Source organism: Sphingobium sp. (assembly GCF_049304695.1).
Lineage (GTDB): Bacteria > Pseudomonadota > Alphaproteobacteria > Sphingomonadales > Sphingomonadaceae > Sphingobium.
Genome location: NZ_JBAQOK010000016.1, coordinates 1 through 57,671, shown reverse-complemented (window position 1 = coordinate 57,671; position 57,671 = coordinate 1). Strand labels below are relative to the sequence as shown.

The following is a 57,671-nucleotide window of genomic DNA, read 5'->3' as shown; positions in this document are numbered from 1 at the left end:
GTTCCGGCGGACGGAGAAGGGGCATAACCAGATCGCCGATCTGATCGCTGCGATTCGCGCGACTCCGGGTTCGCGGCGGTTGCTGTTTACCGGATGGAATGTCGCGGAGATCGCGAACATGGCTTTGCCGCCATGTCATATGACCTATCAGTTCCAGGTGTCCGACGGAAAGCTGAACGGCCTGCTGTTCCAGCGTAGTTGCGATCTGGGGCTGGGCTTTGCGTTCAATATTTTCGGGCTGTCGATGATGACCAGGATGCTGGCGCAGCAGTGCGATCTGGAGCCGGGGGATGTCGTTTGGCAGGGGGGGGATGTTCACCTGTATCTGAACCATGCCGACCTGGTGCAGGCTCAGTTGGCGCGGGTTCCGGTGGGGGCGCCGAAGCTGCGGATCAAAAGGCGGCCTTCATCCATTTTCGATTATAAGATCGAGGATTTCGAGGTCACGGATTATACGCCGCAGGCCCATATCGCAGCGCCAGTGGCGGTGTGATTTCCAGAGTGAGACATAGGGGTAAACGCACTGGGTGGAAATTGGGTCTGATAAAATAAGGTAAGGAAGGCTTGCCTTCTTTGGCGTTGAAATATAATATCCGCATGAAGCAATATTATTGCGATGCACCATAGGAGGCTGGATGACCGATCCGCAGCAGACCGGAAGCGCCACGGGCGATGCGGGGCGCAACCTGCCGCCATTGCGCCTGCATGTACCCGAACCACCCGCCCGCCCCGGCGAAAGCGCGGACTTCACCCATTTCGACATTCCGGCGGCCGATGCCGCGCCGCGTCCCGATGAAGCGGCGGACCCTGCGCAGATGCGCGACATGGCCTATGGCCTCGTCCGCGTGCTGGATGAGGATGGCGCGGCGGTCGGCCAGTGGAACCCGAAATTACCGCCCGAAACGCTGATCCGCATGTTGCGCGCGATGGCGCTGACGCGGGCGTTCGATGCGCGGATGTTCCGCGCGCAGCGGCAGGGCAAGACCAGTTTCTACATGAAGTCCACTGGCGAGGAGGCGGTGTCGATCGGCGCGGCGATGGCGCTGGCGCAGGATGACATGTGCTTTCCCAGCTATCGCCAGCAGGGGATATTGATCGCGCGCGGATGGCCCATCATCGACATGATGAACCAGATCTATTCGAACAAGGGCGACCGGTTGAAGGGCCGCCAGTTGCCGATCATGTATTCGGCGCGGGAGGCGGGCTTCTTTTCGATCTCCGGCAATCTGACGACGCAATATCCCCAGGCCGTTGGCTGGGCGATGGCGAGCGCGGCGAAGGGCGACACCCGGATCGCAGCGACATGGTGTGGCGAAGGATCGACGGCGGAGGGGGATTTCCATTCCGCCTGCACCTTCGCCAGCGTCTATCGCGCGCCGGTCATATTGAATATCGTCAATAATCAATGGGCTATCAGTAGTTTTTCAGGTTTTGCGGGAGCAGAGGCGACGACCTTTGCCGCGCGGGCGATCGGCTATGGCATTGCGGGACTGCGGGTCGATGGCAATGATGTGCTGGCGGTCTATGCCGCGACGCGATGGGCCGCCGACCGGGCGCGGTCCAATGCCGGGCCGACGCTGATCGAGCATTTCACCTATCGCGTGGAAGGGCATAGCACGTCGGACGACCCGACCGCTTATCGTTCCGCCGAGGAAAGCAGTCTGTGGCCGCTGGGCGACCCGGTCGCGCGGTTGAAGGCGCATTGCATCGCGCTTGGCATCTGGGACGAGGACCGCCACGCCGCGATGGACAAGGAATTGGCCGAGCAGGTGCGCGATGCGGCGCGGGAGGCGGAGAAGAACGGCATATTGGGCCACGGGCTTCATCATCCGATGGAGACGATGTTCGAGGATGTGTTCGAGGAAATGCCCTGGCATTTGAAGGAACAGCAGCAGCAGATGCTGGACGAAGCGAAGGCGGCCGGGTTGTGAGGGGGGGTAGCTTAACTCCCGTCATTCCAGCGAAGGCTGGAATCCCGTTTTCTTTCGTCGGGGTTTCAAAAGGAAGGGAGATCCCAGCCTTCGCTGGGATGACGGATGTAGGGGCTTTGGTTGCTCGTTCCATCATCGCTGCTCCCCCTCTCCAAGCTGCGCTAGCCAGCAGGCTGGCGAGCTTCGCTATCCTCTCCCCCTTGGGGCGAGGAAAGGATCTCTCATGACCGAAACCACTACTGATACCACCCACATGAACATGATCCAGGCGATCAACAGCGCCATGGATGTGATGATGGAGCGCGACCCCAATGTGGTCGTGATGGGCGAGGATGTCGGCTTTTTCGGCGGGGTGTTTCGCGCCACGGCGGGGTTGCAGGCCAAATATGGCAAGAACCGGGTATTCGACACGCCGATCACCGAATGTGGGATCATCGGCGTGGCGGTCGGCATGGGCGCCTATGGATTGCGTCCGGTGCCGGAAATCCAGTTTGCCGACTATATCTATCCCGCGCTCGACCAGTTGGTGAGCGAGGCGGCGCGGTTGCGTTATCGGTCGGCGGGTGAGTTTATCGCGCCGATGACGGTGCGGTCGCCCTTTGGCGGGGGCATCTTTGGTGGGCAGACGCACAGCCAGTCGCCTGAAGGCATCTTTACCCATTGTTCGGGGATCAAGACGGTGATCCCGTCCACCCCCTACGACGCCAAAGGTCTGTTGATCGCGGCGATCGAGGATAATGATCCCACGCTCTTTTTCGAACCCAAGCGCATTTACAACGGGCCATTCGACGGCCATTATGACACGCCGGCCAAAAGCTGGGCCGGGCACCCGCACGCGCAGGTGCCGACCGGATACTATCGGATACCATTGGGCAAGGCGCGGATCGTGCGGGCTGGCGAGGCGCTGACCATCCTGTGTTACGGGACGATGGTGCATGTGGTCGAGGATATGGTCACGAAGCTGGGTATTCACGCGGAAATCGTCGATCTGCGCACGCTGATCCCGCTGGATATCGAGACGATCGAAGAGTCGGTGAAGAAGACCGGGCGGTGCCTGATCGTGCATGAAGCCACGCGCACCAGCGGGTTTGGCGCGGAGTTGCTGGCACAGGTGCAGGAGCGGTGCTTCTATCACCTGGAAGCGCCGATCGAGCGAGTGACGGGTTTCGACACGCCCTATCCGCACAGTCTGGAGTGGGCCTATTTTCCTGGCCCCGTGCGCATCCGCGAAGGCATCAACAAGATCATGAAGGACTAGGGTATGGCGCTGTTTACATTCAAGCTGCCCGACATCGGTGAAGGCATAGCGGAAGCGGAAATCGTCGGTTGGCACGTCAAGGTCGGCGATCGGGTCGAGGAGGACCAGCCGATCGCCGACATGATGACCGACAAGGCGACAGTCGAGATGGAAAGTCCGGTGTCGGGCATCGTCGTGCGATTGGCGGGCGAAGCAGGCGAGCAAGTCGCGATCGGCGCGATGCTGGTCGAGATCGAGACGGACGCGCAGAGCGTGGCTGCGCCCATGCCTTCGGATGAAACGATCGCTGCGGAAACGGTTGGAGAGGCGGTGATTGAGGATGTGGCGACACCTTCCGTTCGCCCTGAGCCTGTCGAAGGGCCATCTTTTTCTTCTGAGCAAATCGCCAAAGAAGAAGTGCAGGGTTTCGACAAGCTCAGCCCGAATGGGAGTGGGGCGGGCCGCGACGACGCAGCACCCGTTCTTGCTTCACCCGCAGTGCGTGCGCGGGCGGCGGATTTGGGGATTGATCTGCGCCAAGTGAAATCGGCGGGCGATCATGTTCGCCATGCCGATCTGGACGCTTATCTGCTCTATGGGCAGGGGCAGGGATATCGGCCAACCGGACGGTCGGCCAAGCGGCCCGACGAAGCGATCAAGGTCATTGGGATGCGGCGGCGGATTGCGGAAAATATGGCCGCTTCCAAACGACATATCCCGCATTTCTCCTATGTCGAGGAAATCGACGTGACCGCGCTGGAGACGTTGCGCGAGCAGATGAACGACGGGCGGGGCGACCGGCCCAAGCTGACGATGCTGCCGCTGCTGATTGCGGCGATCTGCAAGGCGGTGCCGGACTTTCCGATGATTAACGCGCGTTACGATGACGAGGCGGGCGTGGTGACGCGCCATGGGTCGGTGCATCTGGGGCTGGCGACGCAGACGGATGCGGGGTTGATGGTGCCGGTGATCCGCGATGCGCAGGACCGCAATGTGTGGCAGTTGGCGTCGGAAATCCGGCGGCTGGCGGACGCGGCGCGCAGTGGCAAGGCGAAGTCGGAGGAACTGAGCGGATCGACGCTGACACTGACATCGCTGGGGCCGTTGGGCGGGATTGCGACGACGCCGGTCATCAACCGGCCCGAAGTCGCGATCATCGGGCCGAACCGGGTGATCGAGCGGCCCGTCTTTCGCGGCAAGGAAGTGGTTGCGGCGAAGCTGATGAACCTGTCGATCAGTTGCGACCATCGTGTCGTGGACGGATGGGATGCGGCGAGTTTCGTGCAGGTGGTGCGCAAGCTGCTGGAAAATCCGGCGCTGTTGTTCGTGGATTGAGTTCACCAACATCCGTTCGCTTTGGGCGAAGTCGAGAAGGCGGCAATGTCGCGCTTGGTTTCTCGACAGGCTCGAAACGAACGGGGGTGGGGTAGGTCGCCTTCGTAGTGATTTAGCGCATCGTCGCGCGATAGCTGAGGCGACCGGCCCGGCCCGGTTCGACCGTGTCGGGCAGGGTCCAGCGGACATGGGTGATGTCGGCGGGCACGGCGCGGCGCACGCCGCCCAGCGGTGTGGGCAGCCAGAGTTGATCCATCCGGCCCCAACGCGCGCCGTTGTCGACCGATACCTGAATGGCGGGATTGGCTGGGTCGATATCAACGCCGCGCGGCAGGGGGCGGGTGACGGCGAGCGCGCGTAAGGGGCGGTCGCCTTCGTTGCGCCAATGGACGATCACGATCAGTTGATCCCCCGGCGCGGCGCGCCCCGCGCTGGCGAGCAGGCGGCGGGGGCGGCCATTGACGTCGGTGGTGACCCGTTCGACAAAAATCTGGGTATCGAGCCGCAGCGGCGCTTTGCCTTCCATATGCGGTTGCGCCGGAAGGGCGCTCCCCACGCAGACCGTCATCAGCGCGATCATCCCCGGCAAAATGGCAGTCCGCATTTCAAGCCCCGTTATCGTAGTTCCCCGGTCGCTATATCCGCTGTCACCCAATATTTGGTTAAGGCGCTGTTTTGACTGGGTATGGAGCGTGCAAAGGCGAGGATTGCAAATTGACGCCCCGGCGCAGCGGGCGCACACCGATTTCCGTTGGTGTAGAAGGATTCGGGCGAGCGTGGCAGCGGGCGAAAAGCAGATGAGCGCGGTCGAACGGAGCGATTTGCAGGAGGTCAACCGCAGGCGTGATCGCTTGCTGGCGTCCATTGCGCTGACGGCGGGGATCGGGCTGATGCTGGCCCTGCCGTTCGCGTTGCGCGCGGGGGCCGAGTTTTTCCTGCCGTTGACGGCGGCGCTGGTCATCGCGATCGCGCTGGTGCCGTTGCTGGAATGGATGGAGCGGCGCGGCGTGCCTTCGGCCCCGGCCGCATTCATGGCGGTGATCGGGTTTCTGCTGGTGGCCAATACCGCGCTGGTGCTGATCATCGTGCCCGCGACCGACTGGTTCGTTGTCTTGCCGCAACGATTGCCGCAGATCCAGGCGAACCTGGCGCCGCTGATCGACTTTTACAGCAACCTCCAGCGGTTCGTGGATGAAACCGTGCGGATGCTGGCCAGCGGGCCAGTGGCGGCGGCGCAGACGGTGGCGGTGGATACACCCCGGTCGCTGCTCCAGTTTGCAGCGACATCGGCACCAGCGGCGATCATCCAGATGGTGTTCGCGCTGCTCATCATCTACTTTTTTCTGGCCGGATGGACGCGGTTACGGCAGCGGACGATCAACAGCAGGGGCAGTTTCGACGGCGCGCTGGCAGTGGCGCGAGTCATCCAGAATGTGGTCGATGCGACGTCGGCCTATGTCATCACGATCGCGACTATCAACCTGTGTCTGGGCGCTGCGATCGCGCTGTCGCTATGGCTGATCGGGATGCCATCGCCGATGATGTGGGGCGGGATCGTCGCGCTGCTCAACTTCATTCCGTATTTCGGGCCGATGCTGGCGGCGGTGCTGCTGGGGCTGGGCGGGTTGATGGTGTTTGACGATGTATGGGTGGCGTTGCTGCCCGCCGCGTTGCAGGTGGGCTTTCATCTGGTGGAAGCCAATGTCATCACGCCCACGGTGCTGGGGCGGCGGTTGACGATGAACCCGCTGCTGATTTTGGTGTCGCTGGCATTTTGGGGATGGGTGTGGGGGACGCCGGGCGCGTTGCTGGGCGTGCCGTTGCTCATCATCGTCCAGACCATCGTGGCAGCGGCCGGAACGCCCGATATTGCCGGTTTCCTGTTCGAGCGGGGGACATTGACGGTCGCACCGCGCAAAGAAAGTGACGAGAAAGACGAAACTGATGTTACGGACTGTTGACAGCATCGGCGGGCAATCATAGAGGACCGCTCACGCCGAACGCGGGTGTAGCTCAGTTGGTTAGAGTGCCGGCCTGTCACGCCGGAGGTCGCGGGTTCGAGCCCCGTCACTCGCGCCATTTCTCTTACGGGAAATGGATCGGTTTTTTCAGACATGCGTCGTCTGGCAGTCCATCGAGGCTGCAAAAGGACGTCACCCTGCGCGGGTGTAGCTCAGTTGGTTAGAGTGCCGGCCTGTCACGCCGGAGGTCGCGGGTTCGAGCCCCGTCACTCGCGCCACTTCCTGTTAGGGGAAGTGAATTTTCAGAAAATCGGATGACGGCCCCTCGGGGCTTCTCGACTTCGCTCGAAGCGAACGGGTGATCTTAATATTTCCGGAAGTTGCCGGTTTCCATCCAGTTCATCAGATGCTTGAGCGGCAAGAGCCAGATCCACACGATCCCCAGCACGAGATACACCGGCACCTGTGCCCATGTCGGCAGCAGGCCGATCCACGACGACAGGCTGGCGACCATGACCGCCCATCCGGTGATGAGCGCGAAGATGGCGAGCATGCCCACGGGCTTGCGCCAGCTGGGCTGGTGATAATGGCGCGGGTCGATGGTCATGGCGCGCTTCCTTCGATCAGTTCGACTTCGGTCAGGATCATGTCCAGCGGCAAGTCCCAGGGGTCGGCAGGTACGGCGTCGAGTTCCTGCGCCGACCAGGCCAGGCCGATGCGCAGCGCGTCGGGCAGACGGGCGAAGCTGCGGTCGTAATAGCCGCCGCCCTGCCCCAGACGATTGAGATTGCGGTCGAAGCCGACCATGGGCGCGATGATGACGTCCGGCGTGACGGGGCCGTCGCCGACATGCGGATGGTTGGTGCGGAACGGGCCGGGGACCAAGATGTCGTCCGGCGTCCAGGGCAGGAAATCCATCGATCCCAGCCGGTCAAGGACGCGGGGCAGCGCGACGGTCATCCCCATCGCGATGAGCGGCGCGGCAAGGCGTTGCGCGGGGGCTTCGTCGTCCAGCCCCATGTAGAGCGCCACGACCTGCGCACCTGCGATGCGGCGGGCGAGGGGGGATGGCACGACCTTGAACGCAAGACGGTGGGCCAGCGGATCGAGCATCGTTACGAAAGCGCTGCGGCGATCGCGGGCGAGCGTGCGAAGCGTTTGTTTGTCGGTGCTGTCGCTGTTATCGCGCATGAGCCTCTTTCGATGGGGGCGGGCTGTTGTGAAATTTCGCTTCCGTGGTGCCCTCTCGATAGGGGGACACCCCTCCGTTTGGCCTGCGGCCAGCCACCCCCCCCTTCCAGGGGAGGATGCCGGTTGGCGTGGCAGCGCCTTGCTGGATGTATGGCTGACATTGACACCCGCTAGACGGAAGATAGGGCAGGGGTGACGGGACCGCCTTGGCCGTTTGCTGGAATATCCTCTGACGCCTCAACGTCAGGTGGGGACCATGTAGAACGGACCGGAATCCGCCCAGGGACAGCCCCCTTGGATGTGATTATCGCCTCAGGGATGTTCGCTAAAGCTCGTACCAGGCAGAACCCGTCAAACTCAATCTAGGCGTCCAGAGCCGGTGCGGCAAGCCTTGTCCGCAGCTTTTCTATGCGGGCGGCGAGCGCCTCTATCGCGACGGCGGCGTCATCATCCTGTGCTTCGAGCACCAGCTTTTCCTGACGGCCTGCCATTTCGCGGCGCAGGTCGGTCAGTTCGTCGGCCAGAAAGAGCGCGGCGAACAGGAGTGTGCGGACTTCGGTGAGGCCGGGGGTCGATTGCTGGGCGACCCGTGCCTTCTCCTCGATCAGGCTGGCGAGGCGAGCGAGATGGGATTCTTCGCCATCGCGGCTGCGAATATCATATTGGCGTCCGGCGATGTGCAGGGTGATTTCAGCCATGCGCCTTCCCCTTCAGATCATCGATCAGATCGTCGAGCGAGCGCAGGGCGGCGCGGGCGGCGGGGATGTCGATGCTGTGATCCTGAGGGGATGCGACAGTCACCGCGACGCGATCGGCGTCCTGTTCGAGGCGATGAACCGCTCGTTCGAGCGTACCGATCGCCTGCATCATGCGCTCACTTGCCATGCCCCAGCATAGCGGCATTTTGTTTCTGGCAAAAGCAGTCTTTAGGACAGTTTTAACCAGAATAGCGGCGCAATCAGGCCGATCGGCGGATGACGCGCGGTTGACGCATGGGGCGCGAGGCGACAAAGGGGGCGCGACCTTCGACTCGCCTGCCTGCGTGCGGGCGGTGCCAAAAGCCATGCTGAAACGAAAGACGCCCGCCGAAGATGACAGTTTCCGAAAAGTCGCTCGCCAACGCCATTCGGGCGCTTTCCATGGACGCGGTGCAGGCGGCCAATAGCGGCCATCCGGGGATGCCTATGGGCATGGCGGACGTGGCGACCGTGTTGTTCGGGGACTTTCTGAAATTCGATCCGACCCAGCCCAAATGGGCAGACCGCGACCGGTTCGTCCTGTCGGCGGGTCATGGGTCGATGCTGATCTACAGCCTGCTGCACCTGACCGGCTATGCGCGGCCGACGATTGAGGACATCGCCCATTTCCGCCAGTTGCACAGCCCGTGCGCCGGCCATCCCGAGAATTTCGAGCTGGCGGGCGTGGAAGCCACGACCGGCCCGCTGGGTTCGGGGCTGGCCACGGCGGTCGGCATGGCGATTGCCGAGCGGCATTTGAACGCCCAATATGGCGACGATCTGGTCGATCACCGCACCTGGGTGATCGCAGGCGACGGGTGCCTGATGGAAGGTATCAACCATGAGGCGATCGGCCTGGCCGGGCATTTGAACCTGGGCCGGTTGATCGTGCTGTGGGACGATAACAAGATCACCATCGACGGCGCGGTCGATCTGTCGAGCAGCGAGGATGTGCGCGCGCGCTATGCTGCGACCGGCTGGCATGTCGTGTCGTGTGACGGGCAGGATGCCGACGATGTGCGCCGTGCGCTGGCCGAGGCGATTGCCGATCCGCGTCCCTCGCTGGTCGCGTGCGCCACCAAGATTGGTTATGGCGCACCGAACAAGGGTGGCACGTCGGGCGTGCATGGCTCCGCACTGGGCGATGCCGAAGTCGCTGCCGCGCGCGAATTTCTGGGTTGGGACGCTGCGCCCTTCGTCATTCCTGACGATGTTGCGGCTGCGTGGAAGGCAATCGGCGCGAAGGGCCGTGACGTTCGCGCTGCGTGGGAAGCGCGCCTTGCAAGCCATGGCGATGCAGCGGAATTTTCGAGGCGCATGGCGGGTGAATTGCCTGCGGACTTCTCGCTTGAGTCTTATATCGACAGCCTGATCGCCGCGCCGCAGAAGGTGGCGACGCGCCGGGCGAGCGAACTGGCTCTCGGCGCGATCAACGACCTGCTGCCCGAAACGCTGGGCGGATCGGCTGATCTGACCGGATCGAACAATACCAAGACCAAATCGACCGGGCCGCTGACGAAAGATGATTATGCGGGCCGTTATGTCTATTATGGCATTCGCGAGTTCGGCATGGCCTGCGCGATGAACGGCATGGCGTTGCATGGCGGCGTGATCCCCTATGGTGGCACGTTCCTGGTATTTTCCGACTATATGCGCGGCGGCATCCGTCTGGCCGCGTTGCAGCAGCAGCGGGTGATCCATGTGCTGACGCATGACAGCATCGGGCTGGGCGAGGATGGTCCCACGCATCAGCCGATCGAGCATGTCATGTCGCTGCGCATGATCCCGAACCTGGACGTCTATCGTCCCGCCGACATCGTGGAAACGGCCGAGTGCTGGGAACTGGCGCTCAAGGATACGACCGGGCCGTCGGTGCTGGCGCTGACTCGTCAGAACCTGCCGCAGTTGCGCACGGAGAAAGCTGAAAACCTGTCGGCCAGGGGCGCATATCGCCTCGTGGCGGCCAGTGCCGATCGCAAGGTCGTGCTGATGGCGACGGGGTCGGAAGTGGAAATTGCGGTCAATACGGCCAAGATGCTGGAAGAGCAGGGGATCGGCGCGGACGTGGTGTCGATGCCGAGCTGGGCGCATTTCGATGCGCAGGATGCGGCTTACAAGGACGACATCCTGCCCGCCAACGTGCTGCGCGTGTCGATCGAGGCGGGGACGACCTTTGGTTGGGAACGCTATACCGGCATTGGTGGCCTGCGTTTCGGGATCGACAGTTTCGGCGCTTCGGCCCCGGCGGACGCGCTGTACGACCATTTCGGGCTGACGCCCGCGAAGATCGCGCCGCGCATCGTGGCGGCAATGGACAGCTGACTATAATAATGCGGTTTCCGATGGAGGCCGCCCGGATCAATATCACCTTAAGGAGGCTAGTGCAGTGGCAACGAAGGTAGCAATTAACGGTTTTGGACGTATCGGTCGGCTGGTGGCGCGGGCGATCCTGTCGCGCACAGACCATGATCTGGAACTGGTCAGCATCAACGATCTGGGCGACGCCAAGTCGAACGCCCTGCTGTTCAAACGGGATTCGGTGCATGGCAACTGGAAGGGCGACGTCAGCGTCGATGGCGATTTCCTGGTCATCGACGGCAAGCGTATCGCCGTGACCGCCGAGCGCGACCCCGCCAAGCTGCCCCATGCGGCGCAGGGCGTGGAAATCGCGCTGGAATGCACCGGCATCTTTGCGGACAAGGCGAAGGCCAGCGCGCATCTGACCGCTGGCGCCAAGCGGGTGGTCATTTCCGCGCCTGCTTCGGGCGTGGACAAGACGATCGTGTTCGGCGTGAACCATGAAGAGCTGACCGGTGACGACATCGTCATTTCGAACGCCAGCTGCACCACCAACTGCCTGGCGCCGCTCGCCAAGGTGCTGCACGATGCGATCGGCATCGAAAGCGGCTTCATGACGACGATCCACAGCTACACCAACGACCAGAATACGCTGGATCAGATCCACAAGGACATGCGTCGCGCCCGCGCCGCTGCCCTGTCGATGATCCCGACCACCACCGGCGCGGCGCGTGCGGTGGGTGAGGTTCTGCCTGCTCTGAAGGGCAAGTTGGATGGTTCGTCGGTGCGTGTGCCCACGCCCAACGTGTCGGTCGTGGACCTGAAGTTCATCCCCAGCCGCGCAACCACGGTCGAGGAAGTCAACGGCCTGCTCAAGGCCGCTGCCGATGGTCCGATGAAGGGTGTGCTGGCCTATACGGATGAGCCGCTGGTTTCGATCGACTTCAATGGCGATCCTGCTTCGTCCACGGTCGATAGTCTGGAAACGGCGGTCATCGACGGCAAGCTGGTGCGGGTGCTGAGCTGGTACGACAATGAATGGGGTTTTTCCAACCGCATGATCGACACCAGCGGCGTGGTCGCGAAGTTTCTGTAATGTGTGAGAGGCAGGTCAGGCCTGCCTCTCTTTTGCGTCATCCCAGCGTAGGCCGGGATCTCCCTTGCTTCCTCAGCGTAGGAAATGAAGAGAGATCCCAGCCTGCGCTGGGATGACGTCGTTGGGGATCAGGGGAAATGATATGACCAAGCCGTTCAGGACGATGGACGATATGGGCGACATCCATGGCCAGGCCGTGCTGGTGCGCGAAGATTTGAACGTGCCGATGCAGGATGGGGCGGTCAGCGATGACACCCGGTTGCGCTCGGCGATGCCGACGGTGCTGGAACTGGCGGATCGCGGAGCCAAGGTGCTGATCCTGGCGCACTTCGGGCGGCCCAAGGGCCAAAAGAACCCGGAATTTTCGCTGAGCAAGATCACCCGGCCGCTGAGCAAGGTGCTGGGCCGCGAAGTGCAGTTCATTCCCGATTGCGTGGGGCAGGCGGCGATCGACGGGATTGCGGTGATGCGTCCGGGCGACATTGCCATATTGGAAAACACGCGGTTTCATGCGGGCGAGGAGCAGAATGATCCGGCGCTGGCCGATGCGATGGCGGCGATCGGCGACCTGTATGTCAACGACGCCTTTTCCGCCGCGCACCGCGCGCATGTATCGACCGAAGCGGTTGCACATCGGTTGCCAGCCTTTGCGGGGCGGGCGATGGAGCGGGAACTGGATGCGTTGCAGGCGGCGCTTGGCTCTCCGGTGAAGCCAGTCGCGGCGGTCGTGGGTGGAGCGAAGGTTTCGACCAAGCTGGATGTGCTGAACAATCTGGTGAGCCAGGTCGATCATCTGATTATCGGTGGCGGCATGGCCAATACCTTCCTGCATGCGCGCGGCGTGGATGTCGGCAAGTCGCTGTGCGAAAAGGATCTGGCCGAAACGGCGGAGGCGATTTTCGACAAGGCGGAAGCGGCCGGGTGCATCATTCACCTTCCCTATGACGTAGTGGTGGCCAAGGAATTCGCGGCCAATCCTCCGTCGGTGCGGACATGCAATGTGCATGAGGTCGCGGCGGACGAGATGATCCTGGACGTCGGGCCTGCGGCGGTCGAGGCATTGGGCGATGTGCTCAAGAATTGCCGGACTTTGGTGTGGAACGGACCGCTGGGCGCTTTCGAGATGGCCCCCTTCGACACTGCGACCGTGGCGCTGGCGCGGACGGCGGCGGCGCTGACGCGTGAAGGGCAATTGACGTCGGTGGCTGGTGGTGGCGATACCGTCGCGGCGCTCAATCATGCAGGCGTGGCGGCTGATTTCAGCTTCGTATCGACCGCAGGCGGCGCGTTTCTGGAATGGATGGAGGGCAAGGAACTGCCTGGCGTCAAAGCGCTGACGGCCTGAGCCTCTCCGTTTGAACGATGCAGGGGCGTCAGCGTGCTACGCTGGCACCCTTGTCGTATAGGAGAAAGACGAGCGTTGCGATGCCACCGATCGCTGCGCCCGACCATGCGCTGAGCGACCAGCCGCCCATTTCGTAGGTGGTCGATCCGATTACCGACCCCAATGCGCCGACAAGGAACATGACGGTCACATAGGCTGCGTTGATACGACCGCGCGCGTCGGGATCGAGCGAGAAGATGAGTTTCTGTCCGGTGATCTGGCTCATCTGCACCGCGCCGTCGATCAGGACCGCCATGATGGTAAAGCCGATCAGGCTGCCGGCGGCAACTGTCCAGTCGGCGAGGAGGAAGCCGCCAGTGAGGCCGACAAGGCCAATCAGCGACGCGGGGCGGGTGAGTTTTCGGTCGGCGAGCCATCCGGCAATCGGCGCCACCAGCGCGCCGCCCGCGCCCGCAAGCGCGAAGACGCCGATGCCGGTATGGCCGAGGTGAAATTGATGAATGAGCGCCAGGGGTGCGGCGGTCCAGAACAGATTGAAGGCGGCGAACATCGCGGCCTGATAAAAGGCGCGCAGGCGGACGACGCGATGCTTGCCTAATTGTCCGAAGGTCGAGGCGAGGACAGCGCCATAAGTCATGCCACCTTTGGGCCGCCTTTGCGGACAGGCGGCGAGCAGCGCGGCGGCGATCAGCGTCAGAACGATGGCGGATAGGATGAAGGTCGCGCGCCAGCCCATTGTTCCGGCAAGGAAATTGGCGATCGGGCGGGAGAGCATGATGCCGAACAGCAGCCCGCTCATGACTGTACCCACGACGCGGCCCTGTTTTTCGGGCGGGGCGAGGTGGGAGGCGAGCGGGATCAGCACCTGCGCACCCGTAGCGCCGACGCCGGTCAACATGGAGGCGATCAGAAAGCTGACTGGCCCGTTAGACATGGCGATCGCGATGCAGCTTAAAATCGTCGCGACAAAGGAGACGAGGATGATGCGGCGGTTTTCGAACAGGTCGGCCAAGGGCACGATAAGGAACAGGCCGACGCCATAGCCAAGCTGGGTCAGCGTGGTGATCAACCCCGCAAGGCTGGTGGACATGCCGATTTCCGGTCCGATGACGTCGATCAGCGTTTGCGCATAATAGAGGTTGGCAACCATGACGCCGCAGGCCACCGCCATCAACAGGATGATCCAGGAAGATAAGATCGGCGGCTGGGCTGCTGCATGTGGCGTGATCATGGGGTGGCTATGGGTGTCCATCGGCGCGTAATCAAGCTGTCGCTATCGGTTTGGGGGGGCGTCAATCGGCCGAGCTGGGTTCGTTGAGCAGGGGGATGAGCAGGCGATTGAGCGCGTCAAGGTCGAACGCGCCGGATCTGGCGTAGCGCAGCGTGCCGGACCGATCGATGATGAAGTTGGTCGGCACACCGGTCAGTGGGCCATATGGCCCTCTGACCTTGCGTGCGGAGGGGATCGTCATGGCGGCGAAAAGTTTTTCCAGTCGGCTGGTCGGAACAGAACCCTCCGTCGTGATAGCGAAGACACGCAGGCCATGGGCCTTGTTGATCGCATAATAGGCGTCGAGCGTGGGCAATTCCTTGCGACAGGGGACGCACCATGTCGCCCAGAAATTGAGGAGGACGACCTGTCCTTTCAAGTCGGTCAGAGCGACCTTCTTGCCATCCACAAGCGTTAGCTCGAATGCGGGAGCGGGCTGGCCGACCGTTGCCTTGGCCTCCGCTTCTCCGGCGCGCGCGAGCATCATCGCCAATACCGCCACCTGCAACACCCCGTAGCGCATTTTCATTCTCCCCCATGTCCCACGATGGGTCGATAACAGCCGCGATGGAAGGGGCCAAGAGGATCGGGCCGGTCGTGCGGGCTTATGCACCTTGCAGTGCGGCAGGCTGTTAGCTAACAGCCTGACAAAGCCCCGCCTATTTCCGGGGTTTTCAGGGGACGGCGGGCGTTGGAGCGCCCTTCGCATCATTATTGCAACGCCGCCGCAGCGGTGGCGACAAGAGAAGGTATGTGCAGATGCTGGATCAATCCATGAAGCAGAAGATCGCCAAGGGCGAAGGCTTTATCGCGGCGCTCGACCAGAGCGGCGGATCGACGCCAAAGGCGCTCAAGGGCTATGGCGTCGAGGAAGGCGCGTGGGCCAATGATGAGGAAATGTTCGGCCTGATCCACGACATGCGCAGCCGCATCATTACCTCGCCTGTATTTACCGGCGACAAGGTACTGGGCGCGATCCTGTTCGAGCGGACGATGGACGGCACGGTCGATGGGAAGCCAACCCCGCAGGCGCTGATCGAGCGTGGCGTGGTGCCCTTCATCAAGATCGACAAGGGTCTGGAGGATGAAGCGAACGGCGTTCAGGTGATGAAGCCGAACCCCGACCTCGACATCCTGCTGCACCGGGCCAAGGCGCTGGGCGTGTTTGGCACCAAAGAGCGTTCAGTCATCAACCTGGCCAACCGCGAAGGCATTGCGGCGGTGGTGAAGCAGCAGTTCGAAGTGGGGCAGCAGGTGCTGGCCGCCGGTCTGATGCCGATCATCGAGCCGGAAGTGAACATCAAGTCGCCCGAACGCGCGCAGGCCGACCAGATTTTGCTGGAAGAACTGATCAAGGCGCTGGATGCGTTGCCAGAGGGCGTGCAGGTCATGCTGAAGCTATCGCTGCCGACGAAGGCCGGGCTGTTCGATCCGCTGGTCGATCATCCGGGCGTGTTGCGCGTGGTTGCGCTGTCGGGTGGCTTTGCCCGTCCCGAAGCCTGTGTGGAACTGGCCAAGAATCGCGGGATCATCGCCAGCTTCAGCCGCGCGCTGCTGAACGATTTGCGCCACCAGATGAGCGACGATGAGTTCAACGCATCGCTGGGCACGGCAATCGACGAAATCCATGGCGCTTCGGTGTCGAAGGTTCCCGTCGCGGCCTGATCGTCAAGGGACGGTTGACGCGGATAGATAAGCGCTCATTCTCTGGAGGACGACGGATGCTGAACCAGGTTCGGCATGACGATGTAAATCAGGAAGTGTTTATTTGTGAGGGCTGATGACTATGGGGATGATGGCGTTTTGCGCCGTCATCCCCATCGAACAGTTGTCGCCTAAGCGCTTTCCTGGGAAAGCAGCCAAGCGACGCCCTCCTCCTCACTTCTTACGATTTTGGCGGCGTCGCGGATCATCACCCGTTGCGCCTGCATCCGCGCCAGAGAGCTGGCCTGCACAATGGCGACTCTCTTTGATTTGGTTGGGCTGTTAGCTACAAGATTTTGAAAGGCGGCGACGACCTGCTGTGTCTGGATAACGCAGTCTGCCGTGTTGACGAGCAGGACATAGTCATTCGGCGCACAGCCCATGGACAGGATGGCGGATTCCTTGTCGCGCTCGAACTGGTCGATTTCGGCAATGGTCATCAGGCCCGACATATGGGCAATCACCATTTTATGCTGGGGCTGGGTCGATAAAGTAATCATGGGGATCAGCACATAGCAGGACCGGGTAAAAATTTTCTGACCTGCGCGCATCGCTCCTGTCGCCAGAGGCTTTCGCGGCCAGCGGCGATGCTTTACGGCGCAAGATATGACCGATTTTACCGATGACGAGCTGGCGCTCGATCCGCATTTTGCCGACCAGTTTCAGCAGGGCTTTCGGCCCGCCTGTCAACTGTACCTGATTTCCCCGCCCATGATCGACGCGGGCTTTGTGGATCAACTGGCCGCCGCGCTGAATGGCGGGCCGGTGGTCGCGTTCCAGTTGCGGATCAAGGGGATGGACGAGGATGCGATCGCGCAACTTGCGGCGCCATTGCAGGCGTTGTGCGCGGAGCGGGAGGTGGCCTTCATCGTCAACGACAGCGTGGCACTGGCACAGCGGCTGGGCGCGGACGGCGTGCATCTGGGGCAGGATGATGGCGATGCGCGTGAAGCGCGCAAGATTTTGGGACCGAAGGTGCAGATCGGCGTGACATGCCATGACAGCCGCCATCTGGCGATGGAAGCAGGCGAAGACGGGGCGGACTATGTCGCGTTCGGGGCTTTTTACCCGACGACGACCAAGGATACGCTGCATCGGGCCGAGCCGTCGATTCTGGGGTGGTGGACGACATTGTTCGAATTGCCCTGCGTCGCGATCGGCGGGATCACGCCCGACAATGCCGCGCCTCTGGTGGCGGCGGGGGCCGATTTCCTGGCGGTGAGCGGGGCGGTGTGGAACCATCCACAAGGGCCGGGCGCTGGTGTCGCGGCCTTCGCTGACGTTCTGACGCAGGCCCGCAATGGAGCACCGGCACCGCTATGACCATCATCGTCCATCATCTGAACAACAGCCGCTCCCAGCGGATATTGTGGCTGCTTGAGGAATTGGGCGAGGATTATGAGGTGCGATCCTATCAGCGTGATCCCAAGACGATGCGAGCGCCAGCGGCTTTGCGCGCGGTCCATCCGCTGGGTCGGTCGCCGGTGGTCGAGGTGGACGGGCATCGCCTGATCGAGACGGGCGCGATCATGGAATATTTCGTCGTGCGGGCGGGCGGGCGTTTCGGCGCGCCGGATGATGCGGCGGGGGCGATCCGCTATCGCCAGTTTATGCACTATGCCGAAGGGTCGATGATGCCGCCGCTGTTGGCGTTGCTGATTATCGGCAAGCTGGGCCTGCTGGGCCGTCCGGCGCGGCCGACGGTGCAGCGGATGCTGGACGATCATCTGGACTGGCTGGAAACGGAACTGGCGGAGCGGCGCTATTTCGCGGGCGATGGCTTTACGGCCGCCGACATGATGATGAGTTTTCCGCTGGAAGCGTCGCGTTCGCGTGGCGGATTGGGGGAAAGTCGCCCACATATCCTGCGCTGGCTGGGTGAGATGCATGCGCGGCCAGCCTATCAGGCGGCGTTGGCGGCGGGCGGACCCTATGCTTATGCCTGATCTGCGGAGTCGTTAGGCACCAGTATCTGAAATAACGACGAAAAGGCCGTCTTGTGCGGCGGGTCGCTCTCGCCTAAATCGCCTGCATGACCTCGACCAACGACATTCGCCGCTCCTTCCTCGACTATTTCGGGGCCAACGGCCACACCATCGTCCCGTCCGCGCCTCTGGTGCCGCATAACGACCCGACATTGATGTTCGTCAATGCCGGGATGGTGCCGTTCAAGAATGTCTTTACGGGGCTGGAAACGCGGCCGTACAAGACCGCGACGTCTAGCCAGAAGTCAGTGCGCGCCGGGGGCAAGCATAATGACCTCGACAATGTCGGCTATACTGCGCGTCATCATACCTTCTTTGAAATGCTGGGCAATTTCAGCTTTGGCGATTATTTCAAGGAACAGGCGATCGTCCATGCGTGGACGTTGCTGACCAAGGAATGGGGTCTGTCGCCCGACAGGCTGACCGCGACCGTCTATCATACCGATGACGAGGCGTTTGCTCTTTGGAAAAAGATTGCGGGCCTGCCCGAAGAGCGCATCATCCGCATCCCGACCAAGGATAATTTCTGGGCGATGGGCGATAGCGGGCCGTGCGGGCCTTGTTCGGAAATATTCTACGACCATGGCGACCATATCTGGGGCGGTCCTCCGGGCAGTCCGACCGAGGATGGCGACCGGTTCGTTGAAATCTGGAACCTGGTGTTCATGCAATATGAGCAGGAGGCCAACGAGATCGTCAGCGAACTGCCGCGTCCGTCGATTGACACCGGCATGGGGCTGGAGCGGGTCGCGGCGGTGTTGCAGGGCGTCACCGACAATTATGACACCGATACGTTCAAGGCGCTGATCGCCGAGAGTGGCGCACTGTCGCGCACGGCTACGGATGGCGAACATAAGTCGAGCCATCGGGTGATCGCGGACCATTTGCGCTCGACCAGTTTCCTGATCGCGGACGGCGTGCTGCCGGCCAATGAAGGGCGCGGCTATGTGCTGCGGCGGATCATGCGCCGGGCGATGCGGCATGCGCATATCATCGGGACCAAAGAACCGTTGATGTATCGACTGGTGTCGAGTCTGGTATCGGAAATGGGCGGCGCTTATCCCGAACTGGTGCGCGCGCAACCGTTGATCGAGGAAACATTGCTGCGCGAAGAGACGCGGTTCCGCAAGACGCTGGAAAACGGGCTGCGATTGCTGGACGAAGCGACGGGTGATCTCACCGAAGGCGGGACTTTGCCCGGCGAGACGGCGTTCAAGCTGTATGACACATTCGGTTTCCCTTATGATTTGACCGAGGATGCGCTGCGGTCTCGCGGTTTAAGTGTGGATCGCACCGGTTTCGACAGCGCGATGGCCGAGCAGAAAGCAGCGGCGCGTGCGGCGTGGAAGGGATCGGGCGAGAAGGCGTCGGACGACATATGGTTCGACATTGCCGAGATGACCGGCAGCACGGAATTTATCGGCTATGCCGGGACGCAGGGCGAAGGCGAAGTGCTGGCCATCGTCAAGGGCGGTGCGCGGGTTGATGCCGCCAGTGCGGGCGACGAGGTAACGATCATCACCAACCAGACGCCTTTCTATGGCGAGAGCGGTGGGCAGATGGGTGATACCGGACGTATTACGACGCCGGGTGGGCTGGTCGCGCAGGTGACGGACACGTCCAAGCCTCTGGGCCGCCTGCATGGTCACCGGGCGACGATCGAAGCGGGTAGCGTCAAGTTGGGTGATACGGTGCAGTTGACGGTCAATGTCGATCATCGTGACCGGGTGCGGGCCAATCATAGCGCCACGCATTTGCTGCACGCGGCACTGCGTCATCGATTGGGCGCGCATGTGACGCAGAAGGGCAGCATGGTTGCGCCTGACCGGTTACGGTTCGATTTTTCGCATCCCGAAGCGCTGACCCATGCACAGATCGCGCAGGTCGAGGCCGATGTGAATGCGCAGGTGCGTCTTAATGAGGACGTCACCACGCGGCTGATGACGCCTGACGATGCGATCGGCGCGGGGGCGATGGCGCTGTTCGGTGAGAAATATGGCGACGAAGTGCGTGTCCTGTCGATGGGCAAGGGCGACGCCAACAGCTATTCGGTCGAACTGTGCGGTGGCACGCATGTGCGCGCGACGGGTGACATCGCCCTGTTCAAGATCGTGTCGGAAAGCGCGGTGTCGAGCGGCGTGCGCCGGATCGAGGCATTGACCGGGGAAGCGGCGCGGCTGTGGCTGTCCGATCGTGAGGACCGGCTGCGCCAGTCCGCCGCGACGTTGAAGACGACGCCGGACGAGGTGCCTGCGCGCGTGGCTGCGCTGGTCGAGCAGAGCCGCAGGCTGGAACGCGAACTGGCCGAAGCGAAGAAGGCACTGGCGCTGGGCGGTGGTGGATCGGGCGCGGCGGCGGCCGGGCCGGAGCAGGTCGGTGGCATCGCGTTTCTGGCGCAGGTGATCGACGGGCTGGACCCCAAGGAATTGCGCGGCATCGTCGATGGCAACAAGAAGACGATCGGCAGCGGCGTGTCCGCCGTGCTGGCGGTGGTAGATGGGCGTGCGACGATCGCTGTTGGCGTGACCGACGACCTGACCGGCACGATCAGCGCGGTCGATCTGGTGCGGGTTGGCGTTGAGGCACTGGGCGGCAAGGGCGGCGGTGGCCGTCCGGACATGGCGCAGGGTGGCGGGCCGGATGGCGACAAGGCGCAGGCGGCAGTCGATGCGGTCAAGGCGGCGCTGGCTGGGGTTGCTGCCTGAGGCCGGGTTGGTAACGTCACGGTAAGACTCTGTCGCAATGATGCGCCCCGACAGGATTTGAAGGGGTGTAGGCATGCGGACGGTGGTGATCGGGATGATGCTGTTGTGGACGACGGCTGCGTTGGCTCAGGGTGCGCCGCCGCCTTATGCGGTGCCGGTTGCAGCGCCGCCGCCTGTTTTTCGCGCTGTTTCGAGCGGGCCGGAGCGAGTCGCTGCAGCGGTCGTACCCGTGACCGTTCGCATGACGTTGGGCAATCAACTGTTGTGGAGCGGGCCGCTCAATATCGGTGGCGTCGGGCAGGCGCGTATTTCGCTGTCGGAGCCGGTTGCCGATCCCCATGGCTGTAATCGCATGGGTGATGGGCGAATGTCCCGCCAGATCGAATTGTCCATCACGGCGCAAAATTATCGGTCGGCCAATGGCGCGGATTATCGGCTGTCGGCGCGGTATGCGCGGCCTTCCGATGGCGGCGATTGCCCGCAGGGGACTCGAACCATATCCATCGAGCAGGGCTTTTCGCTGGAGGGTCGCAAGGGCCTGACGTTCGAGGGCGATGGTGGGTTGAAGGTGCAGATCAGTGCGCCATAGGGCATGATCCTGCTCTGCTTTGCTCCTTCCAAAGCAGGCAAGCGCTGCGCTTGTGTTTCCCGACTTCGCTCGAAACGCACGGACGTGGTGTGAAATCGACCCGAAACATCAGGCATTGGTTTGCCAGATTTTTCTCGAACCCTGGTAGCCCGGTGGTGGCTGCCTGATCGTTTTGCGCTATGGCGGGTGCATGGATCTGGGCAATATCGTCAACGAACTGGTCGCCGCCATGCAGGCGCAGGAAGACAGGGGGACTGTCGCCAGTTACATCCCCGAACTGGCGAAGATCGATCCCGGACAGTTCGGCATCGCCATTGCGACGGCGGATGGCCGTATGCTGGCCGGTGGCGACGCGGACACGGGGTTTTCGATCCAATCGGTGTCCAAGGTGTTCGCACTGACGCTGGCGCTGGGCAAGGTGGGAGATCAGTTGTGGGAGCGGGTCGGGCGGGAGCCATCCGGCAATCCGTTTAATTCGATTACCCAACTGGAACATGAGCAGGGCATCCCGCGCAACCCGTTCATCAATGCAGGCGCGATCGTGGTGGCGGACGTCAATCTGGGCGGGCATCAGCCGCGCGTGGCGATCGGCGAAATGCTGCGCTTCGTGCATTATCTGTCGGGTGACGACAGCATCGCGATCGACGAGGCGGTGGCAGCGTCGGAAACGGCGACAGGGTTCCGCAATCTGGCGCTGGCCAATTATATGCGCGCGTTCGGCAATGTGCGGCACGACGTCGATCTGGTGCTGGGCAATTATATTCATCAATGCGCGATGGAAATGAGTTGTCGGCAACTGGCGCTGGCCGGGCGTTACCTGATGCTGGACGGGCGGCATCCCGATGGCGGACGCGTGGTGTCGCCGCGTCGGGCACGGCGTATCAATGCGCTGATGCTGACCTGCGGCCATTATGATGCGTCGGGGGACTTCGCTTTTCGGGTGGGCATTCCAGGCAAGTCCGGCGTGGGCGGGGGCATATTGGCGATCGTGCCGGGACGCGCGTCGATCGCTGTATGGTCGCCGGGGCTGAACGCCAATGGGAACAGCTGCCTTGGCACACTGGCGCTGGAGGAACTGGCGCGGCGGACGGGGTGGTCCGTGTTCAGCCCGCTGGAGGAAGGGGATTGATGTCAACCCGCGCGATGCGGTCACGATGAAGCTGGTTTTCGCCGAGCGCGCTGCGGACATGAAGATCCCAGGTTTCAGTCAACACGGCATCGCCCCGATATGATCGTCTATCAAGTCATCGCGGACGACTTCGTCTCTCCCCGACAGCCTGCCGTCCTGTGGCCCGGTGTGCCAAGGCCGCCAGAATGAGCGCAGCGGCGGATGCCGCCCAGAGGCCGTCCATCGCTACATGGGCGTAGGTCAGTGCCCCGATCACGCCCCCGGCGACCAGACCAAGCCATAGGAGCAGATAGGGCAGCCAGCCCAGCCGATCACCACCCAGCAGCGCCGCGCCGATACGCTGCCCAATCTTCACCAAAGCCCCCGTCATGTAGGTTACACCCACACTGACTTCGCCATCGCGTTGAAACACCATATTTGCGCATCCCATGGCAAACGCCATAACAGGGAGGGCAACGCCATCGAATTGCCAGTCACTCAGAATGGCGGCTGCCGCGAGCATCAGAGCGACCACGATCAGGACGGCAGGCTTTCGGCGATGGCTGGCAAAGGCAGACAGCAGCGATCCGGCGACCACCCCGGCAACGAAAGCTGCGATCAGCATGGCAGCGAGCAGGGCGGCCTCCGATCCGGTGGCGATACCGACGGCAAGCCGGGTCGAATTCCCACTCATGAACGAGACGAACATGCCGCCTAGTTTGAGAAAGCCGATCGCATCGACAAACCCGGCCAGCATCGCGAGCAGGACCGCCAATGCGCGCAAACTTCGATCATAATGGATCATCGCAGGACATCCCGATCGTTCGTCGTACCCAGAAGGCTGGCCGCACCGGAAAGTCATCAAAAGCGGAAAGCAACCGACTTTTGGAAAATTTGGCTCCCTGAGTAGGATTCGAACCTACGGCCATTCGATTAACAGTCGAATGCTCTACCGCTGAGCTATCAGGGAGCAGCCCGGCTCTCGCTGGGCAGGCCGCGCCTATAGCAGCGGGATTCGAAAAAGGGCAAGCATAAAAATGATGATTTTTTAATGGGCAGCGGGTGCATGCACGCGTGTGTCAGGCGATAAACTGCTCCGCTGCGATCCGGTCATCCAGCGTATGTTCGGGATCGAACAGCAGGGTCAGGGGGGTCGCGCGGTCAATGCGAATTTCCACCTGTGCCACATCGCGAACTTCGCGTTGGTCTGCCACTGCGCTGACTGGACGCTTCACCGGATCTAGCACCGTGAAGCGTATGATCGTGTTTTCAGGCAGGATGGCGCCACGCCAGCGGCGCGGGCGGAACGGGCTGATGGGGGTCAGGGCGACCAGCGCCGATCCCAGGGGGAGGATCGGGCCGTGTGCCGACAGGTTATAGGCGGTGGAGCCTGCCGGGGTGGCGACCAGTACGCCGTCGCACACGAGTTCGGGCAGGACGGGACGGCCGTTGACCTGCACCTCCAGCTTGGCGGTCTGGCGGGTTTCACGCAGGAGGGAAACTTCGTTGATGGCGGGGATCGAAAATTGTTCGCCATCGACGGTGTCGACCGCCATGCGCAGCGGATTCACCTTGAAGCTCTTGGCCTTTTCCAGTCGCTGATCCAACCGTTCGAGACGCCATTCGTTCATCAGGAAGCCGACCGTGCCAAGGTTCATGCCGAATACCGGCACGATGCGCCGGGCTTCGAGCATGGAATGGAGCGTTTGAAGCATGAAGCCGTCGCCACCCAGCGCGATGACCATTTCGGCCTGCTCCACCGGCACGAAGTCGTAGCTGGCGCGCAGCCGCTCCTCTGCCGCGCGGGCCGCCTGGGAAGAGGACGCGACGAGGGCGCGCCGGGGCTCGCTGGTCATTCTGGCGTCATCCGCCCGTCACGCTCATGTGGCGGCGCGTGGCTGCGCCTTCGCCAGCGCCGATGCGGAAATCATGGGCGGCGGGTTTTAGTCGCAGGGCACGATCGATGAGTGGTTCGACGGCGGGCAGGCCACCTTCGCGCAGGGCAGACTTGAAATCGACATGATCTTCATGGCCAAGACACATGAAAATCTTGCCCTCGCAGGTCATGCGGATGCGGTTGCAATCGGTGCAGAAATTATTGGTGAGCGGGGTGATGAGGCCGAGGCGGGCCGTCATGCCATCCACCGCATGATAGCGTGCCGGGCCGCCTGTCCGCTGGGGCAGAGGGGTGAGGGGATGCGCGTCGGCGATCATGTCGGCAACGGCGGTCAGCGGCAGATAATGGTCCGTGCGGTCTTCGCCCGTGTCGCCCAGCGGCATAGTTTCGATCAGCGTCAGGTCGAAGCCCTGATTGTCGCACCAGCGCAGCATCGGCAGGATTTCGTCTTCGTTGATGCCTTTAAGCGCGACCATGTTGATCTTGATGGCGAGGCCGGCGGCGCGTCCCGCGTCCAGTCCGCGCAGCACGGCGTTTACGTCGCCGCCGCGCGTCACATGCGCGAAGCGGGCGGGGTCGCGTGTGTCGAGGCTGACGTTGATGCGTCGCATGCCTGCATCGAACAATGTGTCTGCATGATCGGCCAGCCGGGTGGCGTTTGTCGTCAAAGTGAGTTCGTCCAGGCCGTTGCCCAGATGACGGCCGATGCGGTTGACCAGATCGCCGATGTCGCGCCGGACCAGAGGTTCGCCGCCGGTCAGGCGGATGCGGGTGATGCCCCGCGCAATGAACATGTCGGCTAGCAGCGCGATTTCTTCCAAAGTGAGCACCTGGCTTTTTGGCAGGAACTGCATCCGTTCCGACATGCAATAACGGCAGCGCAGATCGCAGCGATCGGTCACGGAAATGCGCAGATAACTGATCGCGCGGCCAAGGCCGTCGGTCATGACTGGGCGTGAAAGATCGGGCGTTGCCATGAAGCATAGCTAAGCGATGGGGATGGTCGGCACAAGGGCGGTGCCATCAATGATGGTGGTAGCTGTTGCCGGGCAGGCGAGAGGGCGGTAACGCCTTGTCCAGTGCAGCTATGCAACGCGTGAGGGGAATAATCGCGACACGGGGACCAGAATAGTGAGCGGGGATGACGCCGCAGACGGACAGACCAGTCTGTTCATCCTGTCGCCGGGGGACCGCGACGGGCTGTGTCAGGCTGCGCGTGAAGCGGGATGGCGGGCGATCGGCGCGCGGCGCGCGGGGGATGCGCCGCAACGCTATCTGCGCAGCGAGGCGCAGGTTGCGATGGTGGATATGCGCGGTGGCGGCGATGTGGCCAAGCTGCTGACGCCTCTGGTCCCGGCGACAGATGCTGGTGGTGGCGCGTTGATCGTGCTGGTCGATCAGGACGAGGAGCAGGGGATTACGGCGCTGCTGGACGTGGGGGCGACGCATTTCATGACGGCGCCTTTTAACGGTGCCATGTTGCGCGCAACATTGACTTCGGCGCAGCGCATGGTCGATCGGTTGGGTGGTGGCGCGACCCATAGTCGCCGAGCGCAACGCATCCGGCGCGGCGATGCGCTCTATTGGGAATTGGGGCGGACGGATTCGCTATTGCAGCTCAGCGAGAGTCTGGCGCGGCATCTGGATATCGGGACGTCGCAGATTACGCCGTCGATGCTGGTACGAAGGTTGCCGCGTAGCGAGCGGCGGGCGGTGTTGACGGCGTTGCGCGCGATGATCCGCGCCGGGCGTCCAGCGGCGCTGGCCCATGCATTGCCGGGGCGGACGGGTGATCGGCTGGTCCATCATCTGCGGATGGAGGATGGGGTGATCGCCGCCGATGTCGAATGGCTGTCGGCGGCGCATGAGCGCGATCTGTCGAGCCGCGATTATCTGACCGGGTTGCGATCACGCCATTCTGCGCTGGAATGGCTGGAGCAGCGGACTGGGCTGGCCACGACGGCTGTTCTGTTGTCGATCGGGCAGTTTGATCGGATGAATGCCGCCTATGGCCAAGTGGTGGGCGACGCGCTGTTGGGGCGGATCGCCCGGCGGATCGAGCGGATGGTGGACGATGTTGCGCCCGGTTCGATGGTGGCGCGGATTACCGGGACGGAATTTCTGGTCGGGCTGACCGGCGAACCAGCGGCGAGCGACCGGGCGACATTTTTGGCGCGGCAGTTGATTGCGGCGATCGGGCGGCCGTTCAGTGCGGGCGATCATCTGATCCGCCTGATTGCGCGGTGCGGCATTGCGCAGGCGCGGACGGAGGATGATGCCACGCATCTGCTGCGCCGGGCGGGCGTGGCGCTGGCCGACGCGCGGCAGGCGGGTGGCGAGGGCATCCGCATCCTGTCCGCGGACCGGCACAGTCGGCAGGTTGATCCCGACAAGCTGGAGACTGACCTGCGTCTGGCGCTGGACAGGGGCGAGATCGCGATTCTCTTCCAGCCGCAATATCCGGTCGGATCACGGGTCATCAGTGGCGTCGAGGCATTGGCGCGGTGGAGCCATCCGCAATATGGGCCATTGGGCGCGGGTATCTTGTTCGCTACGGCGGAACGATCCGATTATATGCTGCCGCTGTCGGCCCATATTCAGGCCGAGGCGTTGCGGCAGGCGGCGGCATGGCCGCGCGCGTTGGCCAATCTGCGCCTGTCGATCAATGTGACGGCGGCGGACATCGCCCAACCGGGGTTCATGAATGACTTGCTGGCGATCGTGGACAGGAGCGGTTTCCCGCGTGCGCGATTGACGGTGGAGATTACCGAGAGCGGGCTGATTGAGGATGTGGATGCCGCTGGCGCGCTGCTGACGGCGCTGCGGGCCGAGGGGCTGGCGGTGGCGATCGACGATTTCGGGACTGGCTATTCCAGCCTCGCCTATCTCAAGAGCCTGCCGCTGGATTATCTGAAGATCGACAGTGGATTGGCGCAGGATATTGCGGGGACGGCGCGCGATCGGATCATCGTGCGTGGGGTCATTCACATGGCCAAGTCGCTGGGGCTGAAGGTCGTGGCCGAAGGGGTGGAAACGGAGAACCAGCTTGACCTGCTGGCCCGTGAAGGGTGCGATTATTATCAGGGATTCCTGCGGTCGGCGGGGGTGTCGTCCGCCGACCTCGTGGCTTTAGTGTTGGCGGGTTAGAAGCTCAGGAGCGGCCAGAGCACCATGCCGATGCCGATCAGGCTGACCATGAACATGATGGTGCGCACGACCGGGATGCCAAGGCCATAGATGGGGAGGTAGGCGACGCGCGCGCCCAGCCAGATAAAGCCGCCCCATGCGGTCAGATCGCTGGTGCGGTCAGCGAGGACGACGCCGATCAGGGCGACGATCGCGATGGGGAGGGTTTCCTGAAAATTGGCCTGTGCGCGCGCCAGCCGCCCGGCGAGCGGATTGAGCGGCGGCAGGCTTTCGTCGCGTGCGCCCATATTCCATTGCGCGCCATATTGCTTGGTCTTCACATGGGCGGCGGCGAAGATGTGGACCAGCAGCAAAAGCATCGCCCAGGCCAGGATCGTCAGTTCGACAGGCATGTCCGTTCCCCAAATCGCAAGGGCTACAGCCTATGGCATCGGGGTGCGGGCCACAAGCGTTACAGTGTGAGGCCGAGGCGAGCGATCAGGCGGTTGCCAGTGTCGGCGCCGATGCGGTCGTCTATGCCATTGCCGGCATAGCGCAGGCCGGCGGACCATTTGCCTTTATACCAATCCAGCGCGACGCCATGATCCCAATAGCGGCCGCCCGGGCGCAGCCTTTGGGCCGCGATGGGTTCGCGGGCCTTGCCAGACGAGCGGCCCAGATGCGCGGACAGGGTGAATGGCGTGGCAGGGATGGCGATGGCGGCGGCGGCGGACAGATAGAGATTGTCGCCGCCGATCGCGGATTGGCGCGGGGCGTAGCGCGCGGCGAGATCGAGATTGGCCGGGCCGATCAGGAAACCGGTGATGACGCCGACTTCGCCATAGCCCTGATCGCGCGCGCCGGGGAACAGGTGATAGCGCGCTTCCCCGGTCAGCCGCCAGCCGCCGATCCGGCGCACATAGGCAGCGCCCACGTCCAGCACGGCATCCGCGCCGCCATGGCGGTCGCTGCCCCACAGCGTCGTGGCGCTGGCGTCGAGGCTGAGGCCGTTGGCCACGGGGATAGAGACGGCGCTGCGCAGCACCGGATCGCCATCGCTCCAACTGATGCCGCGACGGCGTTCGTCGCTGGTCGCTTCGAGTGTGGTGGTAAGGCCGCGATCCTGCGCGAACGCTGGCGTGGCCTGAACAGACGCAGCAAGTGCGCCTGCCCAGGCGACATGGCCAAGGACTTTAGTTGGATGCAAGGTTACGCACCGCATCCATTTCGGCGAGCAAAGGCGCGCGGTCGCGCTCTGCGGTCGCCAGCAACTGCGCCTGTATGTGGTCCTGATGGCGGGCGAGCAAGCGCTGCTCCAGGCGTTGGCCCGAAGAACATGCGCCCGGTTCGCTGCCAGAGATTGGCTTGTCGTCGGCGAAGCTGCGGGCGAGGGCCGGGCCATGGTCGAGCGTGCGTTCCACGACCACCCGTGCGGTCCAGACGCAGCGCTGCATATCCATGCGGTTGGGGGTTTTTGCGCCCACGGTGCGTGTGCTGATATCAGCGCGGGCGGTGTAGATCGCCTTCACTGGCGCGCCATGATGGTCGATGGTGACGCTGTGTGTCGCCGTCGCGGCGGCCGCAGCCATCGCCAATAGGGTCAAGCTCATGATCGTTTCTCCTGTTTTGCGACGTCAGGCTATATTGCCCGATCGTCGCATGAGGATTTAGGCAATCGCTGTTGCCGGTCCGTTGCTGCGTAGCGACAAAGTTAGCCAGCCGCCTTCGCCAGCCCCTTTGACAGTTGGAGTGCGCCGTTGAGGCGGGCGGCGGGGTCGGCCCATGTGCGGTTGACCACCACCTTGCTGTCCGGGCGTAGTCTGGCCACGCCGTCGAGCCGCTGGATATAGGAAACAAGGCCCGCAGGGTTGGGGAAACGATCCTCGAAAAAGCTGACCAGTGCGCCCTTTTGTCCCACGTCGATCTTCGAGATGTTGGCGGTGACGCAGTTCTGCTTGATCTCGATGATCTTGAACAGATTTTGCGTGGGGGCAGGCAGCTTGCCGAACCGGTCGATGAGTTCGGCGGCAAAGGATTCCAGACCCTGCCTGTCCTCCACATCGTTGAGACGACGGTAGAGACCCATGCGCAGGTCGAGATCGGGCACATAATCTTCGGGGATCATGATGGGCGCGTCGACGGTGATCTGCGGCGAGAAGCTGTCGCGCCGTTCGATACCGACGCCGCCAGCCTTGGCGTCCATGATCGCGTCCTCCAGCATGGATTGGTAGAGTTCGAAACCGACTTCCTTGATATGGCCGGATTGTTCGTCACCGACCAGATTGCCCGCGCCGCGAATGTCGAGATCGTGGCTGGCGAGTTGGAAGCCTGCGCCCAGCGTGTCGAGGTCGGACAAGACTTTCAGCCGCTTTTCCGCCGTTTCGGTGATGATGCGGTTGGCAGGCGTCGTCATATAGGCATAGGCGCGCGTTTTGGACCGGCCCACGCGACCGCGTAGCTGGTAGAGTTGGGCAAGGCCGAAGCGGTCGGCGCGGTGGATGATGAGCGTGTTGGCGCTGGGGATGTCGAGGCCGGATTCCACGATGGTGGTCGAGAGCAGCACGTCGTAGCGCTTGTCGTAGAAGGAGGACATGCGCTCCTCCACCTCCGTCGCGCTCATCTGGCCATGGGCGACGACCGGGCGGATTTCGGGGACTTCGGTGCGCAGATATTCCTCGATCTCCGTCAGGTCGGCGATGCGTGGCACGACGAAGAAACTCTGCCCGCCGCGATAATGTTCGCGCAGCAGCGCTTCGCGGATGACGACGCCATCCCATGGCATGATGTAGGTGCGGACGGCCAGGCGATCGACCGGCGGGGTTTGGATCACCGACAGTTCGCGCAGGCCCGACATGGCCATTTGCAAGGTGCGGGGGATGGGCGTGGCGGTGAGGGTGAGGACGTGGACGTCGGTCTTGAGCGTCTTCAAGCGTTCCTTGTGGGTGACGCCGAACCGCTGTTCTTCATCCACGATGACGAGGCCGAGGCGTTTGAATTCCAGCCCCTTGGCCAGCAGGGCATGGGTGCCGATCACGATATCGACGATGCCGTCGGCAAGGCCAGCCTTGACGCCCTTCGCTTCCTTGTCGGGGACGAGGCGGGAGAGGCGACCGATGTTGACGGGGAAGCCACGGAAGCGTTCCTCGAACTGCATATGATGCTGGCGCGCGAGCAACGTGGTCGGGCAGATCAACACGACCTGCATCCCCGACATCGCCGCGACGAAGGCGGCGCGAAGGGCGACTTCGGTCTTGCCGAAACCTACGTCGCCGCAGACGAGGCGGTCCATGGGTTTGCCAGAGCCTAGATCGTCGATTACGTCGCTGATCGCGCGGTCCTGATCCTCCGTCTCCTGATAGGGGAAGCGATCGACGAATGCGGGGTAGCCCGCGCTGTCGGGTTCGGCGATGGTCGCGGCGCGCAGGGCGCGTTCGGCGGCGGTTTTGAGGAGTTCGCCCGCGATTTCGCGGATACGCTCCTTCATCTTTGCCTTGCGCCGCTGCCACGCTTCGCCGCCCAGCTTGTCGAGGCTGACGCCGTCGCTGTCGGAGCCGTAGCGGGAGAGAACTTCGAGATTTTCGACCGGGACGTAGAGCTTGTCGCCGCCCGCGTAGGAGAGCGCGACGCAATCATGCGCGGTCTTGCTGACCGGGATTTGCGTCAGCCCCTCATAGCGACCGATGCCATGGTCCATATGAACCACCAGATCGCCTGGCGAGAGGGTGGCGAGTTCCTGCAGGAAGGCGTCGGCATTCTTGCGGCGCTTGGCGCGGCGGACGAGGCGATCGCCGAGCATATCCTGTTCGGTCAGCACCGCGACGTCGGGCGCAGCAAAACCATGGTCGAGCGGCAGGACGGTGAGCGTCACGCTGCCGTTCGCGGCGATGCCCAAAGTTTCCTGCCAGTTGTCGGCGGCGGCGAGGCGCTTGATGCCATGGTCAAGCAGCAGGCCGGAGAGGCGTTCGCGCGCGCCGACCGAATAGCTGGCGATGACGACTTTTTTCTTTGCGCGTTGCAGGCTGGCGATATGTTTGCCGACCGCTTCGTAGATGTTGACGTTTTGCGCGCGTTCAGGGGCGAAGTCGCGGGGGCCATCGACGGCGAAGTCGAGGACGGTGGCGCTTTGGGGTTCGTGGAAGGGGGTGATTTCGTGTATCCGTAGCGTCGCGACGGCGGCGGCCCATTCGGATGTTTCGAGATAGAGAGTTTCGGGCTTGAGCGGGCGATAGGCGCCGGGGTCTGACGATTTGGCCTGTATCCGGTTGGCGTGATAGTCGCGGATCGCTTCGAACCGACCGTCGGCTGACCCGGCGACGCCATGATCGCGGATGACCGTGCCATCGCCCAGATGATCGGTCAGGGGGACCAGCTTTTCCTCGAACAGGGGCAGCCAATGTTCCATGCCCGCGAGACGGCGGCCTTCGCTGACCGCCTGATAGAGCGGATCACCGGTGGCGGTCGCGCCGAAGGTTTCGCGGTAGCGCCCACGGAAGCGCTTGATCGTGTCCTCGTCCAGCAAGGCTTCGGAGGCGGGGAGAAGCGTGAAGCCATCTACGCTGCCTGTCGTGCGCTGATCGGTGGGGTCGAAGCGGCGGACGGTTTCGATTTCGTCACCGAAGAAGTCGAGGCGCAGCGGCTGATCTTCGCCGCCGGGGAAGAGATCGACGATGCCGCCGCGAATCGCGAACTCACCGCGATCATGGACGGTGTCGGTGCGGACATAGCCTGCGGCCTGGAGCATCTGCGCCAGCGTTTGGATTGCGATCCGTTCCTTGGGCGCGAGCCGGGCGACGAGTTGGCGGACGCGGAAGGGGGTGAGGGTGCGCTGCGTAATGGCGTTGAGGGTGGTCAGGACAAGCTGCGGTCCTTTGATCGGCGTTTGCAGCGCGTGGAGACCGGCGAGCCGGGCAGAGGCCGCGCGCAGGGATGGGCTTGCTCGGTCGTAGGGCAGGCAATCCCATGCGGGGATTTCGATGATCTCCAGTTCCGGCGCGAAATAGGGGGCGGTGTCGGCCACGGCGCGCATCGCCTGTTCATCCGAGGCCACGAACAACAGGCGGCCCCCGCCCGATCCATAGGCGGCGCGAGCGATGTCGGTCAGCAGCCAGGGCTGGAAGCCGGCCGGTACGCCCGAAAGGGTAAGGGACGTCTTGGCCCGAAGGATGGTCTGGAGATCGGTCATTTGGTGTTCGCTTTGCAAATCCTCCCCTGCAAAGGGGAGGGGGACCACCTAAGTGGTGGAGGGGTGTTGCCGTCTCATGAGAGGGGGACACCCCTCCGTCAGGGCTGCGCCCTGCCACCTCCCCTTGCTGGGGAGGATGATTCAGTTTTCGATCTTTACGAAATCGAGTTTCAGGAATTTGTCCATCATCGGGCCTTTCCATTCGTCCGGCACGGGGATGGTGCCAAGCGCCCAGCCGATGATGTCGGCGTCCTGTTCCTCCATGAAGCGTTCGAACCAGTCGATCTCGTCCGCCGACCATTCCGCGTGATAGCGTTCGAAGAAACCGCCGACGCTGTAATCCGCTTCGCGCGTGCCGCGATGCCAAGCCCGGAATTTGAGGCGGCGCATCAGGGGATCATCGTTCACAATTTGTTCCTTTTGCGGACATGGCAAAATGGCCGATCGGGGATTTGTATGACTGCCCCGGCTAGGTTAGAGCGAGCCAGATAGACATGCGACCCGATATTCTCAATCCGCTCTTTGCCGAAATATCGGCGCTTAAAGGTATTGGCCCTGCGCTGGCCCGTCCGCTGGAGCGGTTGGGACTCGCGCGGGCGATTGACATCGCCTTTCATTTGCCGGTCAGTTGGGTCGATCGCGTGCTGACCGATGAACTGGATATGGCGCATGTGGGGCGGGTGATCGGCATCGTGCTGACGCCGGTCGATTATCGCGCAAGCAGTGGCGGACGCACGCCGTTTCGGGTGCAGGCGGCGGATCGGCACGGCAATGTCGTGTCGCTGACCTATTTCGGGAAGAATAGCGGGTGGCCGCGCAAGATGTTGCCGCTGGGGGAACCGAAGTTCGTTTCGGGCAAGCTGGAGGCCTATGGCGACAGTTTGCAGATGGTGCATCCCGACCATGTCCTGCCGCCTGAGGAGGCTGCCACCATTCCGGCGCGCGAGAGCGTCTATGGATTGTCGGAAGGGCTGACCAACAATCGGATGCGCGATCTGGCGGCGCAGGCACTGGCACGGGCGCCGGACTTGCCGGAATGGATCGAGCCTAGCCTGCTGGCGCAGAAGGGGTGGCCGGGATGGCGCGAGGCGCTGGGGCGGGTGCATGCCGATCCGGCGGATGCGCTGGCGCGGACGCGGCTGGCCTATGACGAGATATTCGCCGGGCAACTGGCGTTGATGCTGGTGCGGCAATCGTCGCGGCGGCGGCGGGGCGTGCCGATCGCAGGCGACGGGCGGTTGCGGGCGATGTTGAAACTGCCCTTTGCCCCCACGGGCGCACAGCGGCGGGCCAGCGCAGAGATAGAGGGGGACATGGCGCAGGCGACGCCGATGCTGCGACTGCTGCAGGGCGATGTCGGGTCGGGCAAGACGCTGGTGGCGCTGATGGCATTGCTCAATACGGTGGAGGCCGGGATGCAGGGGGCGATGCTGGCCCCGACCGAGATATTGGCGCGGCAGCATTATGAGACGTTGCGCAAGATGACGTCGGGCCTGCCGGTGGAAATCGCCATCCTGACGGGGCGGGACAAGGGCAAGGTGCGCGAGGCGACGCTGATGGGGCTGGCCGATGGCAGCATCGACATATTGGTTGGCACCCATGCGATATTTCAGGAAGCGGTGCAGTATAAGCGGCTGGGGCTGGCGGTGATCGACGAGCAGCATCGGTTTGGCGTGGCGCAGCGGATGTTGTTGGCGAACAAGGCGGAGCGATCGCCGCATCTGTTGGTGATGACGGCGACGCCGATCCCCCGCACGCTGACGCTGACCTATTATGGCGAGATGGAGGTGTCGCGGCTGGACGAGATGCCGCCGGGTCGCCAGCCGATTCAGACCATCGTGATGGCCGCCACCCGGCTGGACGAAGTGGTCGATGCGCTGGCCCGCCATGTCGAGGGTGGGGGGCAGGCCTATTGGGTATGCCCGCTGGTCGAGGAGAGCGAGACGAGCGATCAGGCGGCAGCGGAGGCGCGGGCTGAGTCGCTGCGGGAGCGGTTTGGCGCGCGGGTCGGGCTGGTCCACGGACGGATGAAGGGGGTGGAGAAGGACGCGGCGATGGAGGCGTTCGCCGCCAACCGCACGCAGATACTGGTTGCGACGACGGTGATCGAAGTGGGCGTCGATGTGCCCAATAGCAGCCTGATCATCATTGAGGGGGCGGATCGCTTTGGGCTGGCACAGTTGCACCAGTTGCGCGGGCGGGTGGGGCGCGGGGACAAGCCGTCGGTCTGTCTGCTGCTGCGCGGCAATGCGCTGGGCGAGACGTCGCGGGCGCGGCTGGCGTTGATGCGGGAGACCAATGACGGGTTTCGCATTGCGGAGGAAGATTTGAAACTGCGCGGTGCTGGCGAAGTGTTGGGGACGCGGCAGTCGGGCGAGGCGGCGTTGAAGATCGCGACGCCGGAGCATGTCGGGGCGCTGATCGATCCGGCGCGGGACGATGCGCATTTGCTGATCGACCGGGACGGCGGGCTGGACAGCGCAAGGGGGCAGGCGGCGCGGGTGTGCCTGTATCTGTTCGAGCGGGATGCGGCGGTGGGGTTGCTGCGGGGCGGGTAATTTCCAGAGTGAGGACCAAAGGTTTTCGCAGTTGTGGCATTTTGGATTTTATGCTGCACCTGCGAAACAATCGGCGGCTGGCCGCGTTGCTGGGGGATGAAGGACATTAGCCTGACCCATATAACCTCCACGGCGGCGTTCACGATTGCGTCGGCAGTGGTGGTCGCGTTCCTGATCCATTGGGCGTTGTATGTCGTGGCGATGAAGGTCGTCAGTCGGCGAATGGATCCAATATTACTGCCCGCGATATTCCAGCCGACCCGCTGGCTGGTCGTGCTGCTGGCTTTGGGCGCGGGGTTGCAGCCGTTGGAGATGGGGCCACGGGTCGAAGGGCTGTGGTCGATCGGGTCGAAGATGGTCTTTGCGCTGCTGACCGGGTGGCTGCTGCTGCGGTTGATGCGGGCGACGCGGGTGATGATCGAGCGCGGCTCGGACATCAGTGCCGAAGATAATCTGAAGGCGCGTAAACGGCATACGCGAGTCCGCATCCTGTATCGGATCGCACAGAGCATCGTGGCGGTGCTGGTGATCGCGATGATGTTGATGGCGATACCGGGCGTGCGGACGATCGGCGTGACGCTGGCCGCGTCGGCGGGTCTGGTTGGTCTGGCAGTCGGCGCGGCGGCGCAGCCTGCGCTCAAGAATCTGATCGCGGGTATCCAGATGGCCTTTTCCGAGCCGATCCGGCTGGACGATGTGGTGATCGTGGAGGGCGAATGGGGCCGGATAGAGGACATCACGCTGACCTATGTCGTCGTGCGCATATGGGACGATCGGCGGATGGTGGTGCCGGTATCCTATTTTCTGGAAAAGCCGTTCCAGAACTGGACGACCAAGACGTCCGACCTGCTGGGCACGGTGTTCCTCTATGTCGATCCGACCGCCGATGTGCAGCGGATTCGTGAGAGGCTGGTCGAGGTGACGCAGGCCAATAGCCGGTGGGACAAAAGGGTGGTGCTGTTGCAGGTGACGGACCATCGCGCCGACGCGCTGGAACTGCGTTGCCTGTTGTCGGCACGCAATGCCGGGGTCGCGTTCGACCTGCGTTGTGACGTGCGGGAGGCTATGCTGGATTTCCTGCGCACCGAGATGCCCGAAGCATTGGTGCGCAGTCGTCAGCGGATAGAGTCGAAGGACGGATTTACCATGCTGTCTGGCGAGGCGGCATGAGCGCGATCAGTCGGGCGTAGATGTCGGGTTCGACAGGGGTCAGAAATTCCATGCCGACGCGTCCATCTTCGTTCCATCGTATGTCGGCGGGGTAATCGTCCAGCATCGGGAGGGAAACCGTGACATGGTCGCCCGTCGCAAACGCGCCATCGCACCGGCCCATCAGGCCCAGTGGCGATATGTTGATGATGCGAATGGGATGGTCGAAGCCATCGGCAACCATCTGACTGGCCATATCCACCAGATCGCGCTTCGCGCGCCGCAGGTCGATGGCGGGATCGCGCGATTGCACGACGTGATTGAGATGTGCGAGCATCGAGGACATGCGTGGAACCTGCCCTCCAAAAGATAGCGGAGGGGTTAGAAAATATGGTTAAAATAGGCCAAACATGTATTTTGCGTATATTTTCCGACCTAAGTCGTGATGAGACCGTGCTTTTTCGCGCCGAAGCTGAGTTTGTCGCCCACGTTCAACATTATAGCCGGGTCCGTAACGACTTCGCCATTCAGCCGGATCGCGTTTTCGGCCAGTTTGCGGCGGACTTCCTTGTTGGACGTGGCAAAGCCAAGCGCCGTGGTGGCCTGCACGATGTTAAGACCTTCAGCCCCCAGACTGACGGTGGGGAGGTTGGCGTCGGACGCGCCATCCTCGAACGTTCTGCGCGCCGTTTCGGCGGCAGCGGCGGCGGCTTCCGCGCCATGGGCCATGGCGGTGGCGGCATCGGCGAGGCGCTTCTTGGCTTCGTTGATATCGGCGCCGGCCAACTGTTCCAACTGCGCGATCTCTTCGAGCGGCAGGTCGGTGAAGAGGCGCATGAAACGGCCGACGTCGGCGTCCTGCGTGTTGCGCCAGAATTGCCAATAGTCATAGGGCGAGAGCGCGTCGGCATTGAGCCAGACTGCGCCCTTGGCCGTCTTGCCCATCTTGCCGCCGTCCGCCGTGGTGATGAGCGGCGAGGTCAGGCCGAACACCTGCGTACCATCCACACGCCGCGACAGTTCGATGCCGTTGACGATATTGCCCCACTGGTCCGACCCGCCCATCTGGAGCCGGCAGTCGGCACGGCGCGACAGTTCGAGGAAGTCATACGCCTGAAGGATCATGTAGTTGAATTCGAGGAAGGACAGCGACTGTTCACGGTCGAGACGCAGCTTGACCGAATCGAAGCTGAGCATCCGGTTGACCGAGAAATGCTGGCCGATGTCGCGCAGGAAGGGAATATATTCGAGCGCGTCGAGCCAGTCGGCATTGTCGACCATGATCGCATCGGTCGGGCCGTCGCCAAAAGTCAGGAAGCGTTCGAACACCCGTTTGATGCTGGCGACGTTTTCGGCGATCTTTTCGACGGTCAGTAGCGAGCGGGCTTCGTCGCGCAGGGATGGGTCGCCGATCTTGCCGGTGCCGCCGCCCATCAGGACGATGGGTTTATGGCCCGCCTGCTGCATACGCCGCAGCATCATGATCTGCACCAGGGAGCCGACGTGGAGCGAGGGGGCCGTGGGATCGAAGCCGATATAGCCCGGCACCACCTGTTTAGCGGCCATGGCGTCGAGGCCCGCCGCGTCGGTCAGCTGGTGGATATAGCCGCGTGCGTCGAGCAGGCGGAGAAGATCGGACTGATAGTTGCTCATGGCGCGCGCCTGTAGCATTGGCGAAGGCTGGATAAAAGAGGCGGAGTCTTTCACGATGTTGGCAATCGGCCTGATGTCCGGCACGTCGCGCGACGGGATCGACGCGGCTTTGATCGAAACGGATGGCGAGGGCGTGGTGACGCCGGTCGCGTTTCACGCCATGGCCTATGACGATGGGTTTCGGGTGCGGCTGGCGGAAAGCTGTTCGCGGGCGATGGACATGGACGCACCGGGGTTCGAGCCGCTGATCGCGTCGGTCGAGGCGGAACTGACGGCATTGCATGTCGAGGCGGTTGCCGATTTGCTGGGGCGCAGCGGATATGGCGCGCAGGATGTGGGCGTCATAGGTTTTCACGGCCACACCGTTGCGCATCGGCCCGACCGGGGATGGACGTGGCAGATTGGCGATGGGGCGGCGCTGGCCGGGGCGTTCGGGATCACGGTCGTGGGCGATCTGCGGAGCGCGGACGTGGCGGCCGGCGGACAGGGCGCGCCGTTGATGCCGGTTTATCATCGCGCGCTGGCGGCGGAATTGGATAAGCCTGCCGCGATCCTCAATCTTGGCGGGGTGGCCAATGTCACGGCGATCGGGGCGGATGGCGAATTGGTGGCGTTCGACACGGGGATGGCGAGCGGGCTGATCGACAACTGGATGCAGGCGCATGGGGGCGCCACCTATGATGCGGGGGGTGCGACGGCGGCGCTGGGTCGGGTGGACGAGGCGCGGCTGGCGGCGATGATGGCCGATCCGTGGTTCGCCGTGCCGCCGCCCAAGAGCATCGACCGGGAAGCGTTCACGATCGAGGCGGTGCAGGGCCTGAGCGTAGAGGATGGGGCGGCGACGCTGACTGCCTTTTCCGCGCAGGCGATTGCGCGGGGGATCGGGCATCTGGCGGAGCGACCTGCGTGCATCCATGTTGCGGGCGGCGGGCGGCATAATGCGACGTTGATGGCGATGATTGCGGCGCGCACGGGGGTGGAGGTGCGGGCGGTCGATGGGCTGGGGTGGGATGGCGATGCGCTGGAGGCGCAGGGCTTTGCCTATATGGCAGTGCGGCGACTGGCCGGGTTGGCGATCAGTTTTCCGGGGACGACCGGCGTTGCGGAGGCGATGACGGGAGGCGTGGTTTTTCGGCCTTAGGGGCATCTCGATTTCGCTCGAAGCGAACGGTGGAGGGTGATTTAGCGCATTGCCTCATGCTGGCCGAAGCCATCGGGGTTTTCCGGGGGGCGTTGGCGGATCCAGCGGCTGGCGAGCCATTTGGTGCCGGACAGGACGGGCAGGCCGGCATGTTCGCTGGATGGATCGGGGCGGCCGTCGGGCAGGCAGTTGGTAAAGAGGAGGGCGTCGCCCCTGCGTGGCGCCATGGTGATGCGCAGGCGGGTGAAATGCGTCTGGCCACCGGTGAAATCGTCGTTGAGATAGACAAGCAGGGTCAGGTGCCGCTGGTTGGTGAGGCCGGGGACGGCGTCCAGATGCGCGCGATATTGCTGGCCGGGGGCGTAGCGCAGGATCTGGAGCGTTTCGCCCTGCGCGACTGTGGTGCCGCTGGCAGCGGCAAGGCGGCGGTTGATGGCGTGGACGGCGGGCCATTCAGACAGGATCGGGAAGCCCGCCGCGTCGGAATGGCGGACGGGATCGGCGACGAAGCGGCCTTGCCCTTCATGGAAGATGAGGGCGGGGCGCAGGCGGCGTTCCGACAGGGTGGCGAGCAGGTCGCATTCGGCGGGGGTGAGCAGGCCGGGGATGGTCTGGATGAGTGGCTGATCCGCCAGCATTTCAGGGGTGGGAAGGTGGAGCGGGTCGCCCTGCGCATCGATGGCCATTGCCGCGATCAGGGCGCGCTGGCGGGCGGCGATGGGGTCGCGGTCGGACCAGATGTCGAGCATGGCGAGCGATGCGGGCCAGTCGCGGGGGCCACCGATCCCGGCTGCCATCAGGCCGCCGACCATGCGGGCTGCCGCCATATTGCCTGCCTGCGCGGCGGCGAGGAGGCCGGTGCGGGCAGCGGGGAGGTTGCGGGGGAGGAGTTTGCCCTCCACCTGCCAGATGGCGCGCATCGCGAGCGCTTCGCTCTCGCCCTGCGTGCAGGCGGCGTCGATCAGGGCGCGCGCCGCATCGGTTTCGCCGCGCTGGAGCAGCGTCAGCGCTTGGGCCGCCGTGCCGGTCATCAGCGTTTGCGTGTGAGTTCGCGCATGGCCGCGTCGATCCCCTCGATCGTCAGGGGATACATGCGGTCGTTCAGCAACTCGCGGATCATGGCGGTGGACTGGCTATAGCCCCAATGCGCCTCGCTCGCGGGGTTGAGCCAGATGGTCGCGGGATAGGTGTGGGCGACGCGTTGCAGCCAGGTTGCGCCGGATTCATCGTTCATATGTTCGACGCTGCCGCCCGGATGGCTGATTTCATAGGGACTCATCGCGGCGTCGCCGACGAAGATCACTTTATAGTCGTGGCCATATTTGTGGAGGATGTCCCATGTGGGGATGCGTTCGGCAAAGCGGCGGCGGTTATCCTTCCACACGCCCTCGTACAGGCAATTGTGGAAGTAGAAGAATTCCATATTCTTGAATTCCCCGGTCGCAGCCGAGAAGAGTTCTTCGCAGAGCGATATGAACGGGTCCATCGATCCGCCCACGTCCAGAAACAGCAGCAGCTTGACCGCATTGTGGCGTTCGGCGCGCATGCGGATGTCGAGCCAGCCCTGTCGGGCGGTGCCGTGGATAGTTGCGTCGAGATCGAGTTCGTCGGCGGCACCTTCGCGCGCGAAACGGCGCAGGCGGCGCAGGGCGACCTTGATGTTGCGGGTGCCGAGCGCCTTGGTATTGTCGAGATTGGCAAATTCGCGCTTTTCCCAGACCTTGATCGCGCGCTTGTGGCGGCTTTCCCCGCCGATCCGCACGCCTTCAGGGTTATAGCCGCCATGACCGAAGGGGGACGTGCCGCCGGTGCCAATCCACTTGCTGCCGCCCTGATGCTTTTCCTTTTGTTCGGCGATGCGGTCCTTGAGCGTCTGCATGATCGTGTCCCAGTCGCCCAGTGACTTGATCTTCTCCATCTCTTCCGTGCTCAGATATTTTTCCGCGACCAGTTTGAGCCAGTCTTCGGGGATATCCGCGTCAACGCCTTCGCCGTCCAGCACGCCCCTGAACACGCGGGCAAAGACCTGATCGAAGCGGTCGAGCAGCCCTTCGTCCTTCACATAGGTGGCGCGGGCGAGATAATAGAAATCCTCCGGCCGTCGGGCGATGACGTCGCGGTCCAGCGCTTCGAGCAGGAGCAGATGTTCCTTGATGCTGGCGGATATGCCCGCGCTTCGCAGGGCGTCGAGGAAATTGAGCAGCATGGCGACACTATTCGGGCAGCAGAGCGGGCGATGCAAGGCGGGATATTAGTGACGCGAGCGGAATATTAAGTGTTGCGGCGCACAGGTAATCCGTCACTATCGATAGCGGCGATTTTAAGCGGGGCGCAGTTGGAAAACGGGGATTTGCTGGCTGACCTGGGTGAAAGGTCCGGCGACATTGCGTTGCAGTGCAGCGAGACGGCGGGTTATCTGAGCCGGGTAAATCGCCGTATTCAGGCGGACGCGGCGCGATTGTCCGAATTGCAGACGAATATGGACATGCTGTCCGCCAGTCAGGAGGAAAGCGTCGCCGCCGCGCAGGAATTGAGCCTGACGGCGAGCCGCGCCGGGCGGATCATTGCCGATGGTAACGACGTCGTCACGCTGTCGCTGGGCGAGGTGGCGGGGCTGGTCGATCATGTCACGGGGCTGGAGGACCGGCTGCGGCAATTTCTGTCAGTGATCGGGGCGGTCGGGGATATTTCGGAGCAATTGGGCGCGATCGCGCGGCAGACGCGGCTGTTGGGCGTTAATGCCGCGATCGAGGCGGCGCGCGGGGGCGCGGCGACGATGGGCTTTGCAGTGGTGGCCGATGAGATACGGCGACTGGCGGGGCAGGCGGGGGAGTCCGCCGCTTCGGTGGGCGACAAGCTGGGCGTGCTCGACCGGGAAGCGCGGCGGTTGATCGACGGGGTGGAGGCGAGCATCGTGCGCGGGCGGGATGCGGGCGGGCATATCGACCGGCTGCGCATGACGATGGCCGAGATCGCATCGCTTGTGACGCAATTTGGCGAGCGGTCGAGCGCGATCATGACCTGCACCGATGCGGCCCATGCAGATGTGAGCGCCCTGCGGCAGGGGCTGACCGAGTTCAGCCAGTCGGCGAGCGAAAGCGCGGGGCGGGTGGATGCGGCGCGCGGGCAGTTGGAGGGGCTGGAAGGCATGGCCAACGACATGCTCAACCGGGCTGCGCATGGGCCGCAGCGGACGCGCAACAGCCGCTACATCGCGCTGGCCGAGGATGGGGCTGAAGAGGTGAGCGCGCGGATCGAGCAGGCCGTCAAGGTCGGGGAACTGGGGTTGGCAGACCTGTTCGACACGGATTATCGTCAGATCGAGGGGTCCGATCCACCGCAATTTCGTACGGCTATGACGGGCTTTGCAGACGCGGTGCTGCGCCCTATGCTCGACCGGCATACCGGGCAGGATAGTGCGATCGTGGGATGTTGCCTGATCGACATGCAGGGTTGGTTGCCCACGCATATCAGCGCGCGTAGCCAGCCGCAGCGGCCGGGTGCGCGCGATTGGAATATGCAGCATGCGCGCAATGGACAAATCTTCATGGACAAGCAGACCCGTCGGGCGCTGGACGAGGATGGCGATTTCTTTCTGTTCACATACCGACAGGATCTGGGCGAGGGACGCTATCGGGCATTGCGCAGCGTGTTCGTGCCGCTGATGTTCGGGGGCAAGCGATGGGGTTTATATGAGGTGGGGTATCTGATTTGATCCGTTGACGCGGGAGGCTGCAAATTATGGTCGGGACCGCGCATCCAAAAACTGGTTGGCGCATTTTACCTTGCGATATTGCAGCGCAACAGGGAGCGCCCTTTCCATGGATACAGATTCTGGGGATCAAGAGTCCGGCAAGTCCGTCAGCGATCGGGCCTATGCGATCTGGGTGGAGGAAGGCCGTCCCCATGGGCGCGATGCCGATCATTGGGCGCGCGCCGAACAGGAGTTGGCGCAGGGGGAAGGCGAGCTTGCTGCCGATGAGGTGCCGGTGCGCAAAGTGCGTGCGCCGCGCAAGGCCAAGCCGAAAGCCTGACACTATTCCCCTTCCTTCCTCTGATCTGAAAGGCCGCTCTTGAGCCTTCTTCCCGACCGCCTTGAGGGCGGCACTCCCTATCCGCTCGGCGCGTCATTCGACGGGCTGGGCGTTAATTTTGCCGTGTTTTCCGCCAATGCCGAAAAGATCGAACTGTGTCTGTTCGATCCGGCGGGCAAGCGGGAGGTGGCGCGGTTTGTGCTGCCCGAATGTACCGACGAGGTGTGGCACGGCTATCTGCCCAATGCGCGGCCCGGCCTGTTGTACGGCTATCGCGCCTATGGCCTCTATGCGCCCGAACAGGGGCATCGGTTCAATCCCAACAAACTGCTGCTGGACCCCTATGCCCGCAAATTGTCGGGGCCGGTCAAATGGACTGATGCGCTGCATGGCTATCCGGTCAGGGGGCGGCGCGCGGACTTGGGCTTCGACAAGCGCGACAGTGCGCCTGCGATGCCCAAGGGGATCGTGACGCACGACATATTCGATTGGTCGCGCGATGTGCGGCCCAATACGCCCTGGTCGGAAACGGTGATTTACGAAGCCCATGCCAGGGGGTTGACCAAGTTGATGGCAGAGGTGCCACCGCAGGAGCGGGGCACATTTGCGGGGCTGGCCCATCCCAAGGTGATTGCGCATTTGAAGCGACTGGGCGTCACGGCGCTGGAACTGATGCCGATCCATGCATTCGTGCAGGACCGGTTCTTGCAGGAAAAGGGCCTGCGCAACTACTGGGGCTATAACAGCCTGAATTTCTTTACGCCCGAACCCAGCTATTTCGCCGGGGACACGCAGGATGAATTGCGGGTCGCGGTGCGCAGGCTGCATGCGGCGGGGATCGAGGTGATCCTGGACGTTGTGTATAATCATAGCTGCGAAGGCAGCGAATTGGGGCCGACCCTGTGCTGGCGCGGGCTGGACAATGCGACCTATTATAATCTGGTGCCGGACAATCCGCGCCATTGCATGAACGATACCGGCACCGGCAACGGGTTCAACCTGAACCATGCGCGGGTGATCCAGATGGTGGCGGATTCGCTGCGTTACTGGACGACGTCGTTCGGGATCGACGGGTTTCGTTTCGACCTGGGCCTGACGCTGGGGCGGACGGAGCATGGGTTCGATCCCAATGCAGGCTTTTTCGATGTGCTGCGCCAGGACCCGGTGCTGGGCCGGGTGAAGCTGATCACCGAGCCGTGGGACGTGGGTTGGGGCGGGTATCAGCTTGGCAATTTTCCGCCCGGCTTTGCCGAATGGAACGACAAATATCGCGATACGGTGCGGCGGACATGGCGCGGCGATGCGGGGCAGCGCGCGGATCTGGCGGCACGGCTGGCGGGTTCGGGCGATCTGTTCGACCGGCGTGCGCGGCGACCATGGGCGAGCGTCAATTTCCTGACCAGCCATGACGGCTATACGCTGGCCGATCTGGCAGCTTATGAGGAGCGGCATAACGAAGCCAATGGCGAGGATAATCGCGATGGGCATGACAATAATCTGTCGCGTAACTGGGGCGTCGAAGGCGATACCGATGACGCAGGCGTGCTGGAAACGCGCGGCCGGGTGGTGCGGGCGATGTTGACGACGCTGATGAGTTCGCTGGGCACGCCGATGCTGGTGGCGGGAGACGAGTTCGGGCGGACGCAGGGCGGCAACAACAATGCCTATTGTCAGGACAATGCGATCAGCTGGATCGACTGGTCGTTGCTGGAGACGGAGGCGGGAACGGCGCTGACGGACTTTGTGGCGCGGCTGATCGCTTTGCGCCGGACCTATGCGGTGCTGCGCGCGCCGACATTTCTTTATGGGCAGGATTCGCCCGGCCATGGCGTGAACGACATCGAATGGTGGGATGAGCGTGGCGAACCGTTATCTGCGGAGGATTGGGAAAATCCGGAAGGACGTGCGCTGTCGATGCGGCGCGCCGTTCGGCGAGAGGATGGGGCGGTGGAAGCGATCAACCTGTTGATGAATGCAGGCGATGAGGCGATCCACTTTATACTGCCGGGAGTGGTGGTCGAGCGCGTGCTGTTGATAGACAGTGCGCGCCCCGATGCGGAGGAAGAAGCGATTGGCGACGATTATCTGCTTGCGCCGCACAGTGCCGCGCTGATCCGGTCGGTTATCGACGTTTCGCAATGACGCAGGGGGCGTGGGGACCATCGCGGCTGGGTTTGGGTGAGACGCTGTTTCGGCTGTGGGCGCCGGGTCAGAATGCGGTGGAAGTGGAGATTGGCGGCGCGACGGGGAGCGCGCGTCATGCGATGGCGCGCCATGCCGATGGGTGGTGCGAGGCCGTTGTCGATGCGCCGCCGGGGACGCGCTATTGTTTCGTGCTGGGCGATGGTGTGCGGGTGCCTGATCCAGCTTCGCGGCTGCAATGGGGCGGCGTGCATGGGTGGAGCGTCGTGCCGGGGCAGGACGATCATGTCTGGGCCAGCGACGCGTGGCGCGGGCGGCCATGGAGTGATGCCGTCATTCAGGAAGTGCATGTCGGCGTGGCGGGCGGGTTCGCGGCGTTGGGGCGGGATCTGCCGCGTCTGGCCGCATTGGGAATTACCGCGATCGAACTGATGCCGATCGGGGCGTTCGGCGGATTGCGTAACTGGGGCTATGACGGGGTGCTGCCCTTTGCCCCGGCGGAAATTTACGGGTCGCCGCAGGAATTGAAGGCGATGATCGATACGGCGCATGGGCTGGGCCTGATGGTGCTGTTGGACGTGGTGTATAATCATTTCGGGCCTGACGGTAATTATCTGGGGGCTTATGCGCCGGGCTTTTTCCATGCCGATGTCGATACGCCGTGGGGCGGGGCGGTGGCGGTGGAGGAGGCTGCTGTGGCGGCCTATTTCACTGAAAATGCGCTGATGTGGCTGAATGAGTATCGGTTCGACGGGCTGCGGCTGGATGCGGTGCATGCGATCGGCAATCCGGCGTTTCTGCGCAGGCTGTCGGGCGCGATCCGGGCGGGGACGGGAGCGGAGCGGCATGTTCACCTGATCCTGGAGAATGAGGAAAACGACGCAGCGCTGCTGGGTGCGGGCCTATATGATGCGCAGTGGAACGATGATTTTCACAACGTCATGCATGTGCTGCTGACGGGGGAGACGAGCGCCTATTATGCCGACTTTGCCGATCAGCCCACGCAGCGGCTGGCGCGCTGTTTGAGCGAAGGCTTCATCTATCAGGGTGAGGCGTCGGTGCATCAGGATGGCAAGCGGCGCGGGAGCGCGAGCGGGCATCTGGCTCCGTTTCGGTTCGTCGGCTTTCTTCAGAATCACGACCAGATCGGCAATCGGGCGATGGGCGAGCGGTTGACCGTGCTGACCGATGTGGGACGATTGCGGGCGGCGACGGCTTTGCTGCTGCTGTGCCCGCACGTGCCGCTGTTGTTCATGGGGGATGAGTTTGGCGCGCGGTCGCCGTTTCTGTTCTTCACGGATTTTCATGATGAACTGGCCGACGCGGTACGCGAAGGACGGCGGCGGGAATTTGCGAAGTTCGAGGGTTTCAGCGACCCGGCGGCGCGGGCGCGGATTCCTGATCCCAATGATGAGAGGACTTTCGTTGCGTCGCGGCCAGAACGGCCCGATGATGCAGGGGATTGGGAAGCATTATATGGGATGTTGCTTGGCCTGCGGGCGCGGTTGATAGCGCCCCGGTTGATAGGGGCGCGGGCTTTGGGTGCTCAGGTGCTGGGCGATCGCGCGGTGCGGGCGTCATGGCGATTGGGGGATGGTGCTGTGTGGAGCGTGGCGATCAATCTGGGTGATGAGCCGGTGTCCTTTAAGGGGGCAGGCGTACTGGTTCATGCAGAAGGTGAGGCAGGGGCGCGGGGCAGCTTTGCGGCTTGGTGCATGGAGGTGTGAGCGCACTGCATCGCCTAGCCGTCGCAGCGGGCCTGATACGGGAATGGACCGATGCGGCGGGGCGTGCGCAGGTGGTCGAGGATAGGGCGCTGGCCGCGATATTGGGCGCGCTGGGCCATGATGCGGGCAGCGAGCGGGAGATTGCGAACAGTCTGGATGCGATGGCTGCGCGCAAGGTTGCGCCGCCGGTGATGATGACCGGGGATGTGGGGGTGCCCGTTCAGCTTCCGGCGATGTTTGCCACGGCCGGATATGCGGACATCGTGCTGGATAGCGGCGGGCATGTTCGCGTGCCGGTGCGTGAAGGATATCTGCCGCCGATAGATGAGATTGGCTATCATCGGATCGTGATGGACGGGCATGGGATGCAGTTGGCGATCGCGCCAGAGCGTTGTGTGCAACTGGCAGGAGATCGTTCGTGGGGTGTGTCGGTGCAGATTCCGGCGCTGCGTGGCACGGCGCCGACAGCCTATGGTGATTTTGGCGATGTGGGGAGGGCCGCCTGCGCTTTGGCGCGGCGGGGGGCGGATGCTCTGGCGATCAGTCCGGTGCATGCGCTTTATCCGGGCGATGGCGGGCGCTACAGCCCCTATGCGCCGTCCAGCCGCAGGTTCCTGAACGGCGCGCTGGCCGATCCGGTGGCGGTGGGTTTGCCTGCCTTGCCTGCTGCGGCTGACCCGGCGTTGATCGATTGGACAAGCGCGGTGCCTGCGCGGTTGGCGGGGCTGCGGGCGTTGTTCGATGAGCTGGATGACGATCTGAGCGCGCAGATGGCGGCTTGGGCACTGAAGCAAGGTGCGGGGTTGCGGCACCATGCGCTGTTTGACGCGCTGTATCGTCATTTCGATGGGCGCGGGTTTCGGGAATGGCCGGTCGCTTTTCACGACGCGAATGGCGGGGTGGCGCAGGATTTTGCCATTCGCCATGCGCAAGAGGTCGATTTTGCGATTTTCGTCCAGTGGATCGCCGACCGGGGGCTGGCGCGGGCGCAGGCAGATGCGCAGGCTGCGGGGATGGCGATCGGCCTGATCGCCGACCTGGCGGTCGGGGTCGATGCGGGGGGCAGCGATGCCTGGGCCAATGGCGATGCGCTGCTTGATGGATTGTCGATAGGTGCGCCGCCTGATCCGCTGGGCCCGACTGGACAGAATTGGGGGCTGACCAGCTTTTCGCCCGATGGGTTGGCACGGCATGGCTTTGCGCCTTTCATCGCCATGTTGCGCGCGGGGTTGCGGCATGCGGGGGCTTTGCGGATCGATCATGGATTCGGGCTGGCGCGGTTGTGGGTGATACCGGAGGGGGCGAGCGCGGCAGATGGGGCTTATCTGACCTATCCCTTTGCCGATCTGTTGCGGATCGTCGCGCTGGAATCGCATCGGGCTGGCGCGGCGATCATTGGCGAGGATCTGGGGACCGTGCCGGACGGCTTTCGGGCGGCGACCGATGCGAAGGGCGTTTATGGCATGCGCGTCCTATGGTTCGAACGTGATGGGAAGGGCGGCTTTGTCGATGCGGCACATTATCCGGCGGCCAGCGTCGCGATGACGGGCACGCATGATACGGCGACGGTAGCTGGCTGGTGGCGCGGGCGGGATATGGAATGGGATCGGGCGCTGGCACGGGGCGCGGCGGAGGAGGGCGCACGGGCGGAAGATCGCGCAGCATTGTGGCGGGCGATCGGTCCGGCAGGCGTTGCGCAGCCTGCCGCCGATAACCCTGCCCCGGTCGTTGACGCCGCTGTGCGTCATGTGGCGTCGACGCGGGCGGCGCTGGCGATTTTGCCGCTGGAGGATATTGCTACTTTGGACGAACAGCCCAATTTGCCCGGCACGATCGACGAGCATCCCAACTGGCGGCGGCGGATGCCTGCGCAGATGGATGTCATGCTGGACGATCCAGCGACGGCGGCGCGGATCGCCCTGTTGAACGCGGCGCGCGCCGCATGACCGTGCGGGCCACCTATCGGCTGCAATTCCATGCCGGTTTCACCTTTGCCGATGCGATCTCCATCATCCCCTATCTCGCGGACATAGGGATCAGCCATGTTTATGCGTCGCCGATTACGCGGGCGCGTAAAGGTTCGACGCATGGATATGATGTGGTCGATCCGACCGTCATCAATCCCGAACTGGGTGGGGCGGCGGGTTTCGAGGCGTTTGCCAGTGCAGCGCGGGCGAAGGGCATCGGGATCATCATCGACATCGTGCCTAATCATATGGGCGTGGCGGGTGGCGAAAATGCGTGGTGGAACGATGTCCTGCGACTGGGCCAGGACAGCGGCTATGCGCGTTTTTTCGATATCGACTGGAGCGGGCCGCTGGTGCTGCCAATCCTGGGAGCAACGTTGGAAGAAGTGATTGCCGCCGGCGATTTGCGGGTGGAGCGGGAGGAGGAAGTTTCTGTCCTGCGGCTTTATGGGGAACAGTCGCTGCCTTTGCGGCCGGGGTCGGATAGTGGGGCGTCGTTGCGCGATCTGGCGGAGGCGCAGCATTATCGGTTGGTCCATTGGCGGATGGCAAATGATTGCCTGAACTGGCGGCGCTTTTTCTCGATCAACGATCTGGCCGGGCTGCGGATGGAAGACCCGCATGTCTATGCCGCGACGCACAAGCTCTATTTCGACCTGTTTCGCGAAGGGTGGATCGATGGCGTGCGGATCGACCATGTCGATGGGCTGACCGATCCGACAGGCTATTGCCGTCAGTTGCGCAGCGACATGGATGCGATACGGGGCGGGGCGGATCGAGCCTATATCGTGGTCGAGAAGATATTGGCAGCGGATGAGGCGCTGTCGGCTGACTGGGGCGTCGATGGGACGACTGGCTATGATGCGATGCGCGACCTGACCGCGTTGATGCATGATGGCGACGGGCTGGCGAAGCTGGATGCGCTGTGGCGTGAGGTCGCGCCGGACGCGCCGACGCTGGATGCGGCTGCATTGCTGGCGCGGCAGGATATGCTCGGCTGGCAGTTCGATGGGCAGCTATCGGCGTGCGTGGCGTCGGCGATGGCGGCGATTCGTTCGGCGTGCCAAGAAGAGGCGGCGCTGGGCGCGATCACGCCTGCGATGATGCGGCGCGCGATGGAGCGGTTGCTGTGGGTGTTTCCGGTTTATCGGACCTATGGGACGGGCGGGCATGCGCCCGATGCCGACGGTGCGATCCGGGAGCGGGTCTGGCGTGATGTGCAGCGCCGCCTGCCGCCCGGCGAGGGAGCGGTGGCCCGTATCATGCTGGACTGGCTGGCTGGCGATGGGCCGGGAGTGCGCGAGTTAATTGCCGATGTGGCGCGGCGGTTCCAGCAATTGTCTGCGCCGATCGCGGCCAAGGCGGTGGAAGATACGCTTTTTTATCGTCATGCGCCGCTGCTGTCGGCCAATGATGTCGGCTCCGCCCCCGAGCAGCCTGCGATAGATGCAGCGACCTTTCATCGGCGGGTGCTGGAGCGGCAGCGTCATTTCCCGCAAGCGATGATCGCGACCGCGACGCATGACCATAAGCGCGGGGAAGATGCGCGGGCACGTATTGCGGTGCTGACCGAAATACCGGAATATTGGGCGGAGCGATGGGTTGCGTGGGATGGCATGATCGATGCGCTGGGATCGACCGTGCATCGGGCGGATCGATACCAGATCATGCAGGGGCTGGTGGGGGCGTGGCCCGATCCCGATACGCCTGATCTGGGCGACTTGGCGGATCGAATGGATCAGTGGGTCGTCAAGATGTTGCGTGAAGGGCGGTTGCGGTCGTCATGGGAGCAGCCCGACGAGGCATATGAGATGGCTTGCACGGCGATGCTGCGCGGATTGCTGAATATGCCGGTATTCCTGACAGACTTTGCTGGCTTCATCGCGGCGATTGCGCCTGCCGCGCGGGCCAATATGCTGGTGCAGACGGTGTTGAAATATATGATGCCGGGTGTGCCGGACCTGTATCAGGGAACGGAGTTTCCCGATTTCAGTCTGGTCGATCCTGATAATCGGCGTCCTGTCGATTTTCGGGCGCGGATCGCGACGCTGGCTGGCGAGAATGATAGGTTTACGGGAGCGAAGAAACTGCACCTTATTGCGCGGTTGTTGGATATGCGCCGTCGCCATCCGGCGCTTTTTGCGGAAGGGACATATCAGCCGGTCGCCATAAGCGGCCCGCGAGCGGACCATGCCATGGCGTTTCTGCGCGTACATGGCGATGTGCGATTATTATGCGCGGTTCAGTTGCAAGTCGCGCCGCCATTGATCGCCGGGGGATCAATGGTGCCGGATCGCGAATGGTGGGGGGGTAGCGTCGCGATGGCAGGATCGCCCGTAGCGCTGGCCGATCTGTTCGAGACGGACCCGGTCCATGTGGGCGAGATGTAGGCAATCAACGGCGCGCTTCGAAAATCGATATGCGGCGGGGCTGTTTCAATTCTACTTTGGATACCAGTTCCCGTTCCAGCATGGTCGTCATCCAAGCGCGGTGCTTTGCCAGATAGTCGGCAAAGCCTTCTGCGCGGGCGGGGTCGAAGGTTGGCACCTGCCAGTCCAGGACTGGTTCGACATAAGGGACGAATGGCTGACCAGCGCCGTCAGCAGGCGGATCGATATGGCGGCCCAGATAGCGGTTGTCGTCGAAGCGTATCGCCTCCACCGGCGCGAAGCCTGGCGTAATCAGATAGTCGGGGCCGTTGCGCCCGGACTCGCTTCCGTAGCGCGCCGTTCCTGCGACCTTGTAGATATTGTCGCGAACGCGCACGTCGCGCGCCCATCCGTCCCACTGGGTGGCGGCGATCATCTGAACGTCCATTCCTTTGCCGACGTGAATGACGTTCTTTTCGATCAGGACGTCGGACGCGTTGCCCGATAGCTGGAAGATCCGGCTGGCGTCGTTGCGGCTGACGTTGAAGCGGGCGACGGTGCCGCGATTGCCCAGATTATCCGTGTCGTTGCGGCGGGGTGAACAGACGAGCAGGAAGCCGCCGGCATTATCGTGGCTGTAATTGTAGAGCAGAGTGGTGCGGCGCGAATTGAAGTCGGAATCGAAGCCTTGCCCGTCGTATCGCGTGCGGGTGTAAGCGGATTCGTTCAGTTGGATCAGGCTGTTGTCTGTGCTCCATTGCCAGATGCCCGCATTATAACCCGGCGCGCGGCTGCCCGCATAGCGCACGATATTATGTTCGATCAGCGCGCCGTCGGTGCCGCGCGGGACGATTCCGTCGCCGCCGACGTCCTCGACATAGTTATCGCGGATGACGACGTCGTCGCTGGGGAACCAGTTGGCGGCAGTGATCCGGTCGCTGATCCCGGCAATGCCGGAACGGTCGACGCGCCAGATGATGTTGCGTTCGATGCGGATGTCATGGAAGCGGGTCGCCAGCTTTTGCCCGGTAGCGCTGAACACGATGCCGCCATTATCCTTGCGATCGTTGGTGCCGCGCACGTCATGCACATACATGTCGGAGATGCGGATGCCGCGCGTCACGCCCCTGTCCAGCGCCGACACAAGGACGCCGAAACGCTGGGCCGGGGTGGGCGCGCTATTGGTCACTTCCAGCCCGCTGACGGTGACATATTCAGCATTCATGATCGCTACGGCGTGCGGCGACACACCCCCTGCATCGATGCGCGGGCGGGGGCCGGTGCCTGTTGCGCCGACGAATATGGGGGCATTGGCCTTGCCCGATCGAGTGATGGTGAGCGGTTCCCTCCACACCGATCCGGTCGCCAGCAAGACCTGATCACCGGGTTGAAGCGGGACATTCTTGATGCGTGAGAGCGATCTCCACGCCTGCGTCGGGGCAGTGCCGGTAAAGGCGTCCTGCCCGGTCTGGGCATTGATATAATAGGTGGTCGCGTGGGATGACGCGGCAAATCCGGTAGCGGCAAAGCAGGAGACGACGAGAGTAAGGCCCGGATATTTCGACAAAATTCATAATCTCCCACGTGGCATTGCAGCTCGCCGATTTAACGCGCGTGGCCGAATGCGGCGTGAAATACGCGACTTGTTCGTCAGGGGAAGGGGTATTTTAGATGGAAGGTGGGCGGGGAGTTCTGCTCGATAACAATTGGCATCTCCTTTTGCCAAAGTGACCCCGCTCTGATCGACCATCTCGTAGGGCTAAGGAACGCGTTCATCGCGGACGGTGGCAGCGCGACGTTTCATCCGAAGATCTACTATTCCAATCAGGTGATGATGCCGAGGCGGTCGTTGGAAGCTCCAATTTCACCGCAGGGGGGCTGGGGAAGAACTGGGAAGCAGCCTTGGCGTTTTCGCCATCGACGCTCGATTTGGGGAATTATTGGGAGCGAATCGTGGAGCCGATCCGGGCCTCCGCGTGGTACAATTCTAATCGACCCTCAGGGGAGGAGGCAGAGATTTGGGACGGGCGTGTCGCAATGCTAGACGCGATTTATTACGACCCTGACTGATAGCACGCTGCAGATGCTACCCAGTCGATGTGAAGTGGAAAAGGCTGGTGCCTCGCGCCGGATCACCGCCGCGCTCTTGCCTCTAAGTCATTGAAAAATGGTGGACGCACTTGGGCTCGAACCAAGGACCCGCTGATTAAGAGGTTTGGAATCACGTCCTTGCGCTAGATTGGCCTAGCTTGTTCTAGCAGCTGTAAACCTTGATATTACGCTGTTTTCGCCCTTGCTTTTTTGTGGTTCCTTGTCGTAGCTGTAAGTTCCTTGCTAGAAATACGCTAGAATCTAGCAGCCAAGGAGCAGCATGGCCAAGATTACGAAGACCTTCGTTGATAAGGTTGCACCGCCCGCCGAGGGCTATGCGGTCCATTGGGATGACAGCGTGAAGGGCTACGGCCTCCGCGTCTCCAAAGAGGGCAAGCGAGTGTTCATCGTCATGGGGCGGGTGCTGGGCAAGTCGATCCAGTTTACCCTCGGTCCCTATGGCACGCTCACCGAGGACGCCGCGCGCAAGCGAGCGCAGAAGGTATTGCAGGACATGCGCGAGGGGATCGACCCGCGCGCTGTGGTCAAGGCAGACGCGGCCATGAAGGTCAGCCTGCAAGACGTGCTTGAGGCGTATGTTGGTCGCCCCGGCAAGATGAAGGCCAGCACCGCCGCTGAGTATCGCCGCCATGTCGAGAAGACCTTCGCCAAGTGGGCACCGCTGCCCATTGCGAGCATCACACGTGACATGGTGAAGGAGCGCCATGCTGCGCTGGTGAAGGGCGGTCTTGAGGGCAAGAAGGCTGCGCCCGCGAGCGCCAACGCCGCCTTCGTCACGCTCCGTATCCTGATCCGCTTCGCTACCGACGAATACCGGCAGGCAGACGGCACCCCGCTCATTCGAGACAACCCCGTCGATGCGCTCAAGCACCATTGGGCCAAGCTAGGCACCCGCACCGAGCGATACATCGACAAGCGCAAGATCGGCGAAGTTTGGAATAAGCTCAATGAGATGCGCGGAACGGTGCAGGGCTATGAGGCTCTGGCGTCCGTGGACCTTACGATCTTCGGTCTGCTGACCGGCGCTCGCCGGGACGAGATGGCGACCCTAACTTGGGATCGCGTGAACATTGATGACCACGACCCGTCAAACTGCTGGTGGCATCTGGACGACCGCAAGCGTGGTGATCCGATTTGGCTTCCCCTGTCGTCGCAGGCCGTCGCGCTGCTCAAGTCGCGTCCCCGCCTCAAGCTGGCGGACGGCACGGAGAGCAAATGGGTCTTCCCGAGCTGGGGAAAGACAGGCCGGATTCAGGACGCGCGCGCTCCAATGGAAGCGATCAGCGAGATCGCGGGGAAGCACCTTTCACTCCACGATCTGCGCAGGTCGTTCACGAACTACGCCATGCGGGAATGCCTGATTGAGAAGTTCCGCACTGATCTGCTGACTGGCCACAAGCCTGCGTCCGACGACGTTACCTCGCGTTCCTACCTCGACCTGGCGCGCCTCGATTGGCTCACGCCCGAGGTGCAGAAGGTCGGTGACTGGATCGAGCAGCAGGCAGCTATCGCTGCCAGCAAGAACGTGGTGCCGCTGCGCGCCGCAGGGTGATGCACGCGGCGGGCCGCGCAGCCTCGCGCACAGCGGTGAGGCCGGGGGCGCTGCCGGGTTAGGGGCGGCGGGGTGGCGATCGGGGCTGTAGCCGGCCTGTAGCCGAGAGGCTGTCCCGGTCGGTCAAATCGCACTTTTCGGAGCAAATCGGTCGAGGCGGGCGAATGCGAGATCGCCCCTCCCTCTGTTTCGAGAAAGAAAAATTTAGCATCGCCTTCCTGCGCGAATCGGATTATCACGACCGCGCACATCGTAGCTTTCGACCGCGCCTAGCCCGGTCGTCCGTGCGAAGCGGGAATGCTAATCCGCCTCGCGCATATCTCGCTCACAGCGATTGATGTGTCACCAGCACATTTGTTGGAGACATGGTAATGCTAGGCGATATTATCGTTCATACCGAGATGTTCGAAATACACGATTTAGAGTCGATCTTCCAGTCTGTCCTCGCAGAACTGGGAGATGGTCAGCCCCGTGATAAAGTTGACCCCGCGTCCATTTCGCAGGTCCTGAATGTTGTATCGCAAAATATGATTCATGCTGCGACATTCTCTGCGGAGAAATACTTGAAGGGGGCAGCAGAAGCTCCCCCTTGGGCATAAATTTTATCAAATACTGGCGTAGTTATTTAATGTATAGCTACGTTACTGGCCCGCTTCTATCCCTGATAGGGCGGGTCAGTCCCGTCGCTTAGCTGGGATTCGCTCGCACCATATCGCGGGAGTCCCCTGCATGTCAGAAATGTCCTTCGACCAGCTTTGCGAGCTGTTCGCCTACACCCCGAAGCGCCGCCCCCTGTCGGGCGATGAGGTTGCCGAGATACTCGGTGTCCACCCGAACACCATGAACCAATACCGCTTCCGTGGCGAAGGACCGCGCTATTTCAGCCCGCCTGGAACGCGCCGCTGCTGGTATGCGGAACTCGACGTGCTGCGCTGGCTCGCGTCCGGCGCGCGTCAGAGCACTAGCGAGCAGGCGGCAGCCTGAACCCATGACCCCCATCACGAATAGGCGGCAGGGAGCCACCCCCGCCGCCCGGAGTATCGATGTGAACAGCAGCAATTTACGAAACCCCGCTGAGGGTCCGCAATCCCCGAATGTTTTCCTGCAAAAATCAGCGCCGCTTGCAAAAAAGCCGGATGCGATGGGCAATGCTGACAGATTGACTAGTAGCCCGACCGGCGGGAGGTCTCGTCATGGTTGATCTAACCGACGCTTGGAAGCCCCCTGTGGATGCCAACGGGCATATTGATTGGGGCAAGGTCGATCCGACACTTCCGCCGCGTGATTCTGAACTTGGTTTCCATCTCAACTGGAAAGAGAAGGTGGAGTTTGAACAGCACCGCGCCAAACTGATGGAGCAACACGCGCGTGTTGAAGAGACGAAGACAAAGCGTGAGCGAATGCGGCGCGGTCTTCCACCGGACGCATCGGACGCTCCGCGCGAGCTTATGTTTCGGTCGCTGGGTGGGGTGCAGATGCACGCCATTGAATGGCTTTGGACCGGGTGGATTCCGAAGGGATATATCACGCTGCTGGCGGGCGAGACGGGTGCAGGCAAGTCCACCGTATTCGCTGACGTGACGGCGCGTATAACCACAGGTGCGCCGTGGCCCGGTGAATATGACTGTCCCAACGCATGGCGGACGCCGGAGCGGGTGCTGTGGCTGGGCAGTGAGGACAGCATTGAGGAAATGACGGTCCCGAGGCTCACCGCGTGCGGTGCCAACCTTGCGAACGTGGTGGAGATTCAGGGCGTCATGCAGGACGGCAAGCGCAACACGTTCTCCATGCAGGACGACCTTGAGGCGGTGAGCAAGGGGCTGGCGGAAGCGCGTGCGATGGGCGCACCTTTCGCCATGCTCGTCATTGACCCCGTGACCAGTTACCTGCCGGGGCAGAAGCTGCGCAAGGTTGACCTCAACGACGCCGGGCAACTCCGCACGGTGTTGGAGCCGTGGCTGATCCTTGCCCAGACGCACAACATCGCCATTGTCTGCGTGACGCACTTCGCGAAGGATACGACGCGCTCGATGCTCCACCGTGTCCTCGGTTCAGCCGCATTCGCTCAGACGTGCCGCAGCCTGTGCGCCGTGATTGAGCAGCCCCGGCAGGAGGACGAGGAACCAGACCCGCACGCCAAGGTCTTTATGCAGGTTAAGGTGAACCTGCCTGAGCATCCGGGCGGGGCGTGGAAGTTTCGCACCGAGCGCGTCGAGGTTGGCGTTGACCACAGAAACGGCAAGCCAATCTACGCCACCAAACCGGCATGGGACGAACTGGACGCCGGGCTGACCCCGAACAGCACGGTCGGAAAATCACGCGGACCAAAGAGCCAATATGAAGGCGTCTTCGCGATGTGGTTTCAGGCGTTCTACCTGATCTATCCTAACCACGAGTGGCTGCCCGTCACCACAGTCAAACAGGTCGCGTTGCAGGAGAAGATTGGACTTGTAACGGTTGTATAATCGCATCCCTCCAGTCAAGCGTGGCTAGCATGGGAAGGCTGATCGCGTCGGGCAGTGCGTCGACACGTTAATCAACCTTGTGCTTGTTTTTCTCAATGCGGCGTG

The 57,671-nt window shown here is 62.9% G+C and carries 48 protein-coding genes and 3 tRNA genes (1 of these 51 running past the window's edge); 29 read left to right on the top strand and 22 right to left on the bottom strand.

The genetic code is table 11. The features are described from left to right. The 4 genes from thyA to WA070_RS02005 all read left to right on the top strand — a co-directional run. Positions 1-493 carry the 3' portion of a thymidylate synthase gene (gene thyA / locus WA070_RS02020; RefSeq protein WP_422632599.1) on the top strand. 446 nt of this gene lie to the left of the window's left edge, so 493 of the gene's 939 nt are visible here — the last part of the coding sequence; its start codon lies beyond the left edge, outside the window; it ends in the stop codon at positions 491-493. 142 nt (positions 494-635) lie between these two features. After that, on the top strand, positions 636-1,931 hold the full coding sequence (locus WA070_RS02015) for a 3-methyl-2-oxobutanoate dehydrogenase (2-methylpropanoyl-transferring) subunit alpha (RefSeq protein ID WP_422632552.1): 1,296 nt from the start codon (positions 636-638) through the stop codon (positions 1,929-1,931). 253 nt (positions 1,932-2,184) lie between these two features. Further along, positions 2,185-3,189 carry an alpha-ketoacid dehydrogenase subunit beta gene (locus tag WA070_RS02010; RefSeq protein ID WP_422632598.1) on the top strand — a complete coding sequence of 335 codons (1,005 nt, stop codon included), beginning with the start codon at positions 2,185-2,187 and terminating at the stop codon, positions 3,187-3,189. A gap of 3 nt (positions 3,190-3,192) precedes the next feature. Continuing rightward, positions 3,193-4,503, top strand: a complete 1,311-nt coding sequence (locus WA070_RS02005; protein WP_422632551.1) for a dihydrolipoamide acetyltransferase family protein — start codon at positions 3,193-3,195, stop codon at positions 4,501-4,503. A gap of 112 nt (positions 4,504-4,615) precedes the next feature. Here the strand turns inward: WA070_RS02005 and WA070_RS02000 are convergent, their stop codons facing one another. After that, positions 4,616-5,107, bottom strand: coding sequence for a hypothetical protein (locus tag WA070_RS02000; RefSeq protein ID WP_422632550.1), 492 nt, complete (start codon positions 5,105-5,107; stop codon positions 4,616-4,618). A gap of 193 nt (positions 5,108-5,300) precedes the next feature. On the opposite strand from WA070_RS02000, the gene WA070_RS01995 reads away from it, so the two are divergent. The 3 genes from WA070_RS01995 to WA070_RS01985 all read left to right on the top strand — a co-directional run bounded on the left by WA070_RS01995 (position 5,301) and on the right by WA070_RS01985 (position 6,742). Then, entirely contained in the window at positions 5,301-6,464 is a 1,164-nt protein-coding gene (locus WA070_RS01995) for an AI-2E family transporter (protein WP_422632597.1), read from the top strand. A gap of 41 nt (positions 6,465-6,505) precedes the next feature. Then, positions 6,506-6,582 (top strand) — tRNA-Asp (locus WA070_RS01990). 83 nt (positions 6,583-6,665) lie between these two features. Continuing rightward, positions 6,666-6,742: transfer RNA gene (locus tag WA070_RS01985), tRNA-Asp, on the top strand. An 86-nt stretch (positions 6,743-6,828) separates the two neighbouring features. On the opposite strand, the gene WA070_RS01980 is transcribed toward WA070_RS01985, so the two are convergent. The 4 genes from WA070_RS01980 to WA070_RS01965 form a co-directional block, all read right to left on the bottom strand. Beyond that, positions 6,829-7,071: a DUF2842 domain-containing protein gene (locus WA070_RS01980; RefSeq protein WP_422632549.1), complete on the bottom strand. Its 243-nt coding sequence runs from the start codon at positions 7,069-7,071 to the stop codon at positions 6,829-6,831. Next, positions 7,068-7,655, bottom strand: a complete 588-nt coding sequence (locus WA070_RS01975) for a 5-formyltetrahydrofolate cyclo-ligase (protein ID WP_422632548.1) — start codon at positions 7,653-7,655, stop codon at positions 7,068-7,070. The genes WA070_RS01980 and WA070_RS01975 overlap by 4 nt, the downstream gene beginning before the upstream one ends. Before the next feature lie 362 nt (positions 7,656-8,017). Then, positions 8,018-8,353, bottom strand: coding sequence for a cell division protein ZapA (locus WA070_RS01970; RefSeq protein WP_422632547.1), 336 nt, complete (start codon positions 8,351-8,353; stop codon positions 8,018-8,020). Further along, entirely contained in the window at positions 8,346-8,540 is a 195-nt protein-coding gene (locus WA070_RS01965) for a hypothetical protein (RefSeq protein WP_422632546.1), read from the bottom strand. The genes WA070_RS01970 and WA070_RS01965 overlap by 8 nt, the downstream gene beginning before the upstream one ends. 206 nt (positions 8,541-8,746) lie before the next feature. On the opposite strand from WA070_RS01965, the gene tkt reads away from it, so the two are divergent. The 3 genes from tkt to WA070_RS01950 all read left to right on the top strand — a co-directional run bounded on the left by tkt (position 8,747) and on the right by WA070_RS01950 (position 13,131). Next, the gene (tkt, locus tag WA070_RS01960; RefSeq protein WP_422632545.1) at positions 8,747-10,714 is read left to right on the top strand and encodes a transketolase; all 1,968 of its coding nucleotides are present in this window, start codon (positions 8,747-8,749) and stop codon (positions 10,712-10,714) included. Between the two features lie 64 nt (positions 10,715-10,778). Then, on the top strand, positions 10,779-11,786 hold the full coding sequence (gene gap, locus WA070_RS01955; protein ID WP_422632544.1) for a type I glyceraldehyde-3-phosphate dehydrogenase: 1,008 nt from the start codon (positions 10,779-10,781) through the stop codon (positions 11,784-11,786). A gap of 142 nt (positions 11,787-11,928) precedes the next feature. Then, positions 11,929-13,131, top strand: coding sequence for a phosphoglycerate kinase (locus WA070_RS01950; RefSeq protein ID WP_422632543.1), 1,203 nt, complete (start codon positions 11,929-11,931; stop codon positions 13,129-13,131). A 28-nt stretch (positions 13,132-13,159) separates the two neighbouring features. On the opposite strand, the gene WA070_RS01945 is transcribed toward WA070_RS01950, so the two are convergent. Beyond that, positions 13,160-14,362, bottom strand: coding sequence for an MFS transporter (locus WA070_RS01945; protein ID WP_422632542.1), 1,203 nt, complete (start codon positions 14,360-14,362; stop codon positions 13,160-13,162). A gap of 61 nt (positions 14,363-14,423) precedes the next feature. Beyond that, entirely contained in the window at positions 14,424-14,888 is a 465-nt protein-coding gene (locus WA070_RS01940) for a TlpA family protein disulfide reductase (protein WP_422632596.1), read from the bottom strand. Between the two features lie 272 nt (positions 14,889-15,160). On the opposite strand from WA070_RS01940, the gene WA070_RS01935 reads away from it, so the two are divergent. Beyond that, positions 15,161-16,066, top strand: coding sequence for a fructose bisphosphate aldolase (locus WA070_RS01935; protein WP_422632541.1), 906 nt, complete (start codon positions 15,161-15,163; stop codon positions 16,064-16,066). 170 nt (positions 16,067-16,236) lie between these two features. Here WA070_RS01935 and WA070_RS01930 read toward each other — a convergent pair whose 3' ends face one another. Continuing rightward, positions 16,237-16,656 carry a hypothetical protein gene (locus WA070_RS01930; protein WP_422632540.1) on the bottom strand — a complete coding sequence of 140 codons (420 nt, stop codon included), beginning with the start codon at positions 16,654-16,656 and terminating at the stop codon, positions 16,237-16,239. Between the two features lie 55 nt (positions 16,657-16,711). Here WA070_RS01930 and thiE point away from each other — a divergent pair, with 55 nt between their 5' ends. From thiE to WA070_RS01905, 5 genes are all read left to right on the top strand, one after another. Further along, the gene (thiE, locus tag WA070_RS01925) at positions 16,712-17,428 is read left to right on the top strand and encodes a thiamine phosphate synthase (protein WP_422632539.1); all 717 of its coding nucleotides are present in this window, start codon (positions 16,712-16,714) and stop codon (positions 17,426-17,428) included. Continuing rightward, positions 17,425-18,051, top strand: a complete 627-nt coding sequence (locus WA070_RS01920; RefSeq protein WP_422632538.1) for a glutathione S-transferase family protein — start codon at positions 17,425-17,427, stop codon at positions 18,049-18,051. The genes thiE and WA070_RS01920 overlap by 4 nt, the downstream gene beginning before the upstream one ends. Positions 18,052-18,137: 86 nt before the next feature. Beyond that, positions 18,138-20,795: an alanine--tRNA ligase gene (gene alaS, locus WA070_RS01915; protein WP_422632537.1), complete on the top strand. Its 2,658-nt coding sequence runs from the start codon at positions 18,138-18,140 to the stop codon at positions 20,793-20,795. 73 nt (positions 20,796-20,868) lie between these two features. Beyond that, complete coding sequence (locus tag WA070_RS01910) at positions 20,869-21,384, top strand: hypothetical protein (RefSeq protein WP_422632536.1); 516 nt, start codon at positions 20,869-20,871, stop codon at positions 21,382-21,384. A gap of 190 nt (positions 21,385-21,574) precedes the next feature. Continuing rightward, positions 21,575-22,513, top strand: a complete 939-nt coding sequence (locus WA070_RS01905) for a glutaminase (protein WP_422632535.1) — start codon at positions 21,575-21,577, stop codon at positions 22,511-22,513. Between the two features lie 115 nt (positions 22,514-22,628). Here WA070_RS01905 and WA070_RS01900 read toward each other — a convergent pair whose 3' ends face one another. The 4 genes from WA070_RS01900 to moaA form a co-directional block, all read right to left on the bottom strand. Continuing rightward, the gene (locus WA070_RS01900; protein ID WP_422632534.1) at positions 22,629-23,297 is read right to left on the bottom strand and encodes a YoaK family protein; all 669 of its coding nucleotides are present in this window, start codon (positions 23,295-23,297) and stop codon (positions 22,629-22,631) included. Between the two features lie 90 nt (positions 23,298-23,387). Then, a tRNA-Asn gene (locus tag WA070_RS01895) sits at positions 23,388-23,462 on the bottom strand. Positions 23,463-23,571: 109 nt separating this feature from the next. Then, complete coding sequence (locus tag WA070_RS01890) at positions 23,572-24,348, bottom strand: NAD kinase (RefSeq protein WP_422632533.1); 777 nt, start codon at positions 24,346-24,348, stop codon at positions 23,572-23,574. A gap of 7 nt (positions 24,349-24,355) precedes the next feature. Beyond that, positions 24,356-25,366 carry a GTP 3',8-cyclase MoaA gene (moaA, locus tag WA070_RS01885; protein WP_422632532.1) on the bottom strand — a complete coding sequence of 337 codons (1,011 nt, stop codon included), beginning with the start codon at positions 25,364-25,366 and terminating at the stop codon, positions 24,356-24,358. 154 nt (positions 25,367-25,520) lie between these two features. Here moaA and WA070_RS01880 point away from each other — a divergent pair, with 154 nt between their 5' ends. Then, complete coding sequence (locus tag WA070_RS01880; protein WP_422632531.1) at positions 25,521-27,536, top strand: putative bifunctional diguanylate cyclase/phosphodiesterase; 2,016 nt, start codon at positions 25,521-25,523, stop codon at positions 27,534-27,536. Here WA070_RS01880 and WA070_RS01875 read toward each other — a convergent pair. From WA070_RS01875 to WA070_RS01855, 5 genes are all read right to left on the bottom strand, one after another. Then, positions 27,533-27,928 carry an MAPEG family protein gene (locus WA070_RS01875; protein WP_422632530.1) on the bottom strand — a complete coding sequence of 132 codons (396 nt, stop codon included), beginning with the start codon at positions 27,926-27,928 and terminating at the stop codon, positions 27,533-27,535. The genes WA070_RS01880 and WA070_RS01875 overlap by 4 nt on opposite strands. A gap of 59 nt (positions 27,929-27,987) precedes the next feature. Then, entirely contained in the window at positions 27,988-28,722 is a 735-nt protein-coding gene (locus tag WA070_RS01870; RefSeq protein WP_422632529.1) for a TorF family putative porin, read from the bottom strand. Continuing rightward, the gene (locus WA070_RS01865; protein ID WP_422632528.1) at positions 28,709-29,125 is read right to left on the bottom strand and encodes a hypothetical protein; all 417 of its coding nucleotides are present in this window, start codon (positions 29,123-29,125) and stop codon (positions 28,709-28,711) included. The genes WA070_RS01870 and WA070_RS01865 overlap by 14 nt, the downstream gene beginning before the upstream one ends. 101 nt (positions 29,126-29,226) lie before the next feature. After that, the gene (mfd, locus tag WA070_RS01860; RefSeq protein WP_422632527.1) at positions 29,227-32,697 is read right to left on the bottom strand and encodes a transcription-repair coupling factor; all 3,471 of its coding nucleotides are present in this window, start codon (positions 32,695-32,697) and stop codon (positions 29,227-29,229) included. Positions 32,698-32,838: 141 nt separating this feature from the next. Next, the gene (locus WA070_RS01855) at positions 32,839-33,105 is read right to left on the bottom strand and encodes a succinate dehydrogenase assembly factor 2 (protein WP_422632526.1); all 267 of its coding nucleotides are present in this window, start codon (positions 33,103-33,105) and stop codon (positions 32,839-32,841) included. 86 nt (positions 33,106-33,191) lie between these two features. Here WA070_RS01855 and recG point away from each other — a divergent pair, with 86 nt between their 5' ends. Beyond that, positions 33,192-35,255, top strand: a complete 2,064-nt coding sequence (gene recG / locus WA070_RS01850) for an ATP-dependent DNA helicase RecG (RefSeq protein ID WP_422632525.1) — start codon at positions 33,192-33,194, stop codon at positions 35,253-35,255. 96 nt (positions 35,256-35,351) lie between these two features. After that, the gene (locus WA070_RS01845; protein ID WP_422632524.1) at positions 35,352-36,425 is read left to right on the top strand and encodes a mechanosensitive ion channel family protein; all 1,074 of its coding nucleotides are present in this window, start codon (positions 35,352-35,354) and stop codon (positions 36,423-36,425) included. Here the strand turns inward: WA070_RS01845 and WA070_RS01840 are convergent. Further along, on the bottom strand, positions 36,397-36,750 hold the full coding sequence (locus WA070_RS01840) for a PilZ domain-containing protein (RefSeq protein ID WP_422632523.1): 354 nt from the start codon (positions 36,748-36,750) through the stop codon (positions 36,397-36,399). The two genes, WA070_RS01845 and WA070_RS01840, sit on opposite strands and share 29 nt — an antisense overlap. Before the next feature lie 89 nt (positions 36,751-36,839). Beyond that, a complete protein-coding gene (gene tyrS / locus WA070_RS01835; RefSeq protein WP_422632522.1) occupies positions 36,840-38,057 on the bottom strand; it encodes a tyrosine--tRNA ligase in 1,218 nt (405 codons plus the stop codon). Positions 38,058-38,112: 55 nt separating this feature from the next. Between tyrS and WA070_RS01830 the strand changes: the two genes are divergently transcribed. Then, positions 38,113-39,198: an anhydro-N-acetylmuramic acid kinase gene (locus tag WA070_RS01830; RefSeq protein ID WP_422632521.1), complete on the top strand. Its 1,086-nt coding sequence runs from the start codon at positions 38,113-38,115 to the stop codon at positions 39,196-39,198. Between the two features lie 41 nt (positions 39,199-39,239). Here WA070_RS01830 and WA070_RS01825 read toward each other — a convergent pair whose 3' ends face one another. Both WA070_RS01825 and WA070_RS01820 read right to left on the bottom strand, forming a co-directional pair. Next, a complete protein-coding gene (locus WA070_RS01825; protein WP_422632520.1) occupies positions 39,240-40,229 on the bottom strand; it encodes a 2OG-Fe(II) oxygenase in 990 nt (329 codons plus the stop codon). After that, on the bottom strand, positions 40,229-41,404 hold the full coding sequence (locus WA070_RS01820; protein WP_422632519.1) for a vWA domain-containing protein: 1,176 nt from the start codon (positions 41,402-41,404) through the stop codon (positions 40,229-40,231). Before WA070_RS01820 ends, WA070_RS01825 begins: the two co-directional genes overlap by 1 nt. Before the next feature lie 144 nt (positions 41,405-41,548). Between WA070_RS01820 and WA070_RS01815 the strand changes: the two genes are divergently transcribed. The 6 genes from WA070_RS01815 to treY all read left to right on the top strand — a co-directional run bounded on the left by WA070_RS01815 (position 41,549) and on the right by treY (position 51,458). Beyond that, positions 41,549-42,913 carry a methyl-accepting chemotaxis protein gene (locus tag WA070_RS01815; protein WP_422632518.1) on the top strand — a complete coding sequence of 455 codons (1,365 nt, stop codon included), beginning with the start codon at positions 41,549-41,551 and terminating at the stop codon, positions 42,911-42,913. Positions 42,914-43,019: 106 nt separating this feature from the next. Further along, entirely contained in the window at positions 43,020-43,232 is a 213-nt protein-coding gene (locus WA070_RS01810; protein ID WP_422632517.1) for a DUF2934 domain-containing protein, read from the top strand. Between the two features lie 39 nt (positions 43,233-43,271). Next, positions 43,272-45,374 carry a glycogen debranching protein GlgX gene (gene glgX, locus WA070_RS01805; RefSeq protein ID WP_422632516.1) on the top strand — a complete coding sequence of 701 codons (2,103 nt, stop codon included), beginning with the start codon at positions 43,272-43,274 and terminating at the stop codon, positions 45,372-45,374. Further along, complete coding sequence (treZ, locus tag WA070_RS01800) at positions 45,371-47,101, top strand: malto-oligosyltrehalose trehalohydrolase (RefSeq protein WP_422632515.1); 1,731 nt, start codon at positions 45,371-45,373, stop codon at positions 47,099-47,101. The genes glgX and treZ overlap by 4 nt, the downstream gene beginning before the upstream one ends. Next, the gene (gene malQ, locus WA070_RS01795; RefSeq protein WP_422632514.1) at positions 47,098-49,047 is read left to right on the top strand and encodes a 4-alpha-glucanotransferase; all 1,950 of its coding nucleotides are present in this window, start codon (positions 47,098-47,100) and stop codon (positions 49,045-49,047) included. Before treZ ends, malQ begins: the two co-directional genes overlap by 4 nt. After that, the gene (gene treY, locus WA070_RS01790) at positions 49,044-51,458 is read left to right on the top strand and encodes a malto-oligosyltrehalose synthase (RefSeq protein ID WP_422632513.1); all 2,415 of its coding nucleotides are present in this window, start codon (positions 49,044-49,046) and stop codon (positions 51,456-51,458) included. The genes malQ and treY overlap by 4 nt, the downstream gene beginning before the upstream one ends. A 4-nt stretch (positions 51,459-51,462) precedes the next feature. On the opposite strand, the gene WA070_RS01785 is transcribed toward treY, so the two are convergent. Then, entirely contained in the window at positions 51,463-53,004 is a 1,542-nt protein-coding gene (locus tag WA070_RS01785) for a right-handed parallel beta-helix repeat-containing protein (protein WP_422632512.1), read from the bottom strand. A gap of 804 nt (positions 53,005-53,808) precedes the next feature. Between WA070_RS01785 and WA070_RS01780 the strand changes: the two genes are divergently transcribed. The 3 genes from WA070_RS01780 (at position 53,809) to WA070_RS01770 (ending at position 57,566) form a co-directional block, all read left to right on the top strand. Further along, positions 53,809-55,101, top strand: coding sequence for a tyrosine-type recombinase/integrase (locus tag WA070_RS01780; RefSeq protein ID WP_422632511.1), 1,293 nt, complete (start codon positions 53,809-53,811; stop codon positions 55,099-55,101). Positions 55,102-55,830: 729 nt separating this feature from the next. Beyond that, entirely contained in the window at positions 55,831-56,085 is a 255-nt protein-coding gene (locus WA070_RS01775) for a helix-turn-helix transcriptional regulator (RefSeq protein WP_422632510.1), read from the top strand. Positions 56,086-56,294: 209 nt separating this feature from the next. Further along, positions 56,295-57,566, top strand: coding sequence for an AAA family ATPase (locus WA070_RS01770; RefSeq protein WP_422632509.1), 1,272 nt, complete (start codon positions 56,295-56,297; stop codon positions 57,564-57,566). The last annotated feature ends 105 nt before the right edge of the window (positions 57,567-57,671 follow it).

What these genes read in the sequence shown, in the direction of transcription:
- WA070_RS01820 (WP_422632519.1), bottom strand. Translation starts at nt 41,404, where the DNA reads ATGCTGCTCAATTTCCTCGACGCCCTGCGAAGCGCGGGCATATCCGCC.
- WA070_RS01950 (WP_422632543.1), top strand. Translation starts at nt 11,929, where the DNA reads ATGACCAAGCCGTTCAGGACGATGGACGATATGGGCGACATCCATGGC.
- tyrS (WP_422632522.1), bottom strand. Translation starts at nt 38,057, where the DNA reads ATGAGCAACTATCAGTCCGATCTTCTCCGCCTGCTCGACGCACGCGGC.
- WA070_RS01825 (WP_422632520.1), bottom strand. Translation starts at nt 40,229, where the DNA reads ATGACCGGCACGGCGGCCCAAGCGCTGACGCTGCTCCAGCGCGGCGAA.
- thiE (WP_422632539.1), top strand. Translation starts at nt 16,712, where the DNA reads ATGACCGATTTTACCGATGACGAGCTGGCGCTCGATCCGCATTTTGCC.
- WA070_RS02010 (WP_422632598.1), top strand. Translation starts at nt 2,185, where the DNA reads ATGAACATGATCCAGGCGATCAACAGCGCCATGGATGTGATGATGGAG.
- WA070_RS01975 (WP_422632548.1), bottom strand. Translation starts at nt 7,655, where the DNA reads ATGCGCGATAACAGCGACAGCACCGACAAACAAACGCTTCGCACGCTC.
- WA070_RS01910 (WP_422632536.1), top strand. Translation starts at nt 20,869, where the DNA reads ATGCGGACGGTGGTGATCGGGATGATGCTGTTGTGGACGACGGCTGCG.
- treY (WP_422632513.1), top strand. Translation starts at nt 49,044, where the DNA reads ATGACCGTGCGGGCCACCTATCGGCTGCAATTCCATGCCGGTTTCACC.
- alaS (WP_422632537.1), top strand. Translation starts at nt 18,138, where the DNA reads ATGACCTCGACCAACGACATTCGCCGCTCCTTCCTCGACTATTTCGGG.
- treZ (WP_422632515.1), top strand. Translation starts at nt 45,371, where the DNA reads ATGACGCAGGGGGCGTGGGGACCATCGCGGCTGGGTTTGGGTGAGACG.
- WA070_RS02015 (WP_422632552.1), top strand. Translation starts at nt 636, where the DNA reads ATGACCGATCCGCAGCAGACCGGAAGCGCCACGGGCGATGCGGGGCGC.
- WA070_RS01810 (WP_422632517.1), top strand. Translation starts at nt 43,020, where the DNA reads ATGGATACAGATTCTGGGGATCAAGAGTCCGGCAAGTCCGTCAGCGAT.
- WA070_RS01875 (WP_422632530.1), bottom strand. Translation starts at nt 27,928, where the DNA reads ATGCCTGTCGAACTGACGATCCTGGCCTGGGCGATGCTTTTGCTGCTG.
- WA070_RS01970 (WP_422632547.1), bottom strand. Translation starts at nt 8,353, where the DNA reads ATGGCTGAAATCACCCTGCACATCGCCGGACGCCAATATGATATTCGC.
- mfd (WP_422632527.1), bottom strand. Translation starts at nt 32,697, where the DNA reads ATGACCGATCTCCAGACCATCCTTCGGGCCAAGACGTCCCTTACCCTT.
- WA070_RS01840 (WP_422632523.1), bottom strand. Translation starts at nt 36,750, where the DNA reads ATGTCCTCGATGCTCGCACATCTCAATCACGTCGTGCAATCGCGCGAT.
- WA070_RS01865 (WP_422632528.1), bottom strand. Translation starts at nt 29,125, where the DNA reads ATGAGCTTGACCCTATTGGCGATGGCTGCGGCCGCCGCGACGGCGACA.
- WA070_RS01905 (WP_422632535.1), top strand. Translation starts at nt 21,575, where the DNA reads ATGGATCTGGGCAATATCGTCAACGAACTGGTCGCCGCCATGCAGGCG.
- WA070_RS01775 (WP_422632510.1), top strand. Translation starts at nt 55,831, where the DNA reads ATGTCAGAAATGTCCTTCGACCAGCTTTGCGAGCTGTTCGCCTACACC.
- WA070_RS02000 (WP_422632550.1), bottom strand. Translation starts at nt 5,107, where the DNA reads ATGCGGACTGCCATTTTGCCGGGGATGATCGCGCTGATGACGGTCTGC.
- moaA (WP_422632532.1), bottom strand. Translation starts at nt 25,366, where the DNA reads ATGGCAACGCCCGATCTTTCACGCCCAGTCATGACCGACGGCCTTGGC.
- WA070_RS01830 (WP_422632521.1), top strand. Translation starts at nt 38,113, where the DNA reads ATGTTGGCAATCGGCCTGATGTCCGGCACGTCGCGCGACGGGATCGAC.
- WA070_RS01930 (WP_422632540.1), bottom strand. Translation starts at nt 16,656, where the DNA reads ATGCGCGCAGGTCAGAAAATTTTTACCCGGTCCTGCTATGTGCTGATC.
- WA070_RS01980 (WP_422632549.1), bottom strand. Translation starts at nt 7,071, where the DNA reads ATGACCATCGACCCGCGCCATTATCACCAGCCCAGCTGGCGCAAGCCC.
- WA070_RS01935 (WP_422632541.1), top strand. Translation starts at nt 15,161, where the DNA reads ATGCTGGATCAATCCATGAAGCAGAAGATCGCCAAGGGCGAAGGCTTT.
- WA070_RS01770 (WP_422632509.1), top strand. Translation starts at nt 56,295, where the DNA reads ATGGTTGATCTAACCGACGCTTGGAAGCCCCCTGTGGATGCCAACGGG.
- WA070_RS01940 (WP_422632596.1), bottom strand. Translation starts at nt 14,888, where the DNA reads ATGATGCTCGCGCGCGCCGGAGAAGCGGAGGCCAAGGCAACGGTCGGC.
- WA070_RS01890 (WP_422632533.1), bottom strand. Translation starts at nt 24,348, where the DNA reads ATGACCAGCGAGCCCCGGCGCGCCCTCGTCGCGTCCTCTTCCCAGGCG.
- WA070_RS02005 (WP_422632551.1), top strand. Translation starts at nt 3,193, where the DNA reads ATGGCGCTGTTTACATTCAAGCTGCCCGACATCGGTGAAGGCATAGCG.
- WA070_RS01900 (WP_422632534.1), bottom strand. Translation starts at nt 23,297, where the DNA reads ATGATCCATTATGATCGAAGTTTGCGCGCATTGGCGGTCCTGCTCGCG.
- WA070_RS01845 (WP_422632524.1), top strand. Translation starts at nt 35,352, where the DNA reads ATGAAGGACATTAGCCTGACCCATATAACCTCCACGGCGGCGTTCACG.
- recG (WP_422632525.1), top strand. Translation starts at nt 33,192, where the DNA reads ATGCGACCCGATATTCTCAATCCGCTCTTTGCCGAAATATCGGCGCTT.
- WA070_RS01920 (WP_422632538.1), top strand. Translation starts at nt 17,425, where the DNA reads ATGACCATCATCGTCCATCATCTGAACAACAGCCGCTCCCAGCGGATA.
- WA070_RS01965 (WP_422632546.1), bottom strand. Translation starts at nt 8,540, where the DNA reads ATGGCAAGTGAGCGCATGATGCAGGCGATCGGTACGCTCGAACGAGCG.
- tkt (WP_422632545.1), top strand. Translation starts at nt 8,747, where the DNA reads ATGACAGTTTCCGAAAAGTCGCTCGCCAACGCCATTCGGGCGCTTTCC.
- WA070_RS01995 (WP_422632597.1), top strand. Translation starts at nt 5,301, where the DNA reads ATGAGCGCGGTCGAACGGAGCGATTTGCAGGAGGTCAACCGCAGGCGT.
- WA070_RS01780 (WP_422632511.1), top strand. Translation starts at nt 53,809, where the DNA reads ATGGCCAAGATTACGAAGACCTTCGTTGATAAGGTTGCACCGCCCGCC.
- WA070_RS01945 (WP_422632542.1), bottom strand. Translation starts at nt 14,362, where the DNA reads ATGATCACGCCACATGCAGCAGCCCAGCCGCCGATCTTATCTTCCTGG.